This is a genomic window from Tabrizicola soli, from assembly GCF_015999335.1.
Lineage (GTDB): Bacteria > Pseudomonadota > Alphaproteobacteria > Rhodobacterales > Rhodobacteraceae > Tabrizicola > Tabrizicola soli.
Genome location: NZ_JAEACP010000019.1, coordinates 1 through 54,848 on the forward strand (window position 1 = coordinate 1; position 54,848 = coordinate 54,848).

Annotated in this window: 59 protein-coding genes (1 of these 59 running past the window's edge); 23 read left to right on the forward strand and 36 right to left on the reverse strand. The window is 62.9% G+C overall.

Going from position 1 to position 54,848, the window contains the following annotated elements:
• Positions 1-67 precede the first annotated feature (67 nt).
• Together I7S92_RS16935 and I7S92_RS16940 are read right to left on the reverse strand one after the other, a co-directional pair.
• On the reverse strand, positions 68-481 hold the full coding sequence (locus I7S92_RS16935; RefSeq protein ID WP_242070252.1) for a hypothetical protein: 414 nt from the start codon (positions 479-481) through the stop codon (positions 68-70).
• The gene (locus tag I7S92_RS16940; protein ID WP_197646549.1) at positions 478-918 is read right to left on the reverse strand and encodes a hypothetical protein; all 441 of its coding nucleotides are present in this window, start codon (positions 916-918) and stop codon (positions 478-480) included. The genes I7S92_RS16935 and I7S92_RS16940 overlap by 4 nt, the downstream gene beginning before the upstream one ends.
• A gap of 257 nt (positions 919-1,175) precedes the next feature.
• Between I7S92_RS16940 and I7S92_RS16945 the strand changes: the two genes are divergently transcribed.
• The 8 genes from I7S92_RS16945 to I7S92_RS16980 all read left to right on the forward strand — a co-directional run bounded on the left by I7S92_RS16945 (position 1,176) and on the right by I7S92_RS16980 (position 6,228).
• On the forward strand, positions 1,176-1,490 hold the full coding sequence (locus tag I7S92_RS16945; protein ID WP_242070253.1) for a hypothetical protein: 315 nt from the start codon (positions 1,176-1,178) through the stop codon (positions 1,488-1,490).
• Positions 1,487-1,873 (forward strand): hypothetical protein, encoded by a 387-nt coding sequence (locus I7S92_RS16950; protein WP_197646551.1) that lies wholly within the window; start codon positions 1,487-1,489, stop codon positions 1,871-1,873. Before I7S92_RS16945 ends, I7S92_RS16950 begins: the two co-directional genes overlap by 4 nt.
• A complete protein-coding gene (locus tag I7S92_RS16955) occupies positions 1,870-2,343 on the forward strand; it encodes a hypothetical protein (protein WP_242070254.1) in 474 nt (157 codons plus the stop codon). Before I7S92_RS16950 ends, I7S92_RS16955 begins: the two co-directional genes overlap by 4 nt.
• Positions 2,340-3,326 carry a hypothetical protein gene (locus I7S92_RS16960; protein WP_197646553.1) on the forward strand — a complete coding sequence of 329 codons (987 nt, stop codon included), beginning with the start codon at positions 2,340-2,342 and terminating at the stop codon, positions 3,324-3,326. Before I7S92_RS16955 ends, I7S92_RS16960 begins: the two co-directional genes overlap by 4 nt.
• Positions 3,327-3,360: 34 nt before the next feature.
• Positions 3,361-4,167, forward strand: coding sequence for a transglutaminase-like domain-containing protein (locus I7S92_RS16965; RefSeq protein WP_242070264.1), 807 nt, complete (start codon positions 3,361-3,363; stop codon positions 4,165-4,167).
• Positions 4,168-4,257: 90 nt separating this feature from the next.
• Positions 4,258-4,437 carry a hypothetical protein gene (locus I7S92_RS16970; protein ID WP_197646555.1) on the forward strand — a complete coding sequence of 60 codons (180 nt, stop codon included), beginning with the start codon at positions 4,258-4,260 and terminating at the stop codon, positions 4,435-4,437.
• Between the two features lie 78 nt (positions 4,438-4,515).
• On the forward strand, positions 4,516-5,049 hold the full coding sequence (locus tag I7S92_RS16975) for a hypothetical protein (protein ID WP_197646562.1): 534 nt from the start codon (positions 4,516-4,518) through the stop codon (positions 5,047-5,049).
• A gap of 156 nt (positions 5,050-5,205) precedes the next feature.
• A complete protein-coding gene (locus I7S92_RS16980) occupies positions 5,206-6,228 on the forward strand; it encodes a transglutaminase family protein (RefSeq protein WP_197646564.1) in 1,023 nt (340 codons plus the stop codon).
• A 261-nt stretch (positions 6,229-6,489) separates the two neighbouring features.
• Here the strand turns inward: I7S92_RS16980 and I7S92_RS16985 are convergent, their stop codons facing one another.
• Genes I7S92_RS16985 through mobC form a run of 3 tightly spaced genes read right to left on the reverse strand, consistent with a single transcriptional unit; the run spans position 6,490 to position 11,381 of the window.
• Complete coding sequence (locus I7S92_RS16985; RefSeq protein WP_197646566.1) at positions 6,490-8,472, reverse strand: type IV secretory system conjugative DNA transfer family protein; 1,983 nt, start codon at positions 8,470-8,472, stop codon at positions 6,490-6,492.
• The gene (locus tag I7S92_RS16990) at positions 8,465-10,792 is read right to left on the reverse strand and encodes a relaxase/mobilization nuclease domain-containing protein (protein ID WP_197646568.1); all 2,328 of its coding nucleotides are present in this window, start codon (positions 10,790-10,792) and stop codon (positions 8,465-8,467) included. Before I7S92_RS16990 ends, I7S92_RS16985 begins: the two co-directional genes overlap by 8 nt.
• Positions 10,779-11,381 carry a plasmid mobilization relaxosome protein MobC gene (mobC, locus tag I7S92_RS16995; protein WP_197646570.1) on the reverse strand — a complete coding sequence of 201 codons (603 nt, stop codon included), beginning with the start codon at positions 11,379-11,381 and terminating at the stop codon, positions 10,779-10,781. Before mobC ends, I7S92_RS16990 begins: the two co-directional genes overlap by 14 nt.
• 562 nt (positions 11,382-11,943) lie before the next feature.
• On the opposite strand from mobC, the gene I7S92_RS23360 reads away from it, so the two are divergent.
• The 3 genes from I7S92_RS23360 (at position 11,944) to I7S92_RS17005 (ending at position 13,307) form a co-directional block, all read left to right on the forward strand.
• Entirely contained in the window at positions 11,944-12,378 is a 435-nt protein-coding gene (locus I7S92_RS23360) for a ParA family protein (RefSeq protein ID WP_277922974.1), read from the forward strand.
• 37 nt (positions 12,379-12,415) lie between these two features.
• Positions 12,416-12,664: a P-loop NTPase family protein gene (locus I7S92_RS23365; protein ID WP_277922975.1), complete on the forward strand. Its 249-nt coding sequence runs from the start codon at positions 12,416-12,418 to the stop codon at positions 12,662-12,664.
• A gap of 247 nt (positions 12,665-12,911) precedes the next feature.
• The gene (locus I7S92_RS17005; protein ID WP_242070255.1) at positions 12,912-13,307 is read left to right on the forward strand and encodes a hypothetical protein; all 396 of its coding nucleotides are present in this window, start codon (positions 12,912-12,914) and stop codon (positions 13,305-13,307) included.
• A 98-nt stretch (positions 13,308-13,405) separates the two neighbouring features.
• Here the strand turns inward: I7S92_RS17005 and I7S92_RS17010 are convergent, their stop codons facing one another.
• On the reverse strand, positions 13,406-14,062 hold the full coding sequence (locus I7S92_RS17010; RefSeq protein WP_197646572.1) for a helix-turn-helix transcriptional regulator: 657 nt from the start codon (positions 14,060-14,062) through the stop codon (positions 13,406-13,408).
• Positions 14,063-14,230: 168 nt separating this feature from the next.
• On the opposite strand from I7S92_RS17010, the gene I7S92_RS17015 reads away from it, so the two are divergent.
• Both I7S92_RS17015 and I7S92_RS17020 read left to right on the forward strand, forming a co-directional pair.
• Complete coding sequence (locus I7S92_RS17015) at positions 14,231-14,560, forward strand: hypothetical protein (RefSeq protein ID WP_197646573.1); 330 nt, start codon at positions 14,231-14,233, stop codon at positions 14,558-14,560.
• A gap of 462 nt (positions 14,561-15,022) precedes the next feature.
• Complete coding sequence (locus I7S92_RS17020) at positions 15,023-15,256, forward strand: WGR domain-containing protein (protein WP_197646574.1); 234 nt, start codon at positions 15,023-15,025, stop codon at positions 15,254-15,256.
• Between the two features lie 30 nt (positions 15,257-15,286).
• On the opposite strand, the gene I7S92_RS17025 is transcribed toward I7S92_RS17020, so the two are convergent.
• Complete coding sequence (locus I7S92_RS17025) at positions 15,287-15,649, reverse strand: bactofilin family protein (RefSeq protein WP_197646575.1); 363 nt, start codon at positions 15,647-15,649, stop codon at positions 15,287-15,289.
• A 559-nt stretch (positions 15,650-16,208) separates the two neighbouring features.
• Here I7S92_RS17025 and I7S92_RS17030 point away from each other — a divergent pair.
• Complete coding sequence (locus I7S92_RS17030; protein WP_197646576.1) at positions 16,209-16,541, forward strand: type II toxin-antitoxin system RelE/ParE family toxin; 333 nt, start codon at positions 16,209-16,211, stop codon at positions 16,539-16,541.
• A 992-nt stretch (positions 16,542-17,533) separates the two neighbouring features.
• On the opposite strand, the gene I7S92_RS17035 is transcribed toward I7S92_RS17030, so the two are convergent.
• Both I7S92_RS17035 and I7S92_RS17040 read right to left on the reverse strand, forming a co-directional pair.
• On the reverse strand, positions 17,534-20,608 hold the full coding sequence (locus tag I7S92_RS17035; protein WP_197646578.1) for an AAA family ATPase: 3,075 nt from the start codon (positions 20,606-20,608) through the stop codon (positions 17,534-17,536).
• Positions 20,605-21,747 carry an exonuclease SbcCD subunit D gene (locus tag I7S92_RS17040; protein WP_197646580.1) on the reverse strand — a complete coding sequence of 381 codons (1,143 nt, stop codon included), beginning with the start codon at positions 21,745-21,747 and terminating at the stop codon, positions 20,605-20,607. Before I7S92_RS17040 ends, I7S92_RS17035 begins: the two co-directional genes overlap by 4 nt.
• 76 nt (positions 21,748-21,823) lie before the next feature.
• Here I7S92_RS17040 and I7S92_RS17045 point away from each other — a divergent pair, with 76 nt between their 5' ends.
• A complete protein-coding gene (locus tag I7S92_RS17045) occupies positions 21,824-22,630 on the forward strand; it encodes a BrxR family transcriptional regulator (protein ID WP_197646582.1) in 807 nt (268 codons plus the stop codon).
• 155 nt (positions 22,631-22,785) lie between these two features.
• On the opposite strand, the gene I7S92_RS17050 is transcribed toward I7S92_RS17045, so the two are convergent.
• From I7S92_RS17050 to I7S92_RS17065, 4 genes are all read right to left on the reverse strand, one after another.
• Positions 22,786-23,805 (reverse strand): hypothetical protein, encoded by a 1,020-nt coding sequence (locus tag I7S92_RS17050; RefSeq protein WP_197646583.1) that lies wholly within the window; start codon positions 23,803-23,805, stop codon positions 22,786-22,788.
• Between the two features lie 199 nt (positions 23,806-24,004).
• Positions 24,005-24,937, reverse strand: a complete 933-nt coding sequence (locus I7S92_RS17055) for a DUF2493 domain-containing protein (RefSeq protein WP_131389963.1) — start codon at positions 24,935-24,937, stop codon at positions 24,005-24,007.
• A 368-nt stretch (positions 24,938-25,305) separates the two neighbouring features.
• Positions 25,306-26,337, reverse strand: coding sequence for a DUF7146 domain-containing protein (locus I7S92_RS17060; RefSeq protein ID WP_197646584.1), 1,032 nt, complete (start codon positions 26,335-26,337; stop codon positions 25,306-25,308).
• A 3-nt stretch (positions 26,338-26,340) separates the two neighbouring features.
• The gene (locus I7S92_RS17065) at positions 26,341-30,693 is read right to left on the reverse strand and encodes a bifunctional class I SAM-dependent methyltransferase/DEAD/DEAH box helicase (RefSeq protein WP_197646585.1); all 4,353 of its coding nucleotides are present in this window, start codon (positions 30,691-30,693) and stop codon (positions 26,341-26,343) included.
• A gap of 177 nt (positions 30,694-30,870) precedes the next feature.
• Between I7S92_RS17065 and I7S92_RS17070 the strand changes: the two genes are divergently transcribed.
• On the forward strand, positions 30,871-31,167 hold the full coding sequence (locus I7S92_RS17070) for a hypothetical protein (protein ID WP_197646586.1): 297 nt from the start codon (positions 30,871-30,873) through the stop codon (positions 31,165-31,167).
• 22 nt (positions 31,168-31,189) lie between these two features.
• Here the strand turns inward: I7S92_RS17070 and I7S92_RS17075 are convergent, their stop codons facing one another.
• The 12 genes from I7S92_RS17075 to I7S92_RS17130 all read right to left on the reverse strand — a co-directional run bounded on the left by I7S92_RS17075 (position 31,190) and on the right by I7S92_RS17130 (position 39,183).
• A complete protein-coding gene (locus I7S92_RS17075; RefSeq protein WP_197646587.1) occupies positions 31,190-32,212 on the reverse strand; it encodes a nucleotidyl transferase AbiEii/AbiGii toxin family protein in 1,023 nt (340 codons plus the stop codon).
• Positions 32,205-32,798 (reverse strand): DUF6088 family protein, encoded by a 594-nt coding sequence (locus tag I7S92_RS17080; RefSeq protein ID WP_197646588.1) that lies wholly within the window; start codon positions 32,796-32,798, stop codon positions 32,205-32,207. Before I7S92_RS17080 ends, I7S92_RS17075 begins: the two co-directional genes overlap by 8 nt.
• Positions 32,799-32,855: 57 nt before the next feature.
• Entirely contained in the window at positions 32,856-33,500 is a 645-nt protein-coding gene (locus I7S92_RS17085; protein WP_197646589.1) for a DUF8835 domain-containing pootine, read from the reverse strand.
• Entirely contained in the window at positions 33,493-33,912 is a 420-nt protein-coding gene (locus I7S92_RS17090; RefSeq protein ID WP_197646590.1) for a hypothetical protein, read from the reverse strand. The genes I7S92_RS17085 and I7S92_RS17090 overlap by 8 nt, the downstream gene beginning before the upstream one ends.
• A 75-nt stretch (positions 33,913-33,987) precedes the next feature.
• Positions 33,988-34,185, reverse strand: a complete 198-nt coding sequence (locus I7S92_RS17095; protein WP_197646591.1) for a hypothetical protein — start codon at positions 34,183-34,185, stop codon at positions 33,988-33,990.
• Between the two features lies 1 nt (position 34,186).
• Entirely contained in the window at positions 34,187-34,564 is a 378-nt protein-coding gene (locus tag I7S92_RS17100) for a DUF6915 family protein (RefSeq protein ID WP_197646593.1), read from the reverse strand.
• Positions 34,565-34,574: 10 nt separating this feature from the next.
• Positions 34,575-35,066: a DUF6878 family protein gene (locus I7S92_RS17105; RefSeq protein ID WP_197646594.1), complete on the reverse strand. Its 492-nt coding sequence runs from the start codon at positions 35,064-35,066 to the stop codon at positions 34,575-34,577.
• A gap of 101 nt (positions 35,067-35,167) precedes the next feature.
• Positions 35,168-35,686, reverse strand: a complete 519-nt coding sequence (locus tag I7S92_RS17110) for a DNA repair protein RadC (protein WP_197646596.1) — start codon at positions 35,684-35,686, stop codon at positions 35,168-35,170.
• A gap of 97 nt (positions 35,687-35,783) precedes the next feature.
• Positions 35,784-36,284 (reverse strand): hypothetical protein, encoded by a 501-nt coding sequence (locus tag I7S92_RS17115; RefSeq protein ID WP_197646598.1) that lies wholly within the window; start codon positions 36,282-36,284, stop codon positions 35,784-35,786.
• A gap of 90 nt (positions 36,285-36,374) precedes the next feature.
• The gene (locus I7S92_RS17120) at positions 36,375-37,574 is read right to left on the reverse strand and encodes a DUF932 domain-containing protein (RefSeq protein ID WP_197646600.1); all 1,200 of its coding nucleotides are present in this window, start codon (positions 37,572-37,574) and stop codon (positions 36,375-36,377) included.
• 229 nt (positions 37,575-37,803) lie between these two features.
• Positions 37,804-38,570 (reverse strand): IS5 family transposase gene (locus tag I7S92_RS17125; protein ID WP_277922976.1). Its coding sequence is split into 2 segments (ribosomal slippage): positions 37,804-38,237 and positions 38,237-38,570, totalling 768 coding nucleotides; the frame shifts between segments, so codons are not numbered across the junction.
• 208 nt (positions 38,571-38,778) lie between these two features.
• On the reverse strand, positions 38,779-39,183 hold the full coding sequence (locus I7S92_RS17130) for a single-stranded DNA-binding protein (protein ID WP_197646602.1): 405 nt from the start codon (positions 39,181-39,183) through the stop codon (positions 38,779-38,781).
• A 426-nt stretch (positions 39,184-39,609) separates the two neighbouring features.
• Here I7S92_RS17130 and I7S92_RS17135 point away from each other — a divergent pair, with 426 nt between their 5' ends.
• Entirely contained in the window at positions 39,610-39,930 is a 321-nt protein-coding gene (locus tag I7S92_RS17135; protein WP_197646604.1) for an H-NS histone family protein, read from the forward strand.
• A gap of 108 nt (positions 39,931-40,038) precedes the next feature.
• Here I7S92_RS17135 and I7S92_RS17140 read toward each other — a convergent pair whose 3' ends face one another.
• The 6 genes from I7S92_RS17140 to I7S92_RS17165 form a co-directional block, all read right to left on the reverse strand.
• Positions 40,039-40,551, reverse strand: a complete 513-nt coding sequence (locus tag I7S92_RS17140) for a DUF2478 domain-containing protein (protein ID WP_197646606.1) — start codon at positions 40,549-40,551, stop codon at positions 40,039-40,041.
• A gap of 74 nt (positions 40,552-40,625) precedes the next feature.
• Positions 40,626-43,091 (reverse strand): arsenate reductase (azurin) large subunit, encoded by a 2,466-nt coding sequence (locus I7S92_RS17145; protein WP_197646608.1) that lies wholly within the window; start codon positions 43,089-43,091, stop codon positions 40,626-40,628.
• Positions 43,092-43,106: 15 nt separating this feature from the next.
• The gene (locus I7S92_RS17150) at positions 43,107-43,631 is read right to left on the reverse strand and encodes an arsenate reductase (azurin) small subunit (protein ID WP_197646610.1); all 525 of its coding nucleotides are present in this window, start codon (positions 43,629-43,631) and stop codon (positions 43,107-43,109) included.
• Between the two features lie 171 nt (positions 43,632-43,802).
• Entirely contained in the window at positions 43,803-45,011 is a 1,209-nt protein-coding gene (locus tag I7S92_RS17155; RefSeq protein ID WP_197646612.1) for a sigma-54-dependent transcriptional regulator, read from the reverse strand.
• Positions 45,004-46,422 (reverse strand): sensor histidine kinase, encoded by a 1,419-nt coding sequence (locus tag I7S92_RS17160; protein ID WP_242070256.1) that lies wholly within the window; start codon positions 46,420-46,422, stop codon positions 45,004-45,006. Before I7S92_RS17160 ends, I7S92_RS17155 begins: the two co-directional genes overlap by 8 nt.
• 5 nt (positions 46,423-46,427) lie before the next feature.
• On the reverse strand, positions 46,428-47,288 hold the full coding sequence (locus I7S92_RS17165; RefSeq protein WP_242070257.1) for a substrate-binding domain-containing protein: 861 nt from the start codon (positions 47,286-47,288) through the stop codon (positions 46,428-46,430).
• A 131-nt stretch (positions 47,289-47,419) separates the two neighbouring features.
• Here I7S92_RS17165 and I7S92_RS17170 point away from each other — a divergent pair, with 131 nt between their 5' ends.
• Genes I7S92_RS17170 through arsH form a run of 3 tightly spaced genes read left to right on the forward strand, consistent with a single transcriptional unit; the run spans position 47,420 to position 49,472 of the window.
• A complete protein-coding gene (locus I7S92_RS17170) occupies positions 47,420-47,743 on the forward strand; it encodes an ArsR/SmtB family transcription factor (RefSeq protein ID WP_088234160.1) in 324 nt (107 codons plus the stop codon).
• On the forward strand, positions 47,740-48,759 hold the full coding sequence (gene arsB, locus I7S92_RS17175) for an ACR3 family arsenite efflux transporter (protein ID WP_197646615.1): 1,020 nt from the start codon (positions 47,740-47,742) through the stop codon (positions 48,757-48,759). Before I7S92_RS17170 ends, arsB begins: the two co-directional genes overlap by 4 nt.
• On the forward strand, positions 48,756-49,472 hold the full coding sequence (gene arsH / locus I7S92_RS17180; protein WP_197646617.1) for an arsenical resistance protein ArsH: 717 nt from the start codon (positions 48,756-48,758) through the stop codon (positions 49,470-49,472). Before arsB ends, arsH begins: the two co-directional genes overlap by 4 nt.
• Here the strand turns inward: arsH and I7S92_RS17185 are convergent.
• From I7S92_RS17185 to I7S92_RS17200, 4 genes are read right to left on the reverse strand one after another with little or no spacing between them, the layout of a single operon-like run.
• Positions 49,458-49,868, reverse strand: a complete 411-nt coding sequence (locus I7S92_RS17185) for an OsmC family protein (RefSeq protein WP_197646620.1) — start codon at positions 49,866-49,868, stop codon at positions 49,458-49,460. The genes arsH and I7S92_RS17185 overlap by 15 nt on opposite strands.
• Complete coding sequence (locus tag I7S92_RS17190; protein WP_197646622.1) at positions 49,868-50,095, reverse strand: thioredoxin family protein; 228 nt, start codon at positions 50,093-50,095, stop codon at positions 49,868-49,870. The genes I7S92_RS17185 and I7S92_RS17190 overlap by 1 nt, the downstream gene beginning before the upstream one ends.
• Positions 50,096-50,109: 14 nt before the next feature.
• On the reverse strand, positions 50,110-51,108 hold the full coding sequence (locus tag I7S92_RS17195) for a permease (RefSeq protein WP_197646624.1): 999 nt from the start codon (positions 51,106-51,108) through the stop codon (positions 50,110-50,112).
• Positions 51,105-51,395 (reverse strand): ArsR/SmtB family transcription factor, encoded by a 291-nt coding sequence (locus tag I7S92_RS17200; protein WP_197646626.1) that lies wholly within the window; start codon positions 51,393-51,395, stop codon positions 51,105-51,107. The genes I7S92_RS17195 and I7S92_RS17200 overlap by 4 nt, the downstream gene beginning before the upstream one ends.
• 142 nt (positions 51,396-51,537) lie before the next feature.
• Between I7S92_RS17200 and I7S92_RS17205 the strand changes: the two genes are divergently transcribed.
• The 3 genes from I7S92_RS17205 to arsJ are packed head-to-tail and all read left to right on the forward strand — an operon-like array spanning position 51,538 to position 54,673.
• The gene (locus I7S92_RS17205; protein ID WP_197646628.1) at positions 51,538-52,392 is read left to right on the forward strand and encodes a metalloregulator ArsR/SmtB family transcription factor; all 855 of its coding nucleotides are present in this window, start codon (positions 51,538-51,540) and stop codon (positions 52,390-52,392) included.
• A 5-nt stretch (positions 52,393-52,397) separates the two neighbouring features.
• Entirely contained in the window at positions 52,398-53,405 is a 1,008-nt protein-coding gene (locus tag I7S92_RS17210) for an ArsJ-associated glyceraldehyde-3-phosphate dehydrogenase (RefSeq protein WP_197646636.1), read from the forward strand.
• The gene (gene arsJ / locus I7S92_RS17215; protein ID WP_354001345.1) at positions 53,402-54,673 is read left to right on the forward strand and encodes an organoarsenical effux MFS transporter ArsJ; all 1,272 of its coding nucleotides are present in this window, start codon (positions 53,402-53,404) and stop codon (positions 54,671-54,673) included. The genes I7S92_RS17210 and arsJ overlap by 4 nt, the downstream gene beginning before the upstream one ends.
• Here arsJ and I7S92_RS17220 read toward each other — a convergent pair.
• Positions 54,660-54,848: the end of an MFS transporter gene (locus I7S92_RS17220; RefSeq protein WP_197646638.1), read on the reverse strand. The gene runs 972 nt beyond the window's last position; only the last 189 of its 1,161 coding nucleotides appear in the window; its start codon lies beyond the right edge, outside the window — the gene reads right to left on this strand; it ends in the stop codon at positions 54,660-54,662. The two genes, arsJ and I7S92_RS17220, sit on opposite strands and share 14 nt — an antisense overlap.

The following is a 54,848-nucleotide window of genomic DNA, read 5'->3' on the forward strand; positions in this document are numbered from 1 at the left end:
CAGCGCCACGCCGCACTGACGCAGGTTAGCCCCGGCGCCTGCGGAAGGTTGATTGCCTCTGCGCTTCTCAAGTCACCGCAGTTTGCTGGTGGGAAATCCTCAGCCAGCTGTCGTCATCGTTGAGGTACGTCGAGGCGCAGAGTGCCTTGTAGATCGGCACGTCGGCTTTCTCCGCCGAGACACGATAGGTGAGAACGGCGATGTCACGACACCGCATCACGCGCCGTTCGGCCATGACGACGGAGCGCCAGCCTGTGGTTTCGCGAAGGTGGGTCCAGATCTGGTCGCCCTGGAGGATGCCGGGCGGATAGGGGAAGACCATGACGGCGTTGGTCGCTGTCGTCGCCCGCGCGTTATCGGCGCCACTGGTCCAGAAGTGCTCCTCCAAATCCCACAATACGCCCTGTTCACGCGGCGATAGCGTGCCGGACTTGTGTGCCGCATGGGGCGGTGTCCTTGCGTTCCCGGTTGATACGGTCATTCGCCTGACCCCGACCCGACAACAATGAACGTCTGAAATAGCACAAAGATGATCGCGAGCACCGCCCAGATCGCTCCGCTTGTTCCCGGGCGGCCATCGGCCACCGTCGATGCAGCGCGCTGCAGGGCACCTGATGTCGGTCCTTCGGGTAGCAGCTGGCTCAGGTCTCGTGCGATCCTGCCGTAATCGCTGCCGAGCGCAGGAACGTCCCGAAATCGGGCAAGAAGCGTTCCCAAGCGTGCCCGCGCGGCGTCGCGCCCGAGCGTGACCAGTTCGGCGGTTTCTCTCCATGGATCGAGGCCTATCCGCGCGAGAGTCGAGAGGACCGTCACGGTGTATCCGTTTTGATCTGCGCCGACCGACGCTTGGAGAGACCGATCGAACTCGGGTGGGTGCGGGTTGAGTACACTGGGGTCGGCCATAACCAATCCTTTCAAGGGTTGAAGGAACGCAGATCGCCCCCGTTTCCCAAAGGATAAGCGCAGGTCGGTCTCGTCGCCCTTACACAGGTCAGTACAGGCGACGGCCCTCAGGAAGGTCGCAGCCGGTTCGGTGACCGGGACTAACATGCGTCAGCGCCAGCCGAACGATCCCGAGGTACAAGACACTCAATCGTTCGACTGGTCCGTCCCGCACTCAAAGGGGCTGTCAACAGTGGTGAGCGACGGACCTGCCAACATCGCGGAGACCAGAGATGAACATGCGGTCGACCAGATCGACGGTGACGTTTTCGAACCCGTTCGCGTTGCCGGGATACCCAGGCAATTTGCCCCCGGGCGACTACGAGGTTCTTGTCGAAGAAGAACTTCTACAAGGGCCCAGCTTCGAGGCGTATCGCCGGACCGCGACCTACCTGACGGTGCGCGGAAGGGGCGGTCATGCGGGACGGACAGAGTTGCGGCCGATTTCCAACAGCGACCTGAAAGAGGCGCTGAGCCGGGATCGGGCCGCGACTGAGAAGAACAATCACGGCGAGGCGGCGCCTTCTCCGCAGGAGGACTTGAAATGAATACTCCCGAATGGCTCAAGCCCGGCATCTATGGTGCGGTGATCGGTGCGGTTTTCGTCGGCGTAGTCGGTTTTACCTGGGGCGGCTGGGTGACCGGCGGAACCGCGCATGACAGGGCAATAGCGATGTCCCAGGACGATGTCGTCGCTTCCATGGTGCCGGTCTGCCTTGAGATGGCACAGTCTGACCCAGCACGGGCCGAAAAGCTTGAAACGATCCGGGCCGCCTCGACCTACCAGAGGCGCGATGCCCTGATGGAGGCGGGCTGGGCGACGGTGCCCGGAACAGATGCTCCGAACCGCGATATCGCGCAGGCCTGCCTCGCAGCCCTTGATGTGGACTCGTTGCCGGAGCGCCCGGAAAGCGCGGTCGATGAAGGATGAACCGCGCCATGCCGATAGCATCCCCAGAGACCACCGAGCTCGAACGGCGTGTGCTGGCTCATGAACGGATCCTGCAAGCTCTGATCGCCTACATGGCCCGTACCGAACCGCGTTTCGTGGACCACCTGCGAGAACGGTTCGTGGAGCCGATGAATGTGACCCAGCGCGAACACGACCACCGCGAAACCGATGATTATGCGGCAGAATTCATTCGCGCTGTGATGCTCCTCGGAGAAGCGCGCGTGCCAAAGGCGAAGGAGCTGGAAATGACCGACACGAAACCCGTGCCGCCGAGAAGCAGAGGAGCGCAGGATTCTTCGATGGACCGGCCGGCACAGCGCGGTGGGGTTCAGGTTCGCGAAAGAAACGGCATCTGGGAGGTGCAGGTCGATGGCAGGTTTCGTGGCGACTACCACCGGAAGGAGCATGCCCTTGCGGCTGCGGCCTTGCACAAATTGTCGCCCCGATGACCAGCAGCACCCACCCCACAGTCCCGACAGACTTCTCGATCCAGGTGGCCGAGAACGAAGGCATGCCAATGAGACCGAATTCCAGAGCCTCCCCGCTACCGGCCCCGCCCACTCAACGGCTGACCGGAACGCTCACGCATGGGCTATCTAGGACTCGCGCGGCAACCGGCGGGCTCTGGTCCGCCAAGGAACAAGTTGCGATGAGACATCCCTTGGCGAGGCTGATCGCACGGACGGCAGCCATAGCCGGTGTGATCGCCTCTTTCACCTTTCCCGTGCTTGCGCAGGATGGAACCGGTCCAATGCCGGAGAACGCCCAGCCGCGCAGCCATGGCGGCGGATGGGTCTGCGATCTCGGTTACCGGGTAGAGGGCGCCGAATGCCTGCCTCTCGACATCCCCGAGCATGCCTATCCAACCGGGCGCTCCTACGGGACGGGGTGGGAGTGCAACCGAGGGTACGAGGAGGTGGACGGGACGGCGTGCAATCCCATCCCGGTGCCCGCCAATGCCTTCCTCCGGTCTTCCGGTTACGATTGGCAATGCGAACGCGGGTTCCGGCAGGAGGACGAGGCATGCGTGCCCATTGTTCTGCCCGAGCGTGCCTACCTGACGGACGATGCCTCGGGGAGGGGATGGACCTGTGATCGTGGCTATGAGGCCGCTGCAGAGACATGTTCGCCGATTGCCGTGCCAGAGAACGCGTATCTGACCAACGCAGACTACGGCGCCGCCTGGGCTTGTGAGAGAGGCTTCGTCAGAATCGACGACCGATGCGACGCCGTTGTCGTGCCATCGAATGCTTATCTGGACGAGGCATCCTATGGACCGGGCTGGAGCTGCGAGCGCGGATACGAGGTGCTGAATGGCGCCTGCGTCGCCATCGATCTGCCGGAGAACGCCTATCTCGACCGATCCGGCAACCGGTGGAGCTGCAATCGAGGTTTCCAGCTTTCGGACGGGGCGTGCGTCCTTGGAAGATGAGGGTGACAGAACGATGCGCAGCCGCGTGTCCGGCATGCGCGTCAGCATAGGGTGTGGTCTCCGATACAGCTTCCCGCAGTCGACGCCGCTGATTGCGATGCTGAACGTCCACTACTCGCGCTTCGGCGATCTGGAGCGTGCCGACTATCTCGTCACGTTGCCGAGCGTGCCGCTTGAAAGCTACCGTGACGGTTTCGGCAACTGGTGCACGCGTCTCGTTGCTCCGGCGGGCGACTTTTGCCTGTCGACGGATGGCATCTTTCGCGACACGGGCCAGCCTGATCCCTCCATGCCCGGCGCGCAGCAGCACGCGGTTCAGGATCTGCCGTTCGAGACCCTCGTGTTTCTGCAGGGCAGCCGATACTGCGATACCGACCTTCTGTCGGAGGAGGCGTGGCGCCTGTTCGAGACCGCTGACCCCGGATGGTCACGCGTCCAGGCGATCTGCGATTTCGTGCATCAACATGTCCGCTTCGACTACATGCAGGCAAAGGCGACGCGCACCGCATCGCAGACCCTCGCCGAGGGGCAGGGTGTCTGCCGCGACTTCGCCCATCTCGCCATCGCCCTGTGTCGTTGCATGAACATCCCGGCCCGCTACTGCACCGGATACCTAAGCGACATCGGTGAACCTCTGCCTCATCCGCCTGGGGATTTTGCTGCCTGGATCGAGGTATTCCTTGCCGGAAAATGGCACACGTTCGACCCGCGCAATAACAAGCCAAGGTTTGCGAGAATACTGATCGCTCGCGGTCGCGATGCTGCCGATGTCCCTCTGACCCAGACATTCGGCCAGAACACTTTGATGGAATTCAAGGTCTGGACGGATGAATTGGCCTGACTGACCTCGGCTTCTTTTTCGATGCACCATCGCAATTCGGGTCGCCAGCCCCCATATGTTCAGTACCGATGCGAATTATCCCGGTCCGAAATGGACGAGGAGTTGGCGTCGGAAAATCAAAGGATCGATGAATTGTCCTTCAAGGACCTGACCGCCAGGGCTGCGGCTGCGTTAAAGCCCAAGCTTGCGAAAACAGCGACGACCCCTGCCAAGGAGACCGAGCCCAAGGCTTCTGGCAAGGATGCACCCGCGAAACCCAAGACATCTTGAGGGTGTACATCGGTTACGCGCCTCATTCCCGTGAGGGGCGCGGACCGCCCACAGCACCCATGGGAAAGGAGCGCGCCAATGGAAGATCTGAGAAGCAAGACCGTTGCGATTTTTTCCCGACCCTTCATCGTTCCGGGCCTTGACGAGATTCTCCCGGCGGGAGAGTACGAGATCGAAACGGAGGTGGCTTCGCCCCCTGATCAACGGGATCCCGCAGCCTGGAAAGCCTCCGTCCTTGTGAAGCTTCATTCCCGGATATCTCATCCGGGACTTGCACGGACTCTTACTGTTTCCCTTGCCGACCTCGACCAAGCACGCGCCAGGGACAAGCTGACCGGCAGGGAGTTGTCCGACTTTTTCCTTGAAGAAATGCTGGCTGATCCGATGGTACAGCTCGTGATGAAGGCCGACGGGGTCTCCGAGGCGCACCTGCGACATCTTTATTCCGGGTCTGGGACATCCGATCCGAATCTGGCTGCGCCGCCTTCGAAGACGACCGCCCGAGGAGCGCGGGACGAAGAGTCGATCCGGACCGCCGAAAACGAAGGCATGCCTTCACGACCGGACTCGCCGCCGTCCTTGCGCACCCGTCTGGCTGCGGGGAAAACGTGATGGCGGACGAGGCCATCGCCGAGGGTGACGTACCGGACATCGCGACCCCAAGGGCCGTGGGTGATGTTCCGCAAGAACGCCGATGCCTGCGATGCGAAACCTCGTTCTGGAGCGAAGGCTTCGGGGAACGGATTTGCCGACGCTGCAAGGGGTTGAATGCCTGGCGGAACGCCGCGCCCTCAGCGCGGGCGCATCTCGCCGCCGCTGATCCCGCAGCCGCGCGCCGTCTTCCTCAATCCTGACTGGAACATCATTTTGGCCTGCCTCGAGATCGTTCACACCACGACCTACAGATACCGTCAAAACGTCCCTCTTGGACCCCATCGGTTGATGCTACGTCCCCGAGAAACAAGGGAACTGCGACTACTGGAACATGCCCTCTCCATTTCTCCGACGGCGACGGTGACTTGGGCGCACGACGTGGCCGGCAACGCTGTCGCCACCGCCGTCTTTGACGACGTGACGGATCATCTGGTGATCGAGAGCCGTGCCACAGTGGATCTCACCGCGCCTGCATGGCCGGTCTTTGCCATCGCCGCCTCGGCCGCGCAGTACCCCTTTGTCTACGCCGACGACGAATGGACGGATCTGGGCGCGTTGACTGTTCCACAATATCCCGACCCGGACGGTCGGCTTTCCCTTTGGGTCGAGGGCTTTGTCATGGCGCGCCCGACCGACACGCTGTCCTTGCTGAAGGACATCAGCAATGGTGTGTTCACCCAGATTTCCTACCAGAGCCGCGACACTGAAGGCACCCAGGCACCGATCGAGACGCTCGACCGGCGATGGGGCTCGTGCCGTGATCTTGCGGTCCTGTTCGCCGAAGCCGCGCGCACGCTTGGGCTCGGTTCCCGCATCGTATCCGGCTATCTGTCAGACGCGGAAGAATGCCTCTTTGGGTCTGCGGGTTCCGGGTCCACCCATGCCTGGGTCGAGATATTTGTCCCCGGTGCCGGATGGATTGCCTTCGATCCCACGAACCGAAGCTTCGGGTCCCGGAAACTGATACCCCTCGCCGTGGCCCGAAACATCGCACAGGTGACCCCGGTGGCAGGTAACTTTGTCGGAACGAACGTCGATTTGCTCTCAATGGAGGTATTCGTAAGAGTGGAGAGTGCTTCGGCACAAGACAACCCGCTCCTGGCCCCAAGAGGCGAGGCGGACATCGCGCTCGTCTGATGGCCTTTGGGTGGGACTGGCTTGCGCCTGCTGGTTTAAACCTATCCATAACAATGCTTTAAAGACCGGAGTAGGTTGGAAGTCAGGCCCATCCCCTCCGCCATTCGCCCATCAAACCAGTTTTTGTAGGGCGCTCTCGGATTTCTTCTGGAGGATCAGACCGACTTCGTAGCAACTCGAAGCGGGTAGGAGGTACCGCTGTGCAATCCTTGTGCAACTTCCCAGATGTCAGCCCGACGCCGCCCATGGAGCGGCAATACTTCACCCATGTGCTTCGATGATTTCCCGCGTCGTCTGCACGGCCGCTGCCAACTCTGCCCTGTCTGCTTCTTTGAGCCCCAGACGCGTAAGTTCCAGTGAAAGCTGACCTGCTCCACCACCGCCCGCCGCAGCGCGGGCAGCTCGGCCTCGTACGCGGCCTGATAGTGGGGGTTTCGACAGCTGCGCCTCCGCTGCAGATGCCTCAACCGTCAGCGACGGGGACGCAGTCCCAGACCCCTGCGCCCCTGCAGCCACCCGCACCTCCTGCAGTTCCAGCTTCAGCTTCTCCACGGTCTCGCGGGTCTCAGTCATCTGCCGATCGCGCCTCAGCCCGTCCTCGTCAGGGTACGGGAAACTCCCCACCTGACCTGCGTGAAGCACCCTCAGCGCCGGATCCTCGAAATACTTGATCCGCCGCGCCCGGATCGGCATCTGCGCGTCGATCACGAGGATCACCTCGTCGAGGTCCATCCGCCGGGCCTGATCTTCGGTGAGGAGCGGCGTGTCCTCTGTCCGCTCGGACACGCTACGCCCCTCGAACGGGTTGCGCCCGACAGCGCGTGACCTGGTCACAACGCGCTTGGTGGTCTTGCCAACGGCCTGGCTCAGTTCCTCGATCGTCTTCTGCTCGGACGGGGTGAGATAGAGCTTCACACCTGCGCCGCCCTGCAGCGACCTGCGGGTGTTTTCGCCATAGATCTCGTCCAGCGCCGGGATGGTCTGGGTGACGATGGCAAGGTTCCCACCGAAGGAGCGCAGAGTCTTGATGCTTTCAGCCACGATCGGCATCTTTCCGAGCCGATCGAACTCGTCGAGCATGATCATCACAGGCCAAGGCTCGTCTTCGGCTGGCTCCTGCGCATGCAGTGAGGCGATCAGGTCAGAGAAGAACAGCCGGATCAGCGGGGCCAGGGGGCGGATCATCTCGGATTCGACCACGAGATAGATCGCGTGCGGCCGCCGCCGGATGTCCCGGAAGGAGAAGTCCGAGGTCGCAGTGGCCGCATCGATCGCGCGGTTGTCCCAGGTGTCGAGACCGGAGGTCATCAGCAGTGAGAGGTAGGAGGTCAGGGTGTCGTTGTTGGTCGAAGCCATGCGCTCGAAGATCAACTTGGCCGAGGTGTTCTTCACCTCATGCGCGCGCTTGAGGTATTCCTTTTGCTTGTCACCGCCTGAGGCGGTGATGCGGTAGATCTCGCCGATGGTCGGCACGCCGCGCTCGAAAGCCAGAAGGCCCGCCGCCACAAAGATGTCGATGCCGCCAGCCAAGAGCCCGCTCAGTTTTTCGTTGTCGGTCTGCAGGAAGAGCTTGGCGGTGAGCTTCAGCTCCATCTGTTGCCGATCGGGATTGGTCATCGCCGCGATGCGCGCCAGCGGGTTGTAGCGATGGGTGGGCCGGTCCCAGTCGGTCGGCGCGAACCGAAAGACCTTGTCGCCCATGCTGGCGCGGAAGCGTGATGTCTCGCGAAAGTTCTCGCCCTTCACATCCAGCACCACGGCCGAGCCTTTGTAGGTGAGCAGGTTCGGGATCACGAAACCCACGCCCTTGCCCCGGCCCGTGGGCGCCACGATTAGCGCATGCGGGAAGGTTTTTGACACGAGGAAGGGGCGCTTCGATCTCGGGGGGCCGAGCTTACCGAGAAGGAAGCCGCCGCCCGGCTTGGCGAAGAAGCCGTTGCGCTTCATCTCGCCCCGGGTCTGCCAATGCGTCGTGCCGAAGCGGGTCAGGGCATCGCCGAGCAGCGTGACGCTCAGCAGCAGCGCGGCGATCCCAAAGCCTGCGAGGATGAGGTTTACCCAGAGAAAGTCGCGCGGGGCGGTTAGCCCAAGCGCCCGGTACTCCCGCGCAAGCAGGGTAATGTCGAAGTGCTGCGTCGACAGCCCGTAACGGATGGTCAGGTAGCCTGTGGCGACGACGTAGCCGATGGCGAGGCCGACCAGCGTCAGGCTCAGGATGCCGCCCGCGATCTTGCCCTTATCCATGGGAGATCCCCTTTTCGCCGTGGGCCGCGGCATGGCGGGCGCGCTGCGCCTCGATTTGTTCCTCGGCCAGGGCATCCAGCACCCGCTCCATGGCCGGGCCATGGGCCGTTACTTCGCTGCTCTCCAGATAGGCCTTGGCGAGTTCCAACTGCCGAAGTGGGTCCTCGGTGAACTTGTCCAGCACATCCGCGTGTCCTGCGCGGAGGGCAATCACAGCGTTCGGCGTGAGGTTGCGGTTGATCTGGGCGACCAGGCGCTGCCCGTCGGTCTCGGAGAACGGCTTCACATCCTCGGCCTCGGCCCGCTGCAGGAAGGTCATCACATCAGGGGCGGTCTCAGCCATGAAACGCCGTTCGGCATACGCCTGCCGCGCCTGATCCTCGATCTCAAAGCTTCGCTCGCTGATATACGCGCGGGACGCCCCCATGGCGCGCAGCTGGTTGATTTCCTCCTGTACCGCCGCCCCAAACTCCTCGTCCGGCATCTCGGCGCGGTAGCGCGCGAGGATGCGGTCGTCTTCCGTGATCGGGCCGAGATGCTGCATGGGATCGCGCAGCGCGATGTCTATGTCGCCGGCGTGGAGCGTTCGGTCCTTTTCGTCGACGGCGTACTCCTGCGGCTTGCGACTGTTCGTGATCTTGTCCCAAGCCATCGAGGCCAGTTCAGCATGATAAGGCGACCGCTGCGCGAAAGCGTTGAAGGCGGCGCGGGCATCTTCCACCTCTACAGCTCCAGCCCTGCGGACGGACGGATCGTCCGAGAAGGGATGGTCGAAATCCGTCCGACGGAACTGGACAACGAGGTCTTGGAAATCCCGGCGCTCGGACGGGGCAAAGATGTCGGGTTCGCCTGTCGCGCGCTCGGCCAAGGCAACGGGGTCATCCTTCGTGTCATCCACCTCATCGACGGCCCGCAGGATGCGCGCATCTGTCAGGGTGTCGCCCAAACGGACATGGACGGCTTCCAGCCGGTCCAGTGCTTCCTCGCGGTCATCGCCTTTCTCCAGATCGAGATCGCCCGATTTGGCAATGGCGCGCAGGTCCTGTGCCAGCCATTGCCGTTCGAGCGCGGCATTGCCGGCCCCCTCACGCATACGGGCGGCGACTGCCTCGGGATCGATACCCGTGCCCTGCAGCGCCTCGGTGAGGCGTGCCTTCACTGCGTCGTCGTCGAGACGCCCCATCTGGCCCTCGCGCATGTTGGCTCGGGCATAGACCCCGTCCCGCGATGGTGCGTCGAGCAGCGTTGCCGAGCGGTCCCCGAGCGGATTGAGATGCGCGACCGATGCCAGCACATCAGTGAGCTTGCGCTCGATCTCCGGTCGCGCGGCTGCGGGCGCCCGGTCGATCGCGGCTTCGATCTGACGGATGTTCTGAGAAAACTCGGTAATCAGCGTATCGAAGGCTGTTTCGTCTTGGGACATGGTGATGGCTCCGTCAGATTGGATCTGACCGCCACTGGCAAGGATGGTGCTGGCCCGCTCGAGCGCCTCGGCCACATCGTCGAAGGTCGACCGAGACGCCTCGACCGATAAGCCTCGGTAGGTCAGCGCGTTACGCGCCACCGTCTCCAGGGCTGCGGCCAGGTCGGTCCCCGTACGCCGGCGCTCGACCGGCGGTCGGCCTTCGTCACGTGCCTTGTAGACCTCGTCGATCTCGGCACGGTAGGTCGTGACCCCTCGGTCAAGACGCCGTGTGGCCTCGAGCCGGATCCCGTGGACCTGCGCCGCCTCGACCATCGCCACCCGGAAGGCGTCGTAGTTGAAGTGGTGATCCTTCCCGAGAAAGAACATTTCGCCATCCTTGCTGCGGCGGTTCAGAACGATATGCGCGTGTGGATGCGCGCGATCTTGGTGTATTGCAGCAATATAGTCGAATTGCGACCCCTCACCCTGAAAGAACCGCTCGCACACCGCCTCGGTTATCGCGCGCACCTCTTCGCCGCTGGTGCCCGCGGGAAACGCCATCAGAAGATGCGAGGTATGGCCGAGCTTCGGGCTGTGCCGCTCGCCCCACTGGTTCTCGAAGCGCCGCACGACCCGGTCGATCTCGGCCTCGGTCAGGGTCTTCTTGCCATCATGGGTGCCGCGGCTGTCGAGGATGTGGCTCGACTTGGTGGTAAGGTAGGTCAACTGAGCCTTCAGCTGCGCACCCGTGTGGCACCCGCCTTTCGAGATCGGCTTGAAGATGGCAGGCGAATAGCCCCGCGCAGCCCGGACCATCTGCGCGTTCTTCGCCAGCCCCTGCCAGCTGCCCGAGACCCGGCTCCAGTCGCGATCGAAGAGGGCAGGCCCGACACCGCGCGCCTCACTCCGCGCCATGCTCGACCACCTGCTCCGCCTGCAGCCGCGCCAGACCAGCGAGGGCCTTGGTGACCTCGAGGTTCAGTTGTCGGCGGCGCGCACGGAACATCTCCTGAATCTGGTCGGCCATGTCGAAGACGAGCACCGCGAGGTCACGGATCTCGGCATGGCTGGCGGGGGTGTAAGGCAGACGCTCGCCCTTGAGCTTCGCTTCATTCAGGCGGCGCGCGACCTGGTTCACGTTGTTGCCAACCCGATTCAGCGCCGCGCTTAAGTTTCGCAGCTCGTCTGTCATGCCCTCATCCGGGCGCAGGATGTCGTCGGCGGCCAGGATAAGACAGCGCAGAGCATCCGAGCGATGGAGGACGCCGTAGCGCGCAAGAGCCGCGTCGAAGCGCTGTAGCTCCTTCGGGCTGACGCGCACGCCAATCACCTTTGGCCGACTGCCGTTCGCCGTCTGCCGATCCGCCGCGTGGTTTGCCGCGTTGTAGACGGACTTGAGACTGACCCCGTAGCGGGTGGCGAGATCGCCAGCGGCGACGCCCTGCGATCGCTCTTCGGCGATACTCAGGCGCTCGGTTTCGGTCAGTCTGCGGCCGCGTGACATTTTGAAGTTAACGTTCCTATTTCTTGCCAACTTCGTACAAGCCCGCCTTCTCCCAGCACAAGCGGAGAAGGCACCAAGGGCTTGTACTCAATGTAGAAAATCGGCCCGGCAGGCCGATTTGACGTCCTTTGGTAAATGCAGCGCGCACGGCGCTCAATGCAACGCGTCCCGCGCTCCCGGCACCGCGCATCGCGTCCTTTGGACTGCGTTTTGCGCGCCCCGCATCACGTCCTCTGGCGAGTGTCAGATCGCCCGTGCTGCCCGCATCGCGCGTGGTGCCCGATGGTCCACTTCCCGTGCGGTATGCGTCGCGCCTCCTGCGTCGCGCACTATGGCCGATGTCGCATGTCGCGCGTCATCTGGGGACCGCATCGCGCGGACGGGAGAACGTCAGGCGTCGCGAGCGTGGTGCCTTCCGTCCCCTGCGCGACGCACCATGCGCCCCGCGTTCCGTCTGAGGCAGCCCGCATCCCGTCTTCTGCTTGACGCCGCCGCGCACGGGGGTTAGCGACGCCGAAACATCTTTGTTGCGTTTCACTATTCTTGTGAGAGGTCCGCCCCCATGCCGAACGACAATCTCGTGGTGATCGCTGCGATGGCCCGGAAGGGGGGGAGTGGCAAAACCACACTCTCGCGCGCCCTAATCAGCGCTGCTGTTGCCGCTGGCCGTCGCGTCCTTCTGATCGATACTGACAGCACAGGCGTGCTCGGCACCTGGCACAAGCGGGCGGAAGCTGCGGGATTGGGATCACCGCTCCTGCGCTCTGCGAGCGTCGAGAGCGTAGGCGCCGTGGATCGCCGGATCGAGCAGGTCTATGCAGCGGACTCGGCAGATTTCATCTTCATCGACACGGCAGGCGTCGGGGCCGAATGGTCCGACGGGATCGCCGTTCTGGCCGATCACATCGTGACCCCGGTGATGCTCTCGACCTCCGACCCTCGATGTCGGCGCGCAGACCGCCGAGTGGTTCGAAAAGCTCCGCGCCCGCGTCGATGACCCAGAAAGCTTGCCGCGACACCATGTCGTTCTGAACATGGTCGACCCAAAAACCACGCGCGCCGATGCCGCACTCATCGAGGCGGCGATTGCACGGTTCCCGGTGGTCGAAACCGTGATGATGCGCCGGAATGTTTACAAGGAGATGGACGAGAAGGGCCTCCTGCACGCTGTAGCCCTGCAGAAGCAGGCCGATCCGAACCCCCTCATGCGCCTCCATGTGCGGCATGTGGTCGAGGCCCTCGAAGAGGCGACCGACATCCTCAACAACATCCTGGCCGCGTGAGGACAGGGTTGTGAGGAAGAAGATCCCGACCATCACACGGCCCGACCCGGCTTATGCTGCATCCCTGCGTCCAGAGGTGGGAGAAGACCCGGGAAGGGAAGAGTTTCTGCGAGCTCAGACGATGCCAGAAGCTGCAAACGTCGAGCCTGTGGTCTTGGACAGTCACGCTGTTTCGCCGCCAAGTACGCAGCCTGCGCCCGCACCTCAGCCCAGACAGGAGACAGCCGGGCGTGCAGCATCCGCGGCCATGGTATCTCCCATCCGCCCACGCCGCAGTCCGGCGACGCGCAAGATCGACATCCGGGTGAACGCGCTGGAACGGCAGGAGGAAGCCCTGATCGACTGCGGCGTCGATCCAACCCATGTCATCCGCGCCGCCCTGCGCCGTGCGGTGAAGAACTGGGAGCTTGGTTCAGAGTTCGTCCCCCCGTCGGAAGAGCAGCGCACGCGGATCACCGAATGGCGCGCGCGCACATCGCTGGCAGTCGATGCCAGCGCAGTGGCCGCTCTCCAGCGCGCCAATGACCCGCTTGACGTGTTGAGCAAGTGGACCTTGATCCGCGGGCAGTTGGAGCCCCGTGTCTGGGCCGAAATCGACGCAATTCTGGACCAGATTGCGAAGCGAGCCACGTATTCGGCTTGAACTTTTTTGAACCCAACACACTGCAAATGCTCGGCCGTTTACACTCGAAATGGCATCAGGCGGCGTGGCAGGTGAGCGCTAACTGCCTTGGCGGCTATTCAGAACGTCGGGTCAGGAAAAATCAGCCCGCGACGTGTGGCAATGGCAACGGCGTGTACTGCATTACGCGCCCCGAGCACCTCCCGCGCACGCTCCAAGCGTTTCTTGATCGTTGCGGGGCTCACACCACGCTGATCAGCGATTTCGTTATGCGTCATTCCTGCAGCCAGATCCCGCAAGGCTTCCAGTTCGACTTCCGTTAGGCCAGCATGTTCACCAACCGCGTCGACGATCTCGTTGAGTATTTCTGCCAGGCTCTGCAGCTCAATCGCTCGCAACTCACGGTCTTCGCGTGCGCCAGACAGCACACAGAGGCAGTGACTCCCGGAAGGTCCTCTCGACGAGACCACGCCACCATAGTTCAGCCCGAACTGGCTGGCATGCTCCAAAATGTGTAGTCCTGGACCGCGAGAAAACCCAGCAGGGATCTCGCTCCATCGCGTCGAACCAACTGAGAAGCGGGCCCAAGCAACAATTGGATCGAACATGACATAACGGCGTTCCGTGTAGATGTTGACCCAGTCTGGAGGATAGGTCGACTGAAAAAACTCCGGTGTCAGATGCCGAATGTTAAGGGCCAGCATGTGACCGACCGGCACGATCCGACCCAGACGCGCTTCGAGGTTTTCGATGTTTGGCAAGATATTGTGCAGCATGGCGCCTCCTGCGGGTCAATAGCGCGTGCAAGATGCGGTTGGGAGTGGATTACCAGATTTGGTAACCGTCTGGAACAACCTAAGCGTGCATGTCACACCCCCGGCCAAGCAAGGCCGACTGTCCGATGGCTGCAGCTACTGGGCTAATCCAATCCGGAGGGAACAGACGTGATCCATCACCGAAGCATGCCGCACATTGCGACCGACACTGCCAGTTCTACTGCGGCCGATCTGGTGGCGACATTCTTGGTAGCCTGGGAGAATGCCGCGATTTCCTACGAGCGCTTGCTCGCAACTGGACTTGCGCAAGACGATCATGAGCTCGCCAGAGACCAGAACTATGCGCGCCTCCTGGATGCGGGACAGTACATCCTCTGGATAGGTGGTCACCGGGCGACCGCACACGCTGCTCGCCTGATCGCGAAGCAGGTTCCTGACGGGTCTGCCGAGCACTTCGACAGGCTTTGGTGCGGTCTCATGCCGCAAGGCAATGTCTGAACCGTCCGACCGTCGGTCATAAGCGCCAAAGGGCAGGGCCGGGGTACGCCCTGCGACCAATATCACAACGGGAAGTATCATGAAAAAAGAGCCGCGCCTTTGTGCCCGACCGGTCGCACGTCTGGTCTGCGCAGAGACGAACGAGCCTGTCGGCTACATGTACGAGTGGAACAATGGGGACCGACAGCCGGCTTGGTTTGGGCCACGCGTGAAGAACGTGCGCTCCGTACTGACTGCGGAAATGCGGAATGCGAATACAGACAATCTCCCAGTCGATCGGTCAATCCGTGACCGGGCATCAGGTTAAACGATCGGCTTGCAAACCGGCTGTTCCTCTCAGAGAAGTGGTCCAGCAGTAAAGCCGAGGCGCTCATTAACGTTTGGAACGAGTCCCGCCAATAGATTCAGAAAGCTGTTTGGACTTGGTTCCGCCGGGAGGTCACGCTTCCTGCGGGAGGTACCATGCAGCCAGTCCATTTTCACCGCGTCAATGCCGAGGCAAACATGGCCCGGTTCGATCACGTTAACATCGCACCAACGCTTTTCGGTGAAGTCTCCGTGTTGCGTAGCTGGGGCCGCATCGGTTCGCACGGACGTACAAGCGTCGAAACCTGGGCGACATCTGAGGAGGCGGAGACCGCCGCAGCCCTAGCCCTGCGCCAGAAGGCGCAACGGGGCTACTTCGCGGCGCTCTGAATGCGCGCGTTTGACCTGCCAGGCTGTCCTTTAGGCTCTGCTCTGCAGCCGGCCTTCAAGCTCGGCACCTGCCTCGACTGCAATCCGTTCATGGCTGACGTCGGCATGCACAACTGCGCTAGACGCGAGTTGGACGTTGCGCGCCGAGATCATGCCGGAAACCACTCCCAGCACGGAGAGGTCGTTGGCGACGACGGAGCCTTCAACCCGACCGGAGCCGGCAATGACGATATCGGGCGCGCGCATCGAGCCCATGATCTTGCCGTGCATGTCGATTGGACCGCTGGAAGTGACATCCCCCTCGACGACAAGGTCTTGGGCGAGAACACTCCGGCGCGCGTTTGCGCCGGCCGGGTCCGGCCAACGGTCGAGGTCGCCATGTGGTATCTTCATCTGGGTGCCGCCTCAGCTCAACTTCGTGCCGGCAGACTGGATCAGAAGCGAAATGAAAGGGCAACGTGCGGCGCGGAGATCGGCGAAGAAGCGCGGCAGTCCTCGGCATTGCACAACTCGTCCGGCAAGGTTCTTCTGCCCGTGTCATGAGCTATAGATTCTACGTCTATCGCTCATCCAAGGCCTTAAGATCATCTCCCGCTTCCGATCGTTGAAAACATTCAGCGGGAAGGCTATGGTGCTCCAATGGACTACCGACGGAGACGATGATGGGCGTACACAAACAGAGTGTCAGCTTCACGGATGCAGCTTTCAACTTCGCCCGAGAGCTGGTCGAGAGCGGCGAGTATCCGAACATAAGTGCTGCGGTCTCTGGCGAGATGGCACGCGCGCGGGCAGCGCGGGAGCGGGAGCGACTTCTTTTCGAAGCCGAAGTGCAGCGGCGCCTCACGCTGCCCCCTGATGCTTGGGAGCCCGTCCGAACGGGCGAGTCCATCACGTCAGGCGCTCGCGCACATCTCGCCCGACTTGCAAAGGCCACCGATGGCACCACTGCCTGATGCGCATCGTTCGACATCCCTTGGTCGACCAAGACCTTGCTGCATTGGTAGATCACATCGTCGAAGTGACCGGAGGGGACTTCGACGCCGCCGGCAGGCGCCTTGATGAGATCGATCATCTTATCGCCGACATCGCTGCCAACCCGACGTCAGGCGTTCGCTTGGCGCCACCGCTGGACGGATGGCTGGTCCGCCATGGCGGCCGCGGCCATCGTCTTACCGTCGTGTTCCGCGCAGATCTCAACAGGAACTGTGTCTTTGTCGCACTCGTTGCCTTCGGCGGGCAGGACTGGATGACCGGCGGCGAAACGAGGAAGTCCTTCAGCGGATGACCGAGGTGCGTCGTGGCGAGAAGGGCGTGTGCGACAGTTCTACTTTGCGGCTACAGAATCGAGACGCATAATTTTGATTATGTCATATGCAGTGACGCGATGGGCGGAAAACCGTCTGACGGCACCGCAGCAGGAAGAGCGCAGCGAAATCGAGAAAGCGGTCAGTCATGCAGCGCACGGCGAGGTGACCGCGCGCCGGACCTGCGCGGGTGGTGAGCGGTCATGCGACGGTGCCCGCGTATCATCCGCAGGTCCGGCGGAGAACTGCCGTTTTCTAGGCCAATACAGATAGCGATTCAGGTCGGAAGGGGGACGCCAAGTTTTCGAGGGCCATTCGCAAGAGCGGCCGTTATTTACATCGTTTTCAGAAGCGCTACCGGCCTATTGCTGAACATTCGATGAGGCGATATCGCATATCGCAATGCCACGGCATCTGATCATCGGAAGCGATCAATGTTTGGAGGCGTACCTGCGTACTACATATCGATTTATATATGAATTGAGGCCCTCGCCAGCATCCGCCAGTCGCTTCATTTTTTCAACATGCTCAGACCCGGCACTCAAATACGTATATCGAAAAAACCGGTTAGCCCCCTTTTCGAACTCTACTTCAATCCAATCTGGGCCGTACTCATAACCGATTACACCTGAGTCGCCATCTACATCTCGATATTTCGGCATTTCTTAGTCTCCACAGCTATTGAAAAGGTCGTCTGTTTTCTCATCTCGCTTACGCGAAAGTCGCTCGCCCAAGTGGAGGCAGGGATGCTTGATCCTTGAAAGTCCTTCTCGACCCTCGAAATGAGCGCTCCCTCCGTTGGGCATTCGCACCGTGATGACTTCGGTTCCGCAAATGGGGCATTGGTGACGAAGTCTACGGCGCTTCTTCTCGTCTGACGAATGCTGCAACACCCAACTTGCACGGACTTCAGTGGTCCTGCCGTCCGGCAGCCGCCGCGAATGTGAGCGTCTTGGGATCCACCGATGCCCCATCAGACAAGCCCTCTTTCTTCCACGTTACTCCCGGCGATTCCTTTCCTGACATAGAAGCCATTCGGGATCGCCTCCTGGACGAGCGGCACATGCGAAATCAGACCCACGGCTCGGTTCTGTCGAACGATGGAGTTGAGAACCTGGAGGACCAGGTCGAGCGTGCCGGACCCATTCTCGGTGTCGAGGCTTCCAAACCCCTCGTCGATGAAAATCGTGTCGAGCCGGACCTTACCGTTCGCGCTTTCGACCGCGTCGGCAAGACCCAGTGCGAGAGCAAGTGCGGCGATGAACGTCTCGCCGCCTGAGAGGGTGCTCGCGGCGCGCGACTTCCCGGTGTGAAAATCGAACACCTGGATGCCGAGCCCGCGGCTACCGCGTCCGGCCCCGTCGAGATCTCGTTCAAGCCTGTAGCGGCCGGAGGTCATCGGGGCGAGCCGCAGGTTAGCGGCTTCCAGCACCTGGTCAAACATCGCGCCGATCGCGAATGTCTCCAACGTCAGTCTTTGCGAGTTCTGCCCGTTCACCAGCGCTGCCAGTCCGCGCAGCGGGCCGGATGCCGACTCAGCTTCGTCAAGCTTGCGCAGGGTCTCTTCCATCCCCGTTCTGAGCCTATCCAGTTGGTCAACACGGCTCCGGGCGGCAATGCGCTCTTCGGTCGCCCTGCCGAGCGTTTCGGCATGGGTCTGGTGCGTTTCCCGTAGCGCTTCGAGATCAGGCCGGGACATCCCTCCGATCGCAGAGGCGGCATCTGTGGCTGCATCAGACGCACTCTTGTGCTCGCGCAGGTAGGTCTCGACGGCTTCTCTATCCTCATCGAGAGTTTCGATGGCCGGCTTGAGGGATTGAAACGCCTCTGCTGTGAGGCCAGCGCCAGCCAGTCTGGTACGGAAGACCTCCACCGCCTTCTGATGGCGCGTCTTGCAGTCCGCGAGCGCCTTGTCCGCGCTTTCGAGATCCTTGACCGCGCCGAGTGCCTTTTCGCGCGCGGAGCTAAGCGCCTTTTCCGCCGCGGTCCGCGCCGTCTGAAGCGACTCCAACGATCCGGCCACCTTCTTCAGTGTGGCCGCGAGCGCCGGCGCATCGCGCAGGTCTTCCGGTACCTCGGAAAGCCTGCCATCGCGCGCCGCCTTGGCCTCAGTTGCCTTGTTCCGCCGCTCATCGAGGCAGTCCCGCAACTCATCGCGTTTCCGCTCAAGTTCCTCGATCTGCCGTCCCAGTTCCTCGATCCCAGCCTCTGCAGCAGCAATGTCGACCCGGGGCCCAAGCGCTGCGAGTGCGGCGTCCTCACGACCGATCTGCGCCGCGATGACTTCCGCACGCTCTTCTGGCGTCTCCAGGGCGAACAACCGTTTCCGTCGCTCCTCGAGCGTCGCTTGCGCCCCGACTAGTGCTTCGCCGGCTTGCCTAGCTTCGCGATCGGCGGACAGCCATGCCTCTCGTGACTCTCTGAATGCCTTGTCCAGGCCGGCACCACCGATTTCGCCAGTCGCCGGCGCAGGATGGTCGGTTGCGCCGCAGACCGGACACGGCGACCCTGCTTCCAATCTTGTCGCAAGGTGGAGCGCCTGTGCGGCCGCAAGGTTCTCTTCGGCCGTTTCATAATTTTGTCGCGCGCGCTCGGCCCTTCCTGACGCAGCTTCAGACTTCCGTCGCTGTTCTTCGACAGCGCCCTGAGCCGTTGCAACATCCTGCAAAGCGCCCTCGTGGGCCTTGGCTGCCAGATGCAGTTTGTCGAGATCCGCGCGCCGGCCCGCCATCTCGGCGCGCTTCGTCTCCGTCTCGCGCGCGGCTTTCAGCACGACGTCTTTAGAGGCGCGCGTCTCCTGCAGCTTGGTCAGTTGAGCCTTTGCCGCCTGAAAAGCGTCTTCAGCGTCCCGCTGCTCATTCAGTGCGGTTTCGACCGCCCAATTGCTATCGGCTGCGGCCTCCAGGATTCGGCCATACCTCTCCAGTTCGTCGCTTGTCCGGCGAAGGGTCTCGACCTCGTCAGCACGGTCTTCCTCACGCCGGAGCACCTCTGCCGCCTTCTCTGCTTCTCTGGCAGCAAGCTCAGCAGCCCCGTCTGCCTTTTCGCGCGCGCTCTCGGCTTCCCTAACCTCGCGTTCGACGTCCCTCACACGTTCCTCGACATCGATCAGACCGCGCGCGCGCTCGGCTTTTCGGGCCTGCTCGGCAAGCGCCTCGACGTCGTCCTTCCGCGCCTCAAGTGCACGAAGCCTTTCCCTCATCTTTTCGGCCGCCACGAACTTTTCCTCGATGGCCTCCGCCAGGCGCAGCGCCTCCTCGGCAACTTCCACCGTCGCCTTCCCGGTTTCTTCGATCGCGCGAAGTTCTGCACATTTCGCAGTTGCGGTTTCGATGCCCGCGATCAGTGCATCGGTGCTCTCGAATCCTTCAGCCACGAGCTGCCTAGCACAGAGCGCACGTTCATCCCGCACCTGCCGTTCAGCCTCATCAGCTGCGGACTTGAGTTCAGCCATGAGCTTCTCGTACAGCGAGACATCGAAGAGTTCTCGCAGGATTTCGAGACGCTCTTTCGTCTTGGCCGAAAGGAATTTCTCGAAGCGCCCTTGCGGCAGCAGGACGATCTGGCGGAACTGCTCAGAGCCATATCCGAGCATCTCCATGACAACCGCGTCGACGTCGCGCACCTTCTTCTCGGCTACGATCTTGCCCCGCGCCGCATCTGTAATTGCCTCCAGCGCCATTCCGGTCGCGTCGAACAGATAGGCTTCATGCGCGCTTCGAGTCTCGCCTTCACCACGCGCCTTGGGTCGCATCTGGTCGGGTCGGCGAAGGACGACATATCTCCGCTCTCCAATGTCGAACACGAACTCCGCTTCGGTCACTACATCCGGATCGGCGTGATCCGAGCGCAGCGATGGAGCCTCTTGCTCCGCCTTTGCCGCTTCTCCGAAGAGCGCGAAGGTCATCGCGCTGAAGATGGTTGATTTGCCCGACCCAGTCTGTCCGTAGATGCCAAAGAGGCCGGCCTCGACGGCATCCCGAAAGTCGATGACGACCCGACCCGGATAGGGACCGAACGCCTGAAGCGTGAGCCGAACCGGTCTCATTGCATATCCTCCGTCTCACGCAGACGACCGAGGGCTACCGCCACGACCGCCAGTTCGTTTTCCGAGAGCCGGTCTCCGCGCGCATGTTCGAGGAAGTCGCCAACGACCTCGACAGGGTTCGCAAGCGCCAGAGCGCGCCCGACCAGTAACTTGGCCGCTGGTGCGCGTTCATTCCGCTCGTAGGCAAGTTCACAGGCGTTTGGGAACACCTCGCGAATGCGCTTCATTCCATCGATCACGGGTGCATCGTCGGTAAGCACTACCTTAATGAAATCGTCAGATCGCTCCGCGAGGAGAAGTTCAGCGTGTCGTCCCTTCAAGACGCGCACCCGGCGAATGGGTTCGAAGGGAATGGTCTCTATCGCCGCTCGCCCGACCGCATCGATCTCGACGAGGCTCATCGACTTCTGGCAGTCAAATTCATCAAATCCGAAAGCCAACGGCGATCCCGAGTACCGGATATGAGAAGCGCCGACTGATTGCGGCCGGTGTAGATGCCCGAGCGCCACATAGTGAGCACCTTCGAACACGGCAGAACTAACGGTCTCGACGCCTCCGACCCGAGTGAGAGGTCGCTCACTTTCGCTGCTCAATGCACCGGTTATAAAAGCATGCGAAACGACTACCCAACGCGCGCCATCCGGAATGTTCCGCCTGCCACAAGACACCTGAGCGGTGAGGACGTCCTCAGGGGTGTGCAGGGCTTCATCAGCGAAGCATTCGCGGGCGGCATACTCATAAGCGAAGGGCAACCCCGTGAACGCCACGGGTCCGTAGGCGTCAGTTAGGATTAGAGGCTGTTCGTCCGCTCTGATGGCTCCTCGTATCAACGCGCGCCGCGCGTCGGTCATGATTGACATAGAGGCGATTCGATCCCCCGAGTCATGATTGCCGGCGATCATGACCACAGCGGCAGCGGTCTCCGAAGCTACGCGCGCGAGGAACCCATTGAACTGGCGCACAGCAGACGTCGGTGGGGCCGCCCGATCAAAAATGTCCCCTGCAATAACAAGGACATCGACCCTGTTGGACGTGATCGCCGATACGATCTGGTCAAGAACTGCGCCGTGGTCGGCATCGAGAGGAATCCCGTTGAACTGACGCCCAAGATGTAGGTCGGCGGTGTGGAGAATCCTCATGGCCTAATCCATATAATTTTTGTTCGTATAATTTCTATATGGACAAATCGTCGGGAGTCAAGGTAGTGATGCGCCCATGACACTCGACGACCTTAAGCACGCTCAGAGAGAGCGCCTGATCTTTCTGGACCGCTGCCTGACTTGGCGGGGGATCGCGAACCGCAGGGATCTGATCGAGCGCTTCGGTATCTCGACTGCGCAGGCGGCGCTGGACTTCCGAGTCTACCTCGATCTCGCGCGCAGCACACCGCCAACCTACGATCCCGTGCGAAAGACTTATATCGCTGCGCGTGGGCACGAGCCGTTAGCACCATCCAGCCTGATCGAAGCCTTCGATATCTTAGCGAGCGACGATGAAAACAAGCCATCGTCCGCATTGCCACGACCAGAACGGAAGGCAGATCAGAGGACCATCGCGCTTCTTCACCAGGCAATTAGGTCGGGAAAGGCCCTCAACGTCTGTTACACATCAATGTCGTCTGGAGCGGACGAAGGGCAATGGATAGCGCCGACTCGCTTCACATCTGACGGTGAAAGCGTTCACGTCCGTGCTTACAGCTTCAAGCATGGAGAATATCGAAACTACCTTCCCATCCGCATCGATCCTGACAGTTCGTTTGAGGCACGAAACCAGGCCGAGCCACTACCGGAGGACGTTGACTGGGACACTCGGGCAATCATCTGGCTGCGCCCGAAGTCAGGGCTCTCAGAGCGGCAAGCCAACGTGGTCCGAAGGGAGTTCAGCTTCGAGGGCGATTTTCTGAGCGTGGAAACGCGGAAAGCTCTTGAGTTCTTCTTTGATCGGCGATGGGGGCTGAACGAGAAGGGCTCGCGTCTTGAGCGGGTAAGGGTCGAATATCAAAAAATAAAAAACTCTGGCTGACCTACATTTCCCATGTCCGGGACGCTTTTCACCGTGCTCGTCATAAAGATCGAACCCACAACTAGAGCCGAAGCTTGCTGCCCTTGTTGATTCAGGCAAAGACTCGGATGAACTCCTTGGCTAGGTGGTAAGGTCAAAGAAGAAATTCTCGCTGGTCAGCTCTCCAACTTCGGGCCAGTAACTCTGATCGGCAAGCTTTTGTCCGCAACGATGCCCCGCTTATGTCCACGAACTCTGACGACTTTTCCGCTGGAGTAGTGCCGCTCATGCTCGCTTACCCAGTGTTCGATTGGTGTCGCTCGGCCGGAAGCCCGGGCCGCTTCGAATTGACGCCGTGCCTCGCGCTCAACCAGGTGCCGCTCGCCCGATGGACCGATGCGGATCGTAAGATGGGACCGGAGCGTTTCCGTCATCCAGGTCTTGCCGAACTTCCGGGCGGTCTTCGTCTGCTCGGGCGAAAGACTGGATGCTTCGTCCGACAAGAGATCGTCCTCGCGTGCTGCTAAGGCCGCGAACAGCATGAAGCCAATCACCATCTCATAGCTGACGTGCCCTTTGTGCTCTTCGAGTAAGGCTTGCACATCTTGGATGTGTTCTTCGGTGCGGCCTCGGGCATGTGCCATCAATACGTTCATCTGCGGCTGCCAAGCTGCGTCAATGAAGTCCGGGCGACCACCCGACTTTCTGAGAACGAGGGTTGCTAGAGGCTCCAGGAAGCTTCGATCCGTCATGCCGTTGAAGAGCCGCACGGTCATCGAATCTTCCGACCGGTTGTCGAACAAAAAGCCTCGTTGTGAGAGATGCCTCAGGTCAAGATCCCCCATGGTGGTCAGGCCCCTGGCGACGCGGTCCATCCAGAGCTGTCGGGCGTCGTATTCGACCCACACGAGTTCGCGCGGAAAATCAACGTCGCGGACGTAGCTCTGGATCTCTGACTCGTCTCGGGTCTCCCACGGCATGCCCTGCACATCCATGCGCAGGCTGTCGAGATAGTTTGCAGCGCGGTGGTCTAGCAAGTAAATGCGGGCACCGGCTAACTCGGTCAGGATTGCCCGGCGATTGACCCGGGTTTCGTCCGTTGGAGACTTTCGACCAACGAAATCAAGTTCATTGCCCGGCCGACCAGTCTCGAGGAAACGCCCAAACTGCAAAGCGATCGTTTTGTAGAGGATCATCGATGGTCCTAAGACAGGTACGGGTAAGGGAACTAGCGTTCGTGCGTCAGAGAAAACTCATCTGCCAACGATAGTAGTGCAGTTCGATGGCAGCAAGCTTGCGCCAGTTCAGCTTCGGCAAGTCCTGCAATATTTGCTGCAATGATTGCCTCTGGATTCAGTCCCAACCAATGCTCGATGCCCCGAGGAGTCAGGGGGCTCACGCCCCCTTCTCGAACTTCATGACCGGGATCCCGAGTTTCTTGGCCTTGTCGGCAAGGTTCTCCTGTATGCCATTGCCCGGGAAGACGAGGACACCCACGGGAAGCACATCCAACATGGCGTCGTTGCGCTTGAAGGGTGCGGCCTTGGCGTGCTTGGTCCAGTCAGGCTTGAAGGCAACCTGCGTAACGCCCCGGGCTTCGGCCCATTTGGCGGCGATGAGCTCTGCGCCCTTGGGGCTTCCCCCGTGCAGAAGGACCATATCGGGATACTTGGTCCGGACCTGATCGAGCTTGCCCCAGATCAGCCGGTGATCGTTGAAGTCGGTCCCGCCAGTGAGGGCGACCTTGGGGCCTGCGGGCAGCATCACCTCGGTCTCCGCGCGGCGCTTGGCGGCCAGGAAGTCTCGGCTGTCGATCAGCGCTGCGGTCATGTGCTGGCGGTTCACCATCGAGCCCGTGCGGGGGCGCCAGGTCGATCCCGTGTGATGGACGAACTCGGTGGCGGCGTGATCGCGCATCATATCCATGCAGTTGCGTCGTTCGATCAGCGTCAGGCCTTCGGCCGTCAGGCGCTCGAGCTCGGTGGATTTCACCTCGGAGCCGTCCTGTTCCCGCTGGAGGCGGCGCTGCGCCTGCTCGTTTTCATCGAGCGACCGCTCGATCCGGGCCGTCGCGCGGTGGAAGAGGTTGACCTGGCCCCAGAGCACCTCTTCGAGGTCGGGTTCCATGCGGGTGTCTTCCAGGGTTGCGACGAGGGCGTCGAAGATGTCGGCGACGGCGACCGCGAGGCGCTGCCCATCAGGCATCGGGCGCGGATCGGGTTCGTCGAAGGGGCGGTAGCCATAGAGCTGCAGCTCGTCGAGCGCATGGGCGGTCTGGGATGCGGTGTGGGCGGGTTCATACGCGTCGTCGTGGGTGTGGATCGTCATCGGTTCTTGCCTCCGGGCCTATCTCGTCCGCGCGTCATCCCGCGCGGCCTTCATGGGCTGCGAAAGCCGTCACGGGGGACGCCCCTTCACCCCCTTTCGGGGCCGGAACGCATGTGGAGGAGGACGGGGGGCGGCTGATTTGTCTTTCGCGATGCAAAGGCGGGGCTCGTCCCCGCCGGCGGAAATCAGTTGCCCCCCGTCCTTGAAGGGGCGGCCCCTTTGACGGCCGCCTGCCCATCTCTTGAAGGCCGTGTGGGTGACGGGTGGATGAGATTGCCCGGGAAGAGGCAAAGCAACGATCCAGAGCCATGACAGGGATCCGTGACCCCTGCCCCGCTGTCCCCTGACCGGCCCCTGCGCGATGCAGCTCAGCCTGACAGGCGATGCCGATCCTCTGGCCCGAACTGACCTGCCAGATGCTGGCGCAGCGCCTCCTTGCCGTTCGCCCGAAGATCATCGTTGAAATCCCCGAGCCGCGGCTCCACCACCCGAACGGCAATCCCGACCTCGGTTGCTCTGGCGCTCAACCTATCTGCCGCGCGTTGCCCGGCGGGATCGCGGTCGATGGCGATGTAGAGGCGCTGCAGCCCATCCGGCAGCAGCACCGCTCCGAGGTGACCCGACGAAAGCGCCGCCCAGACGGGAAGGCCGGGCAGGGCCTCGACCAAGGATAGCATGGTCTCGATGCCTTCACCGACCACGAGGATGTCGTCATGCGGGGTCAGCCTGACGGCATTGCCGAGGAGGTGACCCATGGCACGCCGCTGCGTCTCGACTCGCGCCTTCCCCTGTCCGTCAGGTGCCAGCCAGGTGCGATGCACGCCCTGCAAGGCCCCTGCCCCATCGGTGACCGCCGCGATCAACGCGGGTCTGGGCAGGCTCCGGGTCTGGCCCTCATCCCGATGCCAGCACTTCGGGTGGAAGCGCAGGGCGCTCATCATGCCGCCTTGGGTCAGGCCCCGGGAGCGGAGGTAGGTGTCGGCAAGCGTGCCAGCGACCGGCACAGAGGCTGCGAACAAACTCGCCACCGCCGCTGGCGTGCCACCTGAGGCTTTGGCCTTCTTCGGCGCAGGAGCATCCGGGAGGACCGGCTGCGGACGGCCCAGATGCGCCCGGGCTTCAGCCAGAAGATCGGGAAAGCGCGAGATCCCGGTCCTCTCGCGGATGATGTCGAGGAGATCGCCATGCTCGCCCGTGGCGCCGTCGGTGAACTTGCCAGCCGCGCCCGGCCCCGACACAGGCCCGGTTAGCCGCACAAAGAGCGAGCGGCCAGGGTTGTTCTGCAGATCGCCCACGATCCAGTAGGACCCCTCCCGCCGCCCGGCGGGAAGGTACGCGCGACACACGCCTTCGGCATTTTCCGCCAAAGCTCGGATCACATCTTCGGTCTCGGAATACATGGGTCAACAACCTCCGCGTGCATGTAGTCCCGTCACAGGACAACGTACAAGCAGACGCTCCAGTACCGCGATGCCGGTAGGGTCGGTCGGGCAGAACAGACGCAGCTTCCAACTGATGATCTCCGAGAAGAAGCCATCGGCCTTGAGCCGGTCCTTGGCGGCTTCCGTGAAGCCCGACAGCTCGATCCGGTTCACGCCCATGACGCGGGACCGGTGCAACTCCATCCCTTCGGCCAACCGCACCACCGTCTTGCCCTCCAGAACGAGAGCATGGACCTGTGCTGCCGATAGCTTCGGCGCGTCACATGCCAGCTTGGTTGTGACCCAGGCGGGCGAGACGCGGCGGCCGATGATGCGCTGACCGTCGTCGGTCTGCAGGCGGTAGACTCGGGTTTCATCCTGTGGGAGCTGCTTCCAGATCGGCAGCAGCAGCCCCGCCACGATATGCAGAGTGGCTTCCGAAAACTCCGGCACCTCGGCCAGTTCCACGGTCCAGGCTGCGGAGAAGGCCGAGCGGTCAGCTTCGAGCCAATGGGTGTCCTCCATCATCCGGGCAGGGACAGTGCTGGCCTCCGTTGGCCGGATCAGCCGCAAGCGGGGCTCGATGGTGCCGTCATCCAACATCAGGCTGGTGGCAGGCACCTGCACCGCCGCCCGGCCCGAACGGCTGTTGACCAGCAGGCGTGCCTTCGGGTCATCGAGCCAGTCGAGCGCATCCGCGAGCGAGGTCGGCGTGTTCCGCCGTTTCTCCGCGATGGTCAGGAGCTGGGTTTCCGCGCCGGAGCCGGGATGTGTGTAGATCACCCGCGCACCCGTGACGCGGAAGCTCTCGGCGCGCAGCGTCTCGAGCCCGACGTCGTAGACCCCGGCGGCGATGGCGCCCTCGATCCGCTGGTCGAGCAATTGCTCGAAGGCCGAAAAGAGCACGGCCTGCATGTCGATCGTCAGCGCGAGCAGGCGATTGAGGAAGGTCGTGATCGGCGGCAGGTCGTCCTTCAGACCATTGTCATCGGTCAGGCTGAGACCGGTGGCATCCTCGAAGGCCCCGAGTGAGCAGCCCGCCACATCGCCGCGATAGATGCGGCGGTAAAGCTGGCGCAGGGCGTCGCGGGCATAGGGGCTCTCGAGGTTGTCCTCGGGGCGGAACAGCCCTTGCCCGCCGGTCTGGCGCTGGCCGCGCGTGATGGCTCCCAACGTGTCGAGGCGGCGGGCGATGGTGGAGAGGAACCGCTTCTCTGCCTTCACATCCGTCGCCACCGGCCGAAAAAGCGGCGGCTGCGCCTGATTGGTGCGGTTGGTTCGGCCGAGGCCCTGTATGGCCGCGTCCGCCTTCCAGCCGGGTTCCAGAAGGTAGTGGACGCGCAGGCGCTGGTTTTTCGCGCCTAGATCGGCGTGATAGCTGCGCCCCGTGCCTCCGGCATCCGAGAAGATCAGGATCCGCTTCTGATCATCCATGAAGGCGGCAGTCTCAGACAGGTTGGCCGAGCCAGCCCGGCTTTCGACGACGAGGCGCGCGGCAGGGCCCTCGCCTTTCCTCACGATGCGGCGCGAGCGGCCCGTTACCTCGGCCACAAGATCGGTGCCGAAGCGCTGGACGATCTGGTCGAGCGCGCCCGGCACGGGTGGCAGCGAGGCGAGCCTCTCGATCAGCGCATCGCGCCTGCGGGCGGCCTCGCGGCATTCGACGGGCTGGCCGTCGCGCACCACGGGGCGCGACGATAGATTGCCCTCGCTGTCGGTGAAGGGCTCATAGAGCTGCACCGGAAAAGAATGGGCGAGGTAATCGAGGACATATTCCCGCGGAGTGATGTCGACGCGGATGTCGTTCCACTCCTCGGTCGGGATCTCTGACAGGCGGCGTTCCATCAGCGCCTCGCCAGTCGAGACGATCTGGATGACGGCCGCATGGCCTGCCGCCAGATCGGCCTTGATGCTGGAAATGAGGGTGGGGGTTTTCATCGAGGTGAGCAGATGGCCGAAGAAACGCTGCTTGGCAGACTCGAAAGCCGAGCGGGCAGCGGATTTGGCCTGGCGGTTCAGAGTACCAGACTCTCCGGTGATGTTCGCAGCCTCCATGGCGGCCGCGAGGTTGTTGTGGATGATGGCGAAGGCCCCGGCATAGGCATCGTAGATGCTGCGCTGCTCGGGGGTCAGGGCATGCTCGAGCATTTCGTATTCGACGCCGTCATAGGACAGCGACCGGGCGGTGTAGAGCCCGAGCGACCGCAGGTCGCGCGCGAGAACCTCCATCGCGGCGACCCCGCCGGCCTCGATGGCCTGAACGAACTCGGCGCGAGTAGCGAAGGGGAAGTCCTCGCCACCCCAAAGTCCGAGCCTTTGCGCATAGGCGAGGTTGTGCACGGTCGTGGCTCCGGTGGCCGAGACATAGACCACGCGGGCATTGGGCAGTTTGTGCTGGAGCCGCAGGCCCGCCCTGCCCTGCTGCGAGGCTTCCGTGTCGCCGCGCTCGCCCTTCGATCCGGCGGCATTTGCCATGGCGTGGCTTTCGTCGAAGAGGATCACCCCGTCAAAATCTGCCCCCAGCCAGTCAACGATCTGGTCGACGCGGGACTTCTTGGCCCCGCGTTCTTCCGAGCGCAGCGTCGCATAGGTGGTGAAGAGGATGCCCTCGATCAGCGGGATGTCGCGGCCCTGCGCGAAGCGCGAGAGCGGCGTGACCAGCAGGCGCTCCTGCCCAAGTGCGGACCAGTCGCGCTGCGCATCTTCGAGAAGCTTGTCGCTCTTCGAGATCCAGAGCGCCTTGCGCCGGCCTTGGCACCAGTTGTCGAGCAGGATTCCGGCCGACTGGCGGCCCTTGCCCGCCCCGGTGCCGTCGCCGAGGAAGAAGCCACGGCGGAAGCGGATAGCGTCCGCGGCATCGTCGGGTACGGCCGAGACCATGTCGCCGGTCTCATCGACGCTCCAAGACCCCGCGAGATACGCACCATGGGCTTCGCCCGCGTAGATCACGGTCTCGAGCTGTGCATCGGACAGAAGGCCGTCGTGCAGGACGGCGGCGGGGAGTTTCGGGCGGTAGGTGGGTTTCGGGGGCGCGACCGAGGCCATGGCGGCTGACTGCACCAGCTTGGTCGGGTGCGGGGCCGCGCCGGGGATGTCGATCGCCTGCAGGCGGAAGGTCTCGTAAATGGAATCCGACAGGCGCGCGCTGGCCCCGTCCTCGGTCGCATCCCGCAGGCTGTAGGCGAGATTCTCGGCATCGATCTGCGCGGGGGTGTTGGTGGGGGGCGTGGCGCGCGATGTACTGATGCCCGTGCGCGTAGTGCGGGCAGGATTTCCCGCAAAGGGGGAAGAGCGGCCCTGCCCTGTTGGATCAGCCGGCTCCAACTCGAGGCGCGGGGGGACGTGGGTGGTGATCAGCGACAGCAGGCTGGCAACTTCCGACGAAATCGGGCGCACCAGATCAGCGGTGATGCGACCCCGTTCGCCACCCCGGCATTTGTCGAAGACCGAAATCCGCGTCTCGAAGCTGGTGCCGTGCTTGGCGAAAGCAGAGCCCGACACAGCACCGGTGAAGACCAGGTGAGCAGCCTCAGTCAAACGGCTGAAGGTTTCCGCCCAGGCCGGCGCATCCGGCGCGAAACCGGCGCCGGTGATTGCGACCAGACGCCCGCCGGGCGCGAGGCGGGCAAGGGCAGAGCGCAGATGCCGGGCCGTCGCCTCTGTCGTGCGGGTATCGACATGGGCCACCGCCGAGAAGGGCGGGTTCATCAGGATGACGCTCGGGCGTAGCCCCGCGTCGAGATGATCGTCGATCTGGGCGGCGTCAAAGCCTGTGACGGGTCGGCCCGGGAACAGGCGGCGCAGAAGGTCGGCGCGGGTGTCTGCCAACTCGTTCAGCGCGAGGCTGCCGCCGGCGATTTCCGCGAGGATCGCCAGAAGGCCGGTCCCAGCCGAAGGCTCGAGGACGAGGTCAAGGGGCGTGATCTGCGCTGCCGCCATTGCGGCCAGTCCCATGGGCAGCGGCGTCGAGAATTGCTGGAAGCGCTCCATTTCTTCCGAGCGCCGGGTATGCGTGGGCAAAAGGCCCGCCACCTTGGCGAGGATCGGCAGCAACGCGGCAGGTGAGCCCGCCCGGGCCAGAAGCGCGCGGCCGAACTTCCGTAGGAAGAGGACCAGCGCCACCTCACCCGCCTCATAGGCGAGTTTCCAGTCCCAGGCGCCGTCGGCATCGGAGCCGCCAAAGGCGCGCTCCATCTCGAGGCGCAGACGCAGCGCGTCGATCTGGAACCCCTGCGCCAGATCGGGCTGAAATGCTTCGGCGACAGCGAGGATCGCGGGCGCGGGATCACGAGACGGGACAGGAACGGGAGGCGCAACGGGCGCGAGATAGGTCATCGGGAAACTCCGGAATGGGGGACAGGGACAGGCCCGGACGCCCTCTCTCGGGCACCCTCAGGCCTGATCTTTCCCGGCCCCTCTCTCCCTCTCGAACCGGTGCGTTCCGTTCGCTCGGGTTGATTTTGTTCCCGTTATGTTCTTTATTGAGGATCAAGCCAGCAAGGGAGTTTCCCGATGGACAGCACCACGCATGCCCTGCCCGCGACGGCCAAGCAGATCGCCTATGCGCGGTCTCTCGCCCTGCGCAACCAGACCCTCCTGCCCTGGGAGGTTCAGCAGGACCGTCGGTCGCTCAGCGCCTGGATCGAGGCGCAGGCCCAGCTGAAGCCGGTATCTGACATGGACCGGCTGCCGACCTCAAAGCAGGTAGCCTTCGCGGAGAAGCTTGCACGGATCAAGCGCCGTGCCGTTCCGGACGAATGCTTCCGCGACAAGGGGCTCATGTCGAAGTGGATCGACGGCAACAAGTAACGGGAATTTTCCGAAAATTTGGTCAGTCAGGCTTGAACGATGCATTAGCCCTGCGCGCGATGTCCGCGCAGCGGTCCATCAAGTCGCCAAAGGGCTCTGGTGTTGATGCAAGCAGGCCGTCCTCGACCATCCGGCGATAATCGTCGGCGAGAGCCTTGAGAGCATCGCCGCCTGGGACCAGTTGTAGATGCCCAGAGGTTGCGGCGCCGTAATCGATCCATGTGGCATCCGCGGCTTTCTCTGCAAAGAACATTGTCTTGTGCTTTGCGACAGCGGTCCCAAGTGCGCGATCTTCGATGGCCGCAGCAGCGATGCCCGCATCATCCAACCGGGCGACATCATGCCAGTGTCTGGAAAAGCGATCCCCTCGCATACGGCTCTGCAAACAGAACACGTGGATCGCCGTCGCCTTTTCCCAGAAGGTCCGTTCTGCATGCATCACGCGCGGGCGAGCAGACGGAAACTCAAGGCCGTCGACGGCCACCGCTGCGTCACAGACAATGTCTCGCGCTGATGCCGGCTCTCCGGTAGAACGCGCGCCAAATTCAAGCATCACACTCGGAGAAACGTATCCCGTGCCTTGGGCGAGGTGCGGGTAGTCGATGAACAGCTTGTCGCCGTCAATCCGAAGCCTGGCATCGATCCCTTCCCGATCAATCGCCTGCTGCAGGATCGGCTGAATGGTCCCGGCCACCCATTCAGGCAAAGCCTGTCGGACACGTTTCGACCAGCGCCGCTCTTCGCTGGATGTGGCGGGCATGGCATCTTCACGACCCTCGAGCAAATCAGGGATAAGCGCCCGAATATCGAAGGTCAGATCCACATCCTCGGAAAACCGGTCAACGACCTGGTAGGCCTTCGACAGAGAGGTGCCCCCCTTGAAGACGAGGTTTGTGCCGACGGGCGATCCAAACAGCTGCTGGATAGCCCAGACCACCCAGACGTCCTTTTCGAGGAGATGGGCTGGCCGGCCAAGCAGATCGGCTGCGACGCCAAGAGCATCCAACCGGTCTTTGGCGGTGAGGCGCAGGAATGCCTCAGCCATGGACCATCTTTCCGATCAGTCGTGCCAGCCAAGTCGGGAACTGCGGCGCGGCGGACACGAGTTCGGTCTTTGCCGTCTCCGTGAGCTTGGATCGCAGGATTTGCAGGCCCTTGGGAGCCTCATCCGGACCGAGCCATGCCAGAGCCCGGACAACCTGGCCCGAGGTCTTGCTCCCAAGGGCCAACTGCCAGCGCGGCGCATGACGCAGTTCGACTGCCTGCCGGCCAAGGTTCAGCACACGGCTTCGTCCCGAGGTGAGGTAAACCGTCTTGACCGGCACCTGCGTGGTCAGGCCCAAAGCGTTTGCCGCGGCAGCACCGCTCGGCACGATCGTCTCGCCCCGCTGCACAGCCAAAGCTTCGATCGTTTGTTCAGCCGACGGACTGCGCGGACCAAAGCGTGTCTGGACCGGGCGCATGTAGATGCCGCGTCCCGCACGGATCAACTCGCCGCGCGCGGCCAGACGCGACAGCGTCTGATCGACCGCAGCGCGCGAGCCAAGGTGCAAGAGCCCCTTCGCTGCCAAGGGCACCCCCTCCGGCAACGTCGTCGCGACATTCATAATGCTCTCGGCCATGCGCTCCATGATCGCTCCTTTGTCAGAAACATACACGGTTTTCTGACAGTATTCAACCGTGCCGTCTCACCCGAAGCGGCGCCCTCCTTCGGTGAAGGTGTACTCGTTGACGATGATCCCCTCCTCGATGGCCTCGTCCGATGTCAGGTGGTCGTATTCAGCCTGAAGCTGGCGGTAGAGCCAGCGGGCCAGATCACGCAGCGCCTCGGTCACGATCTCCTCCGCGTCTTCAGTCGGCGGCTGCCAGGTCGGACTGTCCCGCGTGACGTCAACGGCCATGGTGTATTCGTGGTAGTAGCGGCCGCGGTGGCTGACCTCCGCAGCGAGCTGGTAGAAGTTACGTCGCTGGATGGCCTGCAGGCGGTCGGCGACGCCATGCAGTGTCGCGTCCGTGGGCGCGTAGTCCCGGATGCGCGCTGCCGCGCCCTTGGCGTGGCTGAAATACCCTTCAAACGACGCTCCGTCGCCCTGGCTGCAGAAGCCGGAGAACCAGATGCAGGGCTTGGCCCGCGTCCCACCGCCCATCAGGCGCACGGGCGTGGTCTTCAGGCGAATGCCAAGGATGTCGCAGATCCTCTCGAAATCCTCATAGACCGTGTCCCACCAATCGTCGTGGGGACCGAGCTCGCGATACCAGCTGAGCGCCTTTTCCTTGGCGGCATCGGATAGTTCGGGGAACTGGTAGACGGTGGTGCAGATCACTTCAGGCATCGACGTACTCCCCATTCAGCGCGGCGGCCAGCCATTCCTGGCTGCTCGTCCAGCCAAAGGATTTCCGCGCACCGAGATCGATGACATGCGCGCCGCCGCCGAAGGCGTCGAGGCGCTGTCGGGAGCAGGTCAGGGCGTACTGGAACCCCCAGAGGCCGGTGAGATCGAGCTCTTCCGCAAGGCGCAGCACGAAGCGGATGACCGCCTCGACGTCGCCGTGGTCGTCGTCATGGATCCAGAGGGCGCTGCCGTCGGGCGCGTCCTGGCGCACGAGATCAAAGCCCGTGACCTCCGGGTCGTCGGCGTCCTGCTCGGCTTCGCGCAAGCTCTGGAATAGGGCGAGCGCGCGGGCAGCCTTGTCGGGCGTGCCGACATTGAGCAGGCATGAAAAGTGGGTGAAGTAATCCGCCATGGGGACCTCCTGAATGGGGAAGACCCGGCCGAGAGGCCGGGCACTCGATTGGGATGAAGGGGTGGTTGGGGGCGATCAGCCTGTGGAACTGTCGCCCGCCGCCTGTCGCGCGACATGCGCGCAGAGCATCTGCCGGTAGAAACGTTTGCGCGCGGCCCGGAAGCCGCGAACCGCGCGCGTGTCGGGGTGCAGCGCCCGGACAGCTGCCCGCAGGACCGTATAGGGCGACGCCGTCGCCGGCAGGCCGAGGCGCTGATAGGCCGGGTCGGTCATCTTAGCTGACCTCGACCACGGGAGACGCAAGATGCGGATCGACCAGCGCCTCGATCCGCTCGGCCCGACCCATCCAGGGCTCGGGCCGGATGGCCTTCACCCAGTCGGCAAAGCTCGGGATGAAGCCGAGGTCTTCCTTCACATGCTGCTCGCCAACCCAGCGGGTCGGAATGATGCGCCCGGTCGAGAGCGTGAGGGTCGGGCCGAAAATCGTCTCGGCCATGAATATGCCCTCGGCATGGTGGCGCAGCGCCCGGTGCCGAAAGTCGGCCGTGATCTCCTTGCTCTGGTCGAACCAGGCATGCACCGCGATGAAGTCATCGACCGTGCCGCCCCATTTCTTCACCGAGGACAGGGCGTGGTGATAGGGATGTGCCATCGCCGCCCCCTCAAAAATCATGAGTGTAGAGTTCGGACGAGGTGAAGCGCTCGTTGAACTCGAGGTGGATGCAGCGGGCCGCCGCGTCGAAGCAGAACTCGCCCCAGGCGCCGTCGTTGTTTTCCCAGCCGCCATGGGTGTCGGAGAGGAAGTCATAGGCCAGCTGCTCGACGACATCTTCCAGCGAGAGCTGCCGTATCTCGACCTCGGGATCGTCCCAAGTCAGCGCCGCGTATTCAATCTCTGTCGCGGGAAACTCGACTGCGGTCTCGCCGGACCATGCGCCGATGCTTTCAATCTGGCCACTGTCCCCGGCCCCGTCGAAGGTCACGGTGACATGGGTGATGCCGGCGGCCATGAGGCCGTCGAAGAGGCGGTCCTTGTTGCCCGGGCGCAAGGCTTCGATGCGGGACGCGCGCTCGGCATGAGCGGCGAAGATCTGCGCCATGTCGACGGTCGTGGGGGCCATCGGCGGCGCGAGGGTGGGTTCAGTCAGGGTCATCGTGTGTCTCCGGTAAGGGGAAGAGATCGGAGCAGGCCGAGGCGATCTCTCTCCCCCGGACGAACTCCAAATCCCCCCTGCCATTCTCTGCCTCTCGGGCCTCACGCAGCGACCTGCAGCGCCCAGGCGGCGAAGGCGCGCCAGAGCGGGTCGACGAGACGCCCGTCCAGAAGATCGGCGCGGTGGCGCAGCCGCTGCGCGAGATCGGGCTCACCCCAGGCCGATGCGCGGCCCGCTTGCGCGCGCAGCTGGCTCGCCTCGGTCACGACGCCACGCGCCTGCGCCGCGCTCGTCACCGGGTGGCACCAGGCGACAGCGTGGTCGTTGGCGGCCCCGGCCAGCACAAGGCGGTCGTCGCGATCGAGGATCGCCAGAAGCTCGGGCGCGGCATCCGGGGCGATGCCCTCGGCAAGGTCGATCGCGCCCAGCATGGCATCGGCCAGCGTCGCAAAGCGCGCGAGGACCAACGGCGCGGCCCGGCCCGACATCAGATCAGCCGGTGCGCGGCGCGACAGGGTCAGCGCGAAGGCGAGACTGGGATCGGAATCGCCCGAGGGAATAGGCGGTACGAACCACCGAGGGCCAGAGGTCGGGAGGATGGGCAAGGGCAAGTTGAGCATGGGAGAAACCTCCGACGGCGCAGGAAGCCTCTCTCCCCGCCTCATCCGTCAAAGATCAAACCGCCGCCCTCTTCCTCAGAGGGGCGACAGAAACTGCTCAACTTGCTGACGGCAAATCACTCCATCGGACCCGCAGGTAACGCCCCTGCCGCTTAGGCAAATCTTTTCGGTCAATCATTCGACCTGATACTTGGAAATCCTCGTTGATCTTGACCACAAGCAGCTTGTTGAAGTTTCCAGCGGTATCGACCACCACGACATCCTTCGTTTTGAAGGGGGTAATCGTTTTCACCTCGACGTGGTCATTGCCAAGTCTCCCGTCAGCACCTTGAGCGTAGGTTTTGTTCAGCTTGATGCCATACGTAATGGCCCCGAAAAGTTCACCGATGTCGCCGTAAACAGCGAGATGAAGACCCGTCTCCCGGTGATAGCTTTCCGCAAGCGAAATCAGGTCTTCAAAGTAGGGGATCATTGATCGGATGGCGTTGGGGTATTTTGCTCCCCACTCTTTGTACCGGAGCTGCTCGTCAATTTCTGACCAAGTAACCCATTCACCATCATCGTAGAACGCGCGATCCGACCAATCGATATCATCCATACTTTTTCGTCCAATTTGAACCACTGTAGGAACGTACCAATCCAGTTTGGCAATAAAGTGGCCGGAGGCGACAGGGCCTCCGGCGCCGCGTCAGCCGACCCGGTCGAGGAGCTTCTTGGCGCGCCCCTCCATGTCGAGACGGGCATCCTGCTGGGTCTTGTCGCGCGCAAGCCGCGTGATGCCCTGCACGAAGTCGAAGATGCTCTCCGGCGGGCGGCCCTCTTCCATCAGCACTTTCTCGATGATCTTGCCCGACTCCGCCTTCGAGAAGCCGCGCTTGCGCAGGAAGTCATCCCGGTCCTCGTCCGTCCGTGCCACGATCTGCTGCCGCGCCGCCTTGACGCCGTTCACGAAGCCCTGCGGCGAGGAATTGGCGAACCGTGTCAGCGCCGGTGCCGCTTCGTGGGCAAAGCGCGAGGCCGCGTATTTCGAGTGGCGGATGGTGATCTCCTGAAAATCCTCGACGCCCCAGAGGTTGCGGTTCTGGCATACGGCACGGAGGTAGAAGCTTGCCATGCCGAGGGTCTTCGCACCCACCTCGGAGTTCCAGCAGTAGAAGCCCCGGAAGTAGAGATCGGGGGAGCCGTCGGGCAGGCGGCCCGCCTCGATCGGGTTGTGATCATCGACCAGGAACAGGAAGACGTCGCGGTCCGAGGCATAGAGTGTGGTCGTGTCGCGGCTGATCTCGACATCGGGGTTATAGACCCCGGTCGACCAGTCGAGCACGCCCGGCACCTTCCAGCGCGTGTCACCCGTGCCATTGCCCGCGATGCGCTGCACGGCCTCGACTAGCTCATGGTCATGGATGCGGCCATAGTCGGGGCCGGTCACCGCACGCAGTTCGGTGCGGCCGTCTTCCGTCTCGAAGGTCTTCACCTGCTCGGCACGGTGGTTGGTCAGACCGTATTGCAGGTTGATCCCCGCCAGCGGCGCAGGCAGTTGCCGCAGATAGGACGCCGGAGCGCCGACGATGTTGGCAAGCTGGCCGAAGGCCCAGTGCGTGGGTGCCACCGGTTCCTGCGCTTTCGGCAGCATCAGGTGCAAGCGCTCGGGGTTGTCGCGCGCCGCTTCGACGCGGATATCCGCCGTCTGCACCACGCGACTACGGCTGCGCTCGGAGCGGCCCTTCACCGATGCCCATAGATCGTCGAGCGACAGATACCGCTCATCGTCGGGCCGGTTAAACCACTCGGACGACACCCGCCCCTTCCGCTCACCCCGGCTCACGTCCACTTTCCAGCCACCCGCCCGCGCCGGTGCGACCGGATCCAGAACTTCCACAACGCCCATCGGCTATCTCCCGCGACGGGCGCCGGGAGCCACTCTCCCAGCCCTCAACCCGTCACCGGAAAACCGGCACTCCTCTTACTCTCGAAACAGGCGTGAAGAGCAGACATGCGAAACCAAGCATTAAATGGGGATCTATTCGCCCCCAAGACCGGGAGATGTGGAAAGCCTGTGCCAAGCATCCCTGAATTGTACCTGATCGTAGGCCTTAGGGTCAGGACTCGTTCTTGCTTCATAGCCAGAACATGACGGTTGCGGCGAGGGCGGCGGCCGAAAGGAAGACCTTTGGGCACCTGTCGTAGCGGGTGGCTACCCTGCGCCAGTCCTTCAGTCGCCCGAACATGATCTCGATCCGGTTGCGGCGTTTGTAGCGTCGCTTGTCGTGCTTGATTTGCTTGCCACGCGACTTCCTGCCGGGAATACAGGGCTTTATCCCCTTGTCTTGCAACGCTTCCCTGAACCAGTCGGCATCATAGCCCCGGTCTGCAAGCAACCACTCCGCCGCAGGCAGACTGCCCAGCAGGGCTGCCGCGCCGGTGTAGTCGCTGACCTGGCCTGCGGTCATGAAGAACCGGATCGGGCGGCCATTGGCATCGGTGACAGCATGCAGCTTGGTGTTCATGCCACCCTTCGTGCGGCCGATCAGACGGCCCCTCTGGTCGCCTGGCCCCCCTTTTTCGACCGCAGGCTGGTCGCCGTGCGGTGCGCCTTGAGATAGGTCGCGTCGATCATCACCGTCTTCGGAACGGCAGCTTCGGCAGCCAAACCATCCATCCGGGCGAAGACACCCTTGTCGCTCCACCGCTTCCATCGATTGTAGAGGGTCTTCGGAGGGCCGTATTCTTTCGGCGCATCGCACCACCTCAACCCATTGCGATTGATGAAGATTATGCTGCTCAGCACACGCCTGTCATCGACGCGCGGCTTACCGTGGCTCTTGGGAAAGAAGGGCTGCAAACGGGTCATCTGCGCCTCGGTCAGCCAGAAAAGGTTGCTCATGATCCAGTCTCCTTGCGGAGCTTGAATCAGGCCGCGGCCACAAGATCAATGGGTCCTGACCCTAGTCTTGCCGTTTCCTATCTGTCGACAAGTCGGACACGGCTCGCGCTTTTATCGAGCCCATATCTTTGATGCGATCCAAGCTGCCTTGCGGCAATGCCGCGAACCCGGCGGGTTGTCCCGCCGGGCCCGAGGGGAGACCCCGTTCTCAGAACGGGATCTCGTCGTCGCGGTCGACCAACTCGGGGTTTTCGTTCTCGGCCGACTTCGGGCGGCTCAGGAAGTCGACCTTCTCGGCGATGATCTCGCAGCCGTAGCGGTCGTTCCCCATGCTGTCGATCCACTTGGTGTAGTGGATACGGCCATGGACGAGGACCTTCATGCCTTTTTCGCAATGCTCCGCGACTGTCTTGCCAAGACCGTTGAAGCAGGTGATGCGGTGCCATTCGGTGTCCATGACCCGGTAGCCGTTCTCGTCGCGCAGGACGCGACCTTCCGAGATGCGGGGGCGCGAGGTGGCGAGGCTGAAGTTGGTGATCTTGGTGCCGCCCTGGGTGGTGCGGACTTCGGGGGTCTGACCGATGTTGCCGGCGAGGATGACGATGTTCTGCATGATAAGCTCCTATGTGTCCTGTCTTCGGGACCGTCCCTTCGACAAGACCCGGAAAAAGCCCGTCGGGTGACGCGTGCACGGTGGACGGAACGGACGCCGGAAACCCCCAGAGGACCGGGGTGGAGCGGGCAGCCCCAAAGGGGCAACACGGCCTGGACTGACGCGGGGTTGCGCGCGAGAACCCGAACGGGATTAGGGGATTGTCAGTCGAAGGGATGGCCCAGAAGCCAGAGATGCGCGGGGAGCCCATGCCGGACCCTGTCACCCTGCAAATCGGGACTGCCCTGACCCCTAGTTCAGCACCTCACTGGCGACGACACCGGCGATCAACAGCCTCCGCCACCCCTGCCCCAGCCTGCCGGGAGTTGCGGCGCCCTGCTGCGACAGGCTATCGATACCGGGGCATTCAGGACACGGACCGCACCAATGGCTGATCACGATCTCGAGGCACTGTCGCTTGGCGAGCTGAAGAAAATGCAGAAGGACGTCGCCAAGGCGATCTCCACATTCGAAGATCGGCAGAAGGCGGAAGCCCGCGCCAAGGTGGAGGCTCTCGCCCGGGATCTGGGCTACTCCCTGGCCGAAATTGTCGGCATCGAAAAGAAATCATCCCGAGCGCCTGCTGTGGCGAAATACCGGCACCCAGAGAACCCCGCGCTCACCTGGTCCGGCCGGGGGCGCAAACCGCAGTGGTTCATGGCGGCACTGTCTGCAGGCAAGACGGCCAGCGAGTTGGCGATCGATTGAGGGGCGCGTCGCCGCACCCGGCCATGGGCCAGCCTTGAAGCCCAAGCCCAGCAATCCCTATTGTGAATGAAGGAGCAAGGGGTCGGGAGTGCGGGCGCTGAGCGGCAATCAGGCCGCCTCAGTGCCGATCATTGATTTGCACCATTTGGCGACTGACGGCGCATTGGTCGGCAGGGCGCACACATCCTCGCCTGCAAAGGTCAGGAAGGCCGCAAGATTTAACCCGTTTACGCCGATCAGCACCGGCAACCCGCGATGCAAAGCTTCTGCGATGACGGGTACGAGGCCCTTGCCTTCAGCTTCCCGCTTGCCAAACTTGTTTACGATCAGCAATTCCGCGCATTCAAGGCGGCGCTGGACCGCCACGACGGTCTGCTCGAGCGCGCCGGAGTCGAGGATGCAGCCGCGTGCCAGACTTCCCCGATCCTCGCTGATCCGAACAATTGGGCCATCGGGAAGCACCGCAAGGTCCATATCGCATTTCCGCCTGTCCGGTCGCTCGTGATTTGACTGCACGGTCCCGGCCAACCGAATTCCATCGCGCATCAACAAGGCCGCAACCTCGGCGATAAGCGCATCGGTCCGGCCACGGCCCTGAAGTGTCACGTAAGCAAGTCTCACAGCTGCCTCCCCTGCGCCACGGAACGTAGTGCGCCGCCGATCCTTGGATCGGCGGCGGGCTCTTGTCAGTTTCCTTACAGCACCACCTCGTGCGACTTGAACGAGATGCCAGCCGTCTGCGCCGTTGCGTTCGAGATCTTGCGGATATCGCCCCAGCAGTGCTTGTAATCCGGCAGCACCAGTTCGTTCACGCCGGGGTTCACCACGTTGCCTTGGCTGCCCGCTGGCGAGCCGAATACCATCGCTACGGTGTTCCGCTTCAGCGTCGGCATCGGATAGGCCATGCCTTGCGTTACGCCGTTGTCGTTGATGATCTCCAGCAAATCGCCCGGGTTCAGGCCCAGTTCCACCATGTCGTCGGGGTGCATCTCGACGAAGGGGTGGGGATAGCGGTCTTGCACGAAGTCGTTCTTCTGGTCGAGGAACTGGTTCTGCCAGAAGATGTTCGCCCGGACGTTGTTGATCCAGAACCGATGCGCCGCCTGTTCGCGGGCCTTGCCCGGTGCTTGCCAGCCACGCCAGCCTGCGGCACAGAATAGGGCCTTTCCATCCTCGCGCCCGTGCCGGGTGAAGCGACCGTCGGTATACAGACGCTCTGTCCCGACAAGTTGGCCGTTCTCGAAGCCCACGACCGGCTCCTGAACCCCGTTGTTGCCCATAGCGCGCAGGCGCTCATAGGTCACTTCGGGATTGCCCTTGTTGTAGCCGTCCATGAAGGCGTCTTCCTCGGTCGCCCAGTCATAGCCTTTGAACTGGTCGGCATAGGCGTACATCCCCATCTCGCGCAGGACACGCTCCATGCTCTGAGCGACTCCCGCTGCGATCAGCGCGTCGGGCTTGGAGTTGCCCCATGGGTCCATGTACTTTTCCGACAGCCGCAGACGCCGTTCGCCGTTCATCGACGTCAGGTTCATCTCGTTGGCTTCGCAGGCCGGCAAGATGACATGGGCGTTCTGGCCGATCTGGCTGTGGATGATGTCCACGTCCACCACGAACAACCCGCCCGCATTGATCGCCGAGACGATGGCATCGACCACCTGCTCGCGCGTGCCTCCCGCCGCGGCGTCGATCGCGTCCTTCACCATGTCGGACCGGCGCTTGTGCACCCGCTTGAATTCACTGGCGTTGAGCGTGGTCTTGTAGTGGTCGCAGGCCCAGATGTGGTGCACACCGCCCAGGCCCCGGATCAGGAACTGGTCGACGTATTCCGCCGGCCGGCCGACATGTGCGTCGCCGGGACGGTAATAGCCTTCCTGGTGCCCGCCCAGACGGCAGACGCCGCCGCCCTCGCGGCCGATGTTGCCGGTGGCCAGCGCGATGTTCACGATGGCACCGATCGTGCGGTAGTTGTCGTTGCCCCAGATGATACCCTTTTCATAGCAGGTCACACATTTGCGGCGGCTGCCATCGTCTTTCGGTTTGGCGATCCATTCGGCGGCCTTGGCGATGTCCGCTGCAGGCACGCCGCAGATCTCGGCCGCCTCGTCCAGCGACAGACGGCAGGCCGTCATCGCGTGCTCTAGACTGCCGAGGCTTGCTGGATGGGCTTCATCCTCGGCAACCGCGACGCCCTCGGGGAAGGTCGACGCAGCGATGAACTCGGCATCGATCCACCCCTTGTCCACGATCTCGGTCAGGATCGCGTTGCACAGCGCAAGGTCAGTGCCTTCCTTGATAGCAAGGTGCAGAACGTTCTCCGGTCCCGCATACTGCTCGGACGAGGCGATTGTGAGCGTGCGGCGCGGATCGACCACCACCATCTTTGCGCCACCCTGCAGACCCGGAACCATGTGGTTCAGATAAAGGTTGGTCTGCGTTTCCATAGAGTTCGCGCCGAGCATGAAGATCGTGTCGGTCAGCGTGTAGTCCTTGTAGGCGTAGTTCAGCTCGTCCACGCCCATGTCGCGCGACGAATGGACCTCAGAGTTATAGGCGGGTCGGTTATGGATCCGGCAGTTCTTGATCTTCATGCTTTCGAAATAGAGCTTGCCGGTGCCCCAGGTATTCTCGTAGCCGCCGGCGCTGCCACCGTGGTCGAACATCGAGACCACGAGGTCATCCTCGGACCCTTCGGTCACCACACGCGCGGTCACGCGGGCCACGAGGTCGAGCGCGTCTTCCCAAGAAGTCGGTTGCCAGACACCATTGCGCCAGACCAGCGGATCGGAAAGACGCTGCGCTTGGGTGCCGGTCACGCGGCTGGGACGATTCTCGGCCATACGGGCACCGCGGATCGAGCCGAGGCCCGAGTTCACGGAACAGTTCACATCCGGCTTTACCACCAGTTGCACGTCGCGCCCGTTCTGGCGGACGACGTTGTACATCGAAGGCGCATACCACGCTTCGGTGTCCATGACCTGCTGTTCGCTCAGATCGACGCCGAACTTGTTCTGTTCGGGTGCGGTTCCGCCCTGACGGTTCATCGGCCAAGTGTAGGCCTTGTAGCCGCAGCCGACGATGCAGTAGTGGCAGGTGACGTTGAATTCCTGCGCATCGGCAGGGATGATCGGCAGGCGGCCGACTTGACGCTTGAAAGCCATGGTTCGCCCCCCCCTTTATGCCAGCACGTTGGAGAGACGGCCGAAAATCAGCTCGTCCACCCCATCAGCGTAGATGTCGCCGTTGTCCTCGACCCGCAGCTTGAATTGCGGAAGGTTCTGAGTGGCATGGCCCCAGATCTGCTGACCGCCGGATTCGCAGTCGAACCGCGAATGGTGACCGGGACAGTTCAGCGTCTTGTCACCAGCATTGTAGCTCAGCAGCCAGCCCTTATGCGGGCACAGGACCGAATAGGCGACTATGTCACCATCGGGTCCGACGCCGCCCTCGACTGCTTGGCCAAGCTTGATCAGTATGCCAGGGCTGTCGGCATCGGGATAGCCGATGTCCATCGGCTCATTGACAGCAAGATCGGCGATATTCGCCAGACGGTTTGCGGGATAGTCGACAAGCGCCAGCGCGGTCTGCGCCTGCGCCTGTCCAGTTCCCACAACGGTGGCCGCAGCAGCGCCCGCGGTGGCGACAAGGCCTCCACGCAGGAACTGGCGGCGGCCGACATCGACCAACCGATTGCATTTCATGGTAGCTAATCCTCCCGTGGCTCCCTTTGGTCAAGGTTAGCAGGGGAAAGCTCCGGTCGGGCCGGCAGAACGCCGTCCCCATCGTTTCGCAACTTGCTCAAAAATTTACCAAATTTCTGGGTGTTCGGTTTTCCGAACATGCTGCTGATTTCTAGTCGGGCGTTTGCCCGGTCAAAGACCAAGCTTCTGCATCTTCTCCCAGAGTGTCGTCCGGGAAACGCGGAGAAGCTTTGCAGCCTCTCGGACCTGGCCACCCGTTCGCTCCAGTGCAGCCGCAATCTGTGACCGCTCGGCCGCATCCCGCACTTCGGCAAGAGATCGCGATCCGGCATCGCCAGCCCGTTCAGGAAACAGGTCCGATGTCAGCACGAGATCGCCAACCGCCGCCTCGACGGCGCGCAGCAGTCGGGCACGCAATTCGCGCCCATTCCCAGGCCAGTCATGCGCCCGGATGGCCTCTTCGGCAGATGCGGCGATCCCGGTCAGCGGACTGGCCCTGCGGGCATTCATCGATGGAAAGAGACGTCTGGCAAGCCAGACGGCATCTTCCGGTCGCTCAGACAGTGCGGGAACGACAATCTCATGCGAGGTGAGAAGCGACAGGAGATCGGACCGAAAATGATCGACCACCTTCTCGTCAAGTCTCAGCCCGGCCGTCGCGATGAGCCGAAAGTCCGCCTTTCTGAGCGCGGCAAGCAGCAAGTCCTGGCAATCTGAGGTAAGGCGACCAATGCCGACGATGATCAGGCACCCCTCACCAGCACTGGAGATGGCTCCGGCGAGTGCCGCTGTGTCGACGGTTCCGCCGAGTGCGTCGATGACCACGGCTGGGGCTGCCCGCCGGTCGGAGTGTTCGTGAATGCGCCGGGCAAGCCTGACCTTGCCAAGCCCCGGACCACCACGCAGCAGAACGGGTGTGTCGCGACCTGCTGCATCGGCCACCTGCCGGTCGATTGCGCGGGCTGCCTCGGAGATTCCGGATTCAGGGGGCATCTCCTGGTCGGCGCGTGGCTGCATGACGTGGGTCAGACGGATCAGGAGCTGAGCGATGTCAAAAGGCTTTGCAATGTAGTCCATGGCACCAGACCGGATCAGGCGCACGGCCTGATCGATCGATCCCTGCCCTGTAATGAAGAGAAATGCCGGCGGGTGACCGGTCCGCGTGAGGGTTTCGTAAAGTTCTTCGCCAGTTCCATCTGGCAGCCGAATATCGCAGATGACCGCATCGACCGGTTTTCTGGGTGTCCGGATCGCGGGCAGCGCGCGTAGCATCTGACGGTGCCATTGCACTTCGGCCCCTTCGAGCTCCAGACGTTGGACAAGCGAGGCCCCCATGATCTCGTCGTCCTCGACCAGAACGATGCGCCTGCCTTCAAGCATGGCTGGCGTCCTTCAGCGGCAGAGTGACGCGGATATATGTCTTGTCGCCCACCCGATCATGATGGACCTCGCCTTCAAGCTTGGACACCAGATCGTGCACGAGGCGCAGGCCTACCCCACCACCTGGTGGAAGCGGACCCGATGCCAGCAGCCGGCCAAGATCGGCCTGACCCAAGCCGGGGCCGGTGTCAGTGATTTCAATGAGGAGCTGTCCCTCGCCTGCCGTAACATTCAGACCGACCTGGCCGTGCTGACCGGCCGCAGCGCCCGCATTGAGGAGGAGGTTCAAGACGATTTGCCGGACAGGCGCAGCAGGAAGGCCTATCATGCCTGCCAATCCCGCTTCGACATTCCAATGTAGCCTTTGCGCACGGCTGGCGACCTCAGGCTCGAACAGCAGCTTGAGGTCTTCATAGTCTTCAGGGCGCAGCTCTTGGCCAGCGCGGTCAAGGCGGTTTTCATCGAGAATGGCCCGGGTCACATCGCGCAGATGCGAGAGGCCTCGCTGCATCAGTTCGGCCGATTGCCGCACGACCTCGGGCCGATCTGAATAGGAGAGGATGGTGTCGGCCGCGTTGAGCAGACCGCCCAGAGGATTGTTCACCTCATGAGCAAGCGACGAGGACAGCCGTCCAAGGCTGACAAACCGCTCACGCTCGGCAAGCCGACGCTCGGCCTCGGCGCGGCTTTCGACAGCCGTGGTCATGCGGTTGTAGGTGGAGATCAACCGTGACAGCCCCGGATCGCCACGCGGAATATCCGTTTCGGCAATTGGCCTTGGCGCGCCCTTGGAATCATCCATGGCCGATACCAAAGCGCCGACGGGTCGCAGGATTCTCGCGACTGCCAGCCAGCCTCCGAAGGCAAGGAGCGCTGTGGCCGCCGCATTTCCGAACAAGAGCCATATCGAGACATTCCGGCGCTCAGCCAGAAGATCGGTCACATCCAGTTCGGTCACGATCTGACCGATCTGACGGCCCTGAAAAAGAAGCGGTGCCGCGACTCGAAGCACAGGGTCACCGGTCATGCGAACGGCATCAGGTGGAACCGCGCCCGCTTCGAACCCTGCGACTTCTTCGCCCACGGGCGCGCGACGCGGATCCGTAGCGGCGAGGATGCGCCCGCGCTCGTCGGCCACGATCGACAGGAGCAATCTCTGTCCGTCATAAGCTGAGCGGGCTCGGTCCAGAATGTCATAAACCTCCCAGACGTCCTGCCGAAGCACGGATGGGCCGAGGGCCACGGACAAGCCCTCGACATGCAATCTTGCGGTCTCGGAAAGGCGGGCGTCCTGCACCCGGCCAAGCGCAGAGAGGACGCTTTGGCTCGCCAGAAATCCGAGCAGGATCATAAGGCCAGCCATCACCAGCGGCACACGCAAGGTCACGGGCAGGTTGCGAAAGCGCGGCAAGGGTCTCATCCGCCCGACAAGACCGCCATGCGGGCGGCGATCCCGTCGAAGAGGGCGTCCTCCGCCGGCTCGATTGCATCCAGGCTCAAGAGTTTGAGTGCCTCCCTCCCCTGCGCTGTGGCTGAAAGACCAAGTAGCGCTGCCTTGCAGGCCATAACAGATGGCTCATCCATGCGATCTGCCCGGGCAACCATCGGGGGGAAGCCCAACCATTCCGAGCGCACAATGACCTTTGTCCGTGCTGTCAGATCCGGTTCAGCGGAACTGAGTGCCTCCCAGACGTAGCCATCGACGCTGCCGGATCGGGTCAGGCCGCCTGCCACCGAACGGACGACGTTGCGGTGTCCATAAGTGAAGATGACGCGTGAGAAGAACTGGTCTGGGGTCTTGCCGCCCCGTGCAAGGTCCGAGGCTGTAACAAGGAAACCGGAATTACTGTCGGGGTCCGAAAAAGCGTGGGTTCCGCCGCGCAGGTCTGGCAGCGCGGTTGCGGGATCATCCTCGGCGACGATCAGATAAGACTGGTAAAGCGGTTGCCCTCGCCAGACCGGCACGCCGAGGAGCGAAAGTTCGGCCTTGTGCTGCAGATAGGGATAGCCGCATGTCCAGGCGGCGTCCACGGAACCGTCGAGAAGCGCGCCCGAGATTTCCTGATAGGTTCGGCGCTGGACGAGTTCGATGTCCTGGCCCATGCCTTCCGCCAAAGCGGCGCGCAAGGCGGAAATGACCGCCGCGTCGTTGTCGAGGAAGACTGGCGTCAGCGCAAATCTGAAAGGTGCCGGGCCCTGCGCCCAGCTTCGAGCTGCAACGAAGGGCGCGGCCACGGCCGCCAGCCCCATCAGCACAGCACGCCGCGTGCTTTTCATCCTTGTCCTCCCGGAGCGCGTCTCCCCCGCGCCACCTACGATCTCAAGGCGCCACAAACTTGCTTGTCCGATGGCGGATGAAATCGTAAATCGACGATATACGGAATCTTACCGGCTTGGGAAGCGCGCAGATGGCAACGGACGAGACGACGACGGCCGCCTTGGCAAAGGCCCTCTCACATCCGGCCCGGATCCGGATCCTTCGATTGCTTCAGGCCACTCCAGGCTGCATCGGAGGGGACATCGTCGGCGCCGTTGGTCTGGCGCAGTCAACGGTGTCTGAACACCTCCGTATCCTCAAGTCCGCTGGCGTGATCACGGGCGAGATCGACGGACCCCGGGTTTGCTATGCGCTGAACCCGGCGTCATTGGCCCCGCTCGCCGACTTGATCATGGGTCTCACCCCTCCGCCCGAAGGGGCATGCTGCATTCCCGTAAGGAAAGAACCTGCATGAGCCTGTTCGAACGCTGGCTGACTATCTGGGTCGCCCTTTGCATCCTTGCGGGGCTCGTGCTTGGGAACCTATTGCCCGCCCTGTTCGCCGCACTGGCAGGGCTGGAATATGCCTCGGTCAACCTGGTCGTGGCAGTGCTGATCTGGGCGATGGTCTATCCGATGATGATCGCCATCGACTTCGGCTCGCTCAAGGATGTCGGGCGGCGGCCAAAGGGGCTGATCATCACGCTGGTCATCAACTGGCTGATCAAGCCGTTCACCATGGCGGCGCTTGGGGTTCTGTTCTTCAACCACGTCTTTGCCGGGCTGATCGATCCGGCCAAGGCGCCGGAATACATTGCGGGACTGATCCTGCTGGGCGCCGCGCCCTGCACGGCGATGGTCTTCGTCTGGTCGCAGCTGACGAAGGGCGATCCGAACTACACGCTGGTGCAGGTATCCGTGAACGACCTGATCATGGTCGTGGCCTTTGCGCCGATCGTGGCGTTCCTGCTGGGCGTGACCGACATCACCGTGCCGTGGGAAACGCTGATCCTGTCGGTCATCCTCTACATCGTGATCCCGCTGATCGCCGGTGCGCTGACGCGGCGGGCCCTGATGGCGCGAGGGAGCGAAGCGGCGGTCTCGGAGTTCACCGCGCGTATCAAACCCGGGTCCGTCCTCGGCCTGCTCATGACAGTGGTGCTGCTCTTCGGCTTCCAGGGGCAGGTGATCATCGCCCAGCCGCTGCTGATCGCGCTGATTGCCGTGCCGATCATCATCCAGTCCTACGGCATCTTCGCGCTCGGCTATGCCTGGGCCTTTGCGTGGAAACTACCCCACAAGGTCGCTGCCCCCTGCGCCCTGATCGGTACATCGAACTTCTTCGAACTGGCTGTGGCTGTGGCCATCGGCCTCTTTGGCCTCAACTCCGGTGCCGCGCTCGCCACGGTCGTGGGCGTGCTGGTCGAGGTGCCGGTGATGCTGACGCTGGTCGCCTTTGCCAACCGTACGCGCGACAGGTTTCCGGCATGAGTGATACGCCCAACATAGACGAAGCCCTGTTTCCAGGTATCGACGGCGACCGTCTGTTTGCGCCTCCGCAGTCCACCCATCCACCGCGTATCCTGATCCTTTATGGCTCACTCCGGGCCCGCAGCTTTTCTCGGCTGGCAGCCGAAGAGGCCGCCCGTATCTTGACCCGGCTCGGGGCCGAGGTCCGGCTTTTCAACCCCTCTGGTCTGCCGCAGGTCGATGACGGCGTGGATGCGACACATCCCAAGGTGCGCGAGTTGCGAGACCTCACCGCCTGGTGCGAGGGGATGGTCTGGTCCAGCCCCGAACGCCACGGGGCGATGACCGGCTTGATGAAAACGCAGATCGACTGGATCCCGCTTTCCGAAGGGGCGGTTCGGCCAACCCAAGGGAAGACGCTGGCTGTCATGCAGGTGTCGGGCGGATCGCAAAGCTTTAATGCAGTCAACCAGATGCGTGTCCTCGGCCGCTGGATGCGGATGCTGACGATCCCCAACCAGTCCTCGATCCCGAAAGCGTTTCAGGAGTTCGACGAGGCCGGGCGCATGCGGCCCTCGCCGCTCTACGACCGGATCGTGGATGTGATGGAGGAGCTGATGAAGTTCACCCTGCTGACGCGCGACCGGGCCGATTATCTCGTGGACCGCTATTCCGAACGCAAAGAAAGCGCCGAGGCCCTGATGAAGCGCGTGAACCTGTCAGCCGCGACCTGAGGCACGGCGCAGCGTGCCTTCCAGCGGCACGGCCCCCGACAGCGTGTTCGAGATCGTGCCGTATTTCAGGACGTTGCGGTGCAGGAGATCAAGGCGCTGCTCGGTCTCGGCACTGTCCACGACGATCTCGTAGCGGATCAGGGTCAGCTTCGGTGGCGCATCCTGGCGCACGGCTTCCAGCCGCACCTCAGCCCCGTCGATCTGGAAGTGCAGCATCGGCGTCACCCGCTCGATCCCTTTCAGCATGCAGGCCGCCAGGGCCGACAGGAGCAGTTCCACGGGGTTCATCGCATCGCGCCGCCCCGCCAGATCGGTGTCGAGCGTGACTTGCGCCTCCTTCGCCACGGCGAGGCTGCCATGCGCATCGATGCGCCGGGCGTGGACGCGATACTCCATCAGAGGAGCCGCCCGATTTCTTCGGCGCTCAGCACCTTGCCGGTCGAGACGACTTTCTCGTCCACCACCAGTCCCGGCGTCGACATCACCCCATAGGCAGCGATTTCGGCGAAGTCGGTGACCTTGACGATCTCGGCCTCCTTACCGGCAGCCGCAGCCGCCACTTTGGCGTTTTCGCCCAAGGCGATGCATTTCTTGCAGCCCGAGCCGAGGATCTTGATGATCATAATGCGGTCCTTTCTCAGATGAACCAGTTGGAAATCGCGTTGAAGATCAGCCCGATGGACAGGATGCCAAGGGACACGACACCGGTGAAGGTGACCAGGAGCGGCATCTTCACCACACGCTTGAGCATGATGAGTGAGGGCAGAGACAGCGCCGTCACCGCCATCATGAAAGCCAGCACCGTGCCAAGTCCTACGCCCTTGCCGACCAGCGCCTCGGCGATCGGCAAGGTGCCGAAGATGTCGGCATACATGGGAATGCCCACCAGCACCGCCACAGGGACCGACCACCATTTATCCTGTCCGAGCAACGCCGAAATGACGTCGGCAGGCACCCAGTTGTGGATCGCGGCCCCGATGCCGACGCCGATCAGCACGTAGGGCCAGACGCGATGGACGATCTCCACCACCTGATCGCGCGCATATACCAGCCGATCCCCTCGGGTCATGGTCGCGGCTTCGCCCGAGACGGGGACAGTGCGGACGAACTCTGCGACCTGACCCTCCATCCTCAAACGGCCGATGATGGTCCCGCCCACGATGGCCACCACCAGCCCGACCGCCACATAGGCAAGAGCAATCGGCCAGCTGAAGATTGAGGCCAGCAGGATCACCGAGGCCAGATCCACCAGCGGTGAAGAGATCAGGAACGAGAATGTCACCGCCAGCGGCAGGCCAGCGGCGGTGAAGCCGATGAAGAGCGGGATCGACGAGCAGGAACAGAATGGCGTCAGCGTGCCCAGAAGGGCCGCGAGCGTATTGGCGCCCAGACCGGATCGTCCGCCCAGCATGGCGCGGGTGCGTTCCGGTGGGAAATGGCTTTGGACATAGGAGATGGCGAAGATCAGCACCGAGAGCAGGATGAAGATCTTGATCACGTCATAGACGAAGAACTGCACTGACCCGCCAATCCGCGACGCAGGGTCCAGCCCGATGGCCGCCACGCCCGCGCCCACCAGATCGTTGAGCCAGGTCATCCGCAGCAGTTGGTCGTTCAGCCAGCCGAACACGCTCATGCCGCCCGCTCCGTAACCATGATCGGCCGCTCGAGGGCAGCGTCAACAAGGCGGGCGAGTGACAGCGGCAGGTCCGGGTTGATCCGGTAGCGCACCCATTGCGCGTCGCGCCGGTCCAGCACCAACCCCGCCTGCTTCAGCACCAGCATGTGCCGCGACATCCGACTTTGGGTTGCACCCAGCTTCCGCATCAGCTCGCAGACGCAATGCTCCGACCCGTCCGCCAGAAGGCGCATGGCTTCAAGACGGGTCGGTTCGGCAAGGGCGGACAGAACGGCTAGCATCATTTGCTGTGCTCCACTTCATGCGCATCTGCGCATAGGCGGGCGTGATATGCCGTGATCTGGATCAAGCAAATCAGGTGCATGCACGTCCGCTGTCATGAAACCTTCATTGGACGGCTCCATTTATTTCCTCTAATCGGGAATTATGGAACAGAATCGCGCCATTCATGCCTTCGCCACGCTCGGCCATCCCGGCCGGATGGCGGTTTTCCGCCTGCTGATGCGTTTTGCACCGCAGGGCGTTCGCCCGACCGAGATCGCCGAGGCCTTGGGTCTGAAACAGAACACACTGTCGCATCACCTCGCGGACCTTGCGGCGTCTGGTCTTGTTCAGGTCACACGGGTCGGCCGGTCTCTTTACTACGCCGTCGATCTCGACACGACCGAGGGGTTGATCGGCTATCTCGCCCTCGATGTGGGCCGGGCCCGACCCGACCTCCTTGCCCCCTTGCTCTCCGCCCCAAAGGACACCGCTCATATGGACCGGACTATCCCCGACACCGACTTCGACGTGCTCTTCATCTGCTCGGGCAATTCGGCCCGCTCGATCTTTGCCGAGGCGCTCCTTCGCGATCTGGGCAAGGGCAAGTTCCAGGCGTTCTCCGCAGGCACGCGTCCCAACACCGAGCTGAACCCCTTCGCGCTGGAAATCCTGAAGCGCAACGGCCACGACATCACTGGCTTGCGGTCCAAGCACCTTTCGGAGTTCCAGCAGCCCGGGTCCATCGTCATGGATTTCGTCTTCACTGTCTGCGATACGGCGGCCGCCGAGGAATGCCCGCCCTGGCCGGGCCAGCCGATCACTGGTCATTGGGGTCTGCCTGATCCGGTCAAGGCGACCGGGACCGATGCCGAGAAGGCGTTGGTCTTTGCCCAGACCTATGCCGCGCTGCGCCGCCGGATCATGACGTTCGTTGAGCTGCCATTCGAATCCCTTAGCCGGATGTCGCTCCAGTCGCGCGTCGATGCCATCGGCTCTGACGCCCAAGCAAAGGCCTAATCCCCATGACCCGCATCGCCTTGAACGGCCTTGGCCGTATCGGAAAACTTGTCCTCCGCGATCTGATCGACACCGGTGCCGTGGGCGAGATCGTCCTCTTGAACGATCCCGTCGGCGATGCCGAACAGCACGCGCTGTTGATGGAGTTCGACTCCGTTCACGGACGTTGGCGCACGCCGGTCGCTGCGGGCGATGGCGCACTGGTCCTGAATGGCCAGACCATCCGACTGACGCATGAAAGGACGATCGAAGCGCTGCCTCTGGCTGAGCTGGGCGTCGATCTGGTGATCGACTGCACGGGTGTCTTCAAGACCGCCGCAAAGGTTGCGCCCTACTACGCCGCGGGGGTGAAGAAGGTTGTGGTTTCGGCCCCGGTCAAGGATGGCGGTGCGCTGAACCTGGTCTATGGCGTCAACCATCACCTCTACGATGGCTCACAGGCGCTGGTGACGGCGGCCTCCTGCACCACCAATTGCCTCGCCCCGGTGGTGAAGGTGATCCACGAGGCGCTCGGCATCCGGCACGGGTCGATCACCACGATCCATGATGTGACCAACACCCAGACCATCGTGGACCGTCCGGCGAAGGACATGCGCCGCGCTCGGTCTGCCTTGATGAACCTGATCCCGACAACGACCGGATCCGCCACGGCGATCACGCTGATCTATCCCGAACTCAAGGGCCGCCTGAACGGCCACGCGGTGCGTGTGCCGCTCTTGAACGCCTCGCTGACCGACTGCGTGTTCGAGGTCGAGCGGGCGACCACGGTCGATGAGGTGAACGCGCTCTTTGCCGCCGCTGCAGAGGGACCGCTTAAAGGAATCCTCGGCTTCGAGACCCGGCCCCTCGTCTCCTGCGACTTCACCAACGATCCGCGCTCGTCCATCGTTGATGGGCCGTCGACCATGGTCATCAACGGCACACAAGTGAAGATCTACGCCTGGTATGACAATGAATGGGGCTATGCCTGCCGGCTGGCAGATATTGCGCGGATGGTTGCGGGTTCGCTGTGACTGATACCGCAAGTCCTGCCGCCCCGCCGCCAAACCCGCTCCGAGCCTATGCCGCCGTGACGGCGGCTTACTGGGCCTTCATGCTGTCGGACGGCGCGCTCAGGATGCTGGTGCTGTTGCACTTCAACAGCCTCGGTTTCACGCCGATCCAGCTTGCGTGGCTATTCCTGCTGTATGAGGTCGCAGGCATCGTCACCAACTTGGCCGCCGGATGGCTGGCCGCCCGTTTCGGGTTGGCTGCGACGCTCTATGGCGGTCTCGCGCTCCAGATCGGCGCGCTGGTGGCGCTGGCGCAGCTTGATCCGTCCTGGGGTGTCGCCGCCTCGGTCGCCTTCGTCATGGCTGTGCAGGGGGTCTCGGGCGTGGCCAAGGACCTGGCCAAAATGTCCTCAAAGTCCGCCGTCAAGCTGCTGGCCCCCAAGGAGGATGGCGGCCTCTTCCGCTGGGTCGCCCTGCTCACTGGATCGAAGAACGCGGTGAAGGGCTTGGGCTTCTTCCTTGGCGCGGCCCTTCTGGCCCTGGCGGGGTTTCAGGCGGCAGTCTGGGGCATGGCGGCGGTGCTGGCGGTGATCCTGATTGCCGTTGTGCTATTCCTGCCCGCAGGCCTGCCCGGGCGGATGAAATCGGAAGAGGCCTGGGGCGGCTGGCGGTCGAAGGATCCGCGTGTGAACAAGCTGAGCCTTGCCCGCATGTTCCTGTTCGGCGCGCGGGACGTATGGTTTGTCGTGGGCATCCCGGTCTATTTCCAGGCGGTCCTGTCCGACGGCACACCCGAAGGCCGGCGCGAGGCTTTCTTCCTGATCGGCAGTTTCCTCGCGCTCTGGATCATCGCCTATGGCGCGGTGCAGGCCTTTGCCCCCCGGCTTCTGGGTGCCAAGGGCAAGCCCGAGGCAGAGACCACCCGCAAGGCGATCCTCTGGGCCGGGCTTCTGGTGCCGATCCCGTTCCTGCTGGCCGGAGCGGCCTGGGCAGCGGGCGACCCTGCGGAATGGTTGACGGCGACGCTCGTCGCCGGCCTGCTGGTCTTCGGCTTTGTCTTTGCCGTCAATTCTTCGGTCCATTCCTACCTGATCCTCGCCTTCGGATCGGCCGAACGGATCACACGGGATGTGGGCTTCTACTACATGGCGAATGCGGCGGGTCGGCTGATCGGCACGCTTTTGTCCGGCCTGAGCTATCAGTTCGGCGGGTTGCCACTGTGCCTTGCCACGGCGGGCCTGATGGCCTTGGCCAGCTGGCTGGCCGCTAGGCGGCTCAGCTCCGTCTGAGGATGAGCAGCGCAATCGTTGCCAGCACACCAATACCTGCAGTCAACCAGATGGCGTGAAGGCCCCATACTGTCAGGGCAGCGCCAAAGATCAGCGGGGCGGCCGCCTGCAAGATGCGGGCAGGCGCGTTGAGCCAGCCGATCCGACGCCCGTATCCCGCTGGTCCAAACAGGGC

Coding starts and splice junctions, on each gene's coding strand:
- I7S92_RS17075 (WP_197646587.1), bottom strand. CDS start 32,212: ATGGCTGAGGCATTCCTGCGCCTCACCGCCAAAGACCGGTTGGATGCT.
- I7S92_RS17130 (WP_197646602.1), bottom strand. CDS start 39,183: ATGCAGAACATCGTCATCCTCGCCGGCAACATCGGTCAGACCCCCGAA.
- I7S92_RS16980 (WP_197646564.1), top strand. CDS start 5,206: ATGCCTGGCGGAACGCCGCGCCCTCAGCGCGGGCGCATCTCGCCGCCG.
- I7S92_RS16950 (WP_197646551.1), top strand. CDS start 1,487: ATGAATACTCCCGAATGGCTCAAGCCCGGCATCTATGGTGCGGTGATC.
- I7S92_RS17095 (WP_197646591.1), bottom strand. CDS start 34,185: ATGACCGACCCGGCCTATCAGCGCCTCGGCCTGCCGGCGACGGCGTCG.
- I7S92_RS17110 (WP_197646596.1), bottom strand. CDS start 35,686: ATGCTCAACTTGCCCTTGCCCATCCTCCCGACCTCTGGCCCTCGGTGG.
- I7S92_RS17080 (WP_197646588.1), bottom strand. CDS start 32,798: ATGGAGCGCATGGCCGAGAGCATTATGAATGTCGCGACGACGTTGCCG.
- I7S92_RS17205 (WP_197646628.1), top strand. CDS start 51,538: ATGGAACAGAATCGCGCCATTCATGCCTTCGCCACGCTCGGCCATCCC.
- I7S92_RS17005 (WP_242070255.1), top strand. CDS start 12,912: ATGGTATCTCCCATCCGCCCACGCCGCAGTCCGGCGACGCGCAAGATC.
- I7S92_RS17065 (WP_197646585.1), bottom strand. CDS start 30,693: ATGACCTATCTCGCGCCCGTTGCGCCTCCCGTTCCTGTCCCGTCTCGT.
- I7S92_RS17105 (WP_197646594.1), bottom strand. CDS start 35,066: ATGACCCTGACTGAACCCACCCTCGCGCCGCCGATGGCCCCCACGACC.
- I7S92_RS17145 (WP_197646608.1), bottom strand. CDS start 43,091: ATGGCTTTCAAGCGTCAAGTCGGCCGCCTGCCGATCATCCCTGCCGAT.
- I7S92_RS17060 (WP_197646584.1), bottom strand. CDS start 26,337: ATGTATTCCGAGACCGAAGATGTGATCCGAGCTTTGGCGGAAAATGCC.
- I7S92_RS17085 (WP_197646589.1), bottom strand. CDS start 33,500: ATGCCTGAAGTGATCTGCACCACCGTCTACCAGTTCCCCGAACTATCC.
- I7S92_RS16960 (WP_197646553.1), top strand. CDS start 2,340: ATGACCAGCAGCACCCACCCCACAGTCCCGACAGACTTCTCGATCCAG.
- I7S92_RS16935 (WP_242070252.1), bottom strand. CDS start 481: ATGACCGTATCAACCGGGAACGCAAGGACACCGCCCCATGCGGCACAC.
- I7S92_RS17200 (WP_197646626.1), bottom strand. CDS start 51,395: ATGATGCTAGCCGTTCTGTCCGCCCTTGCCGAACCGACCCGTCTTGAA.
- arsB (WP_197646615.1), top strand. CDS start 47,740: ATGAGCCTGTTCGAACGCTGGCTGACTATCTGGGTCGCCCTTTGCATC.
- I7S92_RS16985 (WP_197646566.1), bottom strand. CDS start 8,472: ATGGATAAGGGCAAGATCGCGGGCGGCATCCTGAGCCTGACGCTGGTC.
- I7S92_RS17035 (WP_197646578.1), bottom strand. CDS start 20,608: ATGAGACCGGTTCGGCTCACGCTTCAGGCGTTCGGTCCCTATCCGGGT.
- I7S92_RS16945 (WP_242070253.1), top strand. CDS start 1,176: ATGAACATGCGGTCGACCAGATCGACGGTGACGTTTTCGAACCCGTTC.
- mobC (WP_197646570.1), bottom strand. CDS start 11,381: ATGTCACGCGGCCGCAGACTGACCGAAACCGAGCGCCTGAGTATCGCC.
- I7S92_RS23365 (WP_277922975.1), top strand. CDS start 12,416: ATGGTCGACCCAAAAACCACGCGCGCCGATGCCGCACTCATCGAGGCG.
- I7S92_RS17070 (WP_197646586.1), top strand. CDS start 30,871: ATGGACAGCACCACGCATGCCCTGCCCGCGACGGCCAAGCAGATCGCC.
- I7S92_RS17040 (WP_197646580.1), bottom strand. CDS start 21,747: ATGAGGATTCTCCACACCGCCGACCTACATCTTGGGCGTCAGTTCAAC.
- I7S92_RS17050 (WP_197646583.1), bottom strand. CDS start 23,805: ATGATCCTCTACAAAACGATCGCTTTGCAGTTTGGGCGTTTCCTCGAG.
- I7S92_RS16965 (WP_242070264.1), top strand. CDS start 3,361: ATGCGCGTCAGCATAGGGTGTGGTCTCCGATACAGCTTCCCGCAGTCG.
- I7S92_RS17055 (WP_131389963.1), bottom strand. CDS start 24,937: ATGACGATCCACACCCACGACGACGCGTATGAACCCGCCCACACCGCA.
- I7S92_RS17045 (WP_197646582.1), top strand. CDS start 21,824: ATGACACTCGACGACCTTAAGCACGCTCAGAGAGAGCGCCTGATCTTT.
- I7S92_RS17010 (WP_197646572.1), bottom strand. CDS start 14,062: ATGCTGCACAATATCTTGCCAAACATCGAAAACCTCGAAGCGCGTCTG.
- I7S92_RS17025 (WP_197646575.1), bottom strand. CDS start 15,649: ATGAAGATACCACATGGCGACCTCGACCGTTGGCCGGACCCGGCCGGC.
- I7S92_RS17150 (WP_197646610.1), bottom strand. CDS start 43,631: ATGAAATGCAATCGGTTGGTCGATGTCGGCCGCCGCCAGTTCCTGCGT.
- I7S92_RS17100 (WP_197646593.1), bottom strand. CDS start 34,564: ATGGCACATCCCTATCACCACGCCCTGTCCTCGGTGAAGAAATGGGGC.
- I7S92_RS16975 (WP_197646562.1), top strand. CDS start 4,516: ATGGAAGATCTGAGAAGCAAGACCGTTGCGATTTTTTCCCGACCCTTC.
- I7S92_RS17185 (WP_197646620.1), bottom strand. CDS start 49,868: ATGGAGTATCGCGTCCACGCCCGGCGCATCGATGCGCATGGCAGCCTC.
- I7S92_RS17195 (WP_197646624.1), bottom strand. CDS start 51,108: ATGAGCGTGTTCGGCTGGCTGAACGACCAACTGCTGCGGATGACCTGG.
- I7S92_RS17115 (WP_197646598.1), bottom strand. CDS start 36,284: ATGGATGATATCGATTGGTCGGATCGCGCGTTCTACGATGATGGTGAA.
- I7S92_RS17020 (WP_197646574.1), top strand. CDS start 15,023: ATGCAGCCAGTCCATTTTCACCGCGTCAATGCCGAGGCAAACATGGCC.
- I7S92_RS17190 (WP_197646622.1), bottom strand. CDS start 50,095: ATGATCATCAAGATCCTCGGCTCGGGCTGCAAGAAATGCATCGCCTTG.
- I7S92_RS17170 (WP_088234160.1), top strand. CDS start 47,420: ATGGCAACGGACGAGACGACGACGGCCGCCTTGGCAAAGGCCCTCTCA.
- I7S92_RS17155 (WP_197646612.1), bottom strand. CDS start 45,011: ATGCTTGAAGGCAGGCGCATCGTTCTGGTCGAGGACGACGAGATCATG.
- I7S92_RS16970 (WP_197646555.1), top strand. CDS start 4,258: ATGGACGAGGAGTTGGCGTCGGAAAATCAAAGGATCGATGAATTGTCC.
- arsH (WP_197646617.1), top strand. CDS start 48,756: ATGAGTGATACGCCCAACATAGACGAAGCCCTGTTTCCAGGTATCGAC.
- I7S92_RS23360 (WP_277922974.1), top strand. CDS start 11,944: ATGCCGAACGACAATCTCGTGGTGATCGCTGCGATGGCCCGGAAGGGG.
- I7S92_RS16955 (WP_242070254.1), top strand. CDS start 1,870: ATGAACCGCGCCATGCCGATAGCATCCCCAGAGACCACCGAGCTCGAA.
- I7S92_RS17210 (WP_197646636.1), top strand. CDS start 52,398: ATGACCCGCATCGCCTTGAACGGCCTTGGCCGTATCGGAAAACTTGTC.
- I7S92_RS17165 (WP_242070257.1), bottom strand. CDS start 47,288: ATGAAAAGCACGCGGCGTGCTGTGCTGATGGGGCTGGCGGCCGTGGCC.
- I7S92_RS17030 (WP_197646576.1), top strand. CDS start 16,209: ATGCGCATCGTTCGACATCCCTTGGTCGACCAAGACCTTGCTGCATTG.
- I7S92_RS17120 (WP_197646600.1), bottom strand. CDS start 37,574: ATGGGCGTTGTGGAAGTTCTGGATCCGGTCGCACCGGCGCGGGCGGGT.
- I7S92_RS16990 (WP_197646568.1), bottom strand. CDS start 10,792: ATGGCGCGGAGTGAGGCGCGCGGTGTCGGGCCTGCCCTCTTCGATCGC.
- I7S92_RS17090 (WP_197646590.1), bottom strand. CDS start 33,912: ATGGCGGATTACTTCACCCACTTTTCATGCCTGCTCAATGTCGGCACG.
- I7S92_RS17135 (WP_197646604.1), top strand. CDS start 39,610: ATGGCTGATCACGATCTCGAGGCACTGTCGCTTGGCGAGCTGAAGAAA.